52 protein-coding genes and 2 riboswitches (1 of these 54 running past the window's edge) are annotated in these 57,671 nt (G+C 52.0%); of the genes, 11 read left to right on the top strand and 41 right to left on the bottom strand.

The window, feature by feature from the left end:
• On the top strand, positions 1-48 hold the 3' end of the coding sequence (gene coaA / locus ACFQ03_RS25025; protein WP_379291741.1) for a type I pantothenate kinase. 891 nt of this gene lie to the left of the window's left edge; only the last 48 of its 939 coding nucleotides appear in the window; its start codon lies beyond the left edge, outside the window; its stop codon occupies positions 46-48.
• 58 nt (positions 49-106) lie between these two features.
• On the opposite strand, the gene mqnC is transcribed toward coaA, so the two are convergent.
• The 9 genes from mqnC to rpiB form a co-directional block, all read right to left on the bottom strand.
• Positions 107-1,240, bottom strand: a complete 1,134-nt coding sequence (mqnC, locus tag ACFQ03_RS25020) for a cyclic dehypoxanthinyl futalosine synthase (protein ID WP_144941572.1) — start codon at positions 1,238-1,240, stop codon at positions 107-109.
• Between the two features lie 172 nt (positions 1,241-1,412).
• The gene (locus tag ACFQ03_RS25015; RefSeq protein WP_379291738.1) at positions 1,413-2,594 is read right to left on the bottom strand and encodes a trans-sulfuration enzyme family protein; all 1,182 of its coding nucleotides are present in this window, start codon (positions 2,592-2,594) and stop codon (positions 1,413-1,415) included.
• On the bottom strand, positions 2,591-3,769 hold the full coding sequence (locus tag ACFQ03_RS25010; RefSeq protein ID WP_144941576.1) for an aminotransferase class I/II-fold pyridoxal phosphate-dependent enzyme: 1,179 nt from the start codon (positions 3,767-3,769) through the stop codon (positions 2,591-2,593). Before ACFQ03_RS25010 ends, ACFQ03_RS25015 begins: the two co-directional genes overlap by 4 nt.
• Positions 3,770-4,021: 252 nt before the next feature.
• Entirely contained in the window at positions 4,022-4,951 is a 930-nt protein-coding gene (gene metA, locus ACFQ03_RS25005) for a homoserine O-acetyltransferase MetA (RefSeq protein WP_144941578.1), read from the bottom strand.
• A 136-nt stretch (positions 4,952-5,087) separates the two neighbouring features.
• A riboswitch (SAM riboswitch) is annotated at positions 5,088-5,204 on the bottom strand.
• A 247-nt stretch (positions 5,205-5,451) separates the two neighbouring features.
• A complete protein-coding gene (locus ACFQ03_RS25000; RefSeq protein ID WP_379291735.1) occupies positions 5,452-6,435 on the bottom strand; it encodes an HRDC domain-containing protein in 984 nt (327 codons plus the stop codon).
• 148 nt (positions 6,436-6,583) lie between these two features.
• Positions 6,584-7,672, bottom strand: a complete 1,089-nt coding sequence (locus ACFQ03_RS24995) for an MDR/zinc-dependent alcohol dehydrogenase-like family protein (RefSeq protein WP_144941582.1) — start codon at positions 7,670-7,672, stop codon at positions 6,584-6,586.
• 210 nt (positions 7,673-7,882) lie between these two features.
• Complete coding sequence (dhaL, locus tag ACFQ03_RS24990; protein ID WP_379291732.1) at positions 7,883-8,521, bottom strand: dihydroxyacetone kinase subunit DhaL; 639 nt, start codon at positions 8,519-8,521, stop codon at positions 7,883-7,885.
• Positions 8,522-8,533: 12 nt separating this feature from the next.
• On the bottom strand, positions 8,534-9,535 hold the full coding sequence (locus ACFQ03_RS24985) for a dihydroxyacetone kinase subunit DhaK (protein WP_379291730.1): 1,002 nt from the start codon (positions 9,533-9,535) through the stop codon (positions 8,534-8,536).
• Entirely contained in the window at positions 9,498-9,995 is a 498-nt protein-coding gene (gene rpiB, locus ACFQ03_RS24980) for a ribose 5-phosphate isomerase B (protein WP_144941588.1), read from the bottom strand. The genes ACFQ03_RS24985 and rpiB overlap by 38 nt, the downstream gene beginning before the upstream one ends.
• Positions 9,996-10,685: 690 nt before the next feature.
• Between rpiB and ACFQ03_RS24975 the strand changes: the two genes are divergently transcribed.
• Positions 10,686-10,985, top strand: coding sequence for a DUF3055 domain-containing protein (locus ACFQ03_RS24975; RefSeq protein ID WP_379291728.1), 300 nt, complete (start codon positions 10,686-10,688; stop codon positions 10,983-10,985).
• 86 nt (positions 10,986-11,071) lie between these two features.
• Positions 11,072-11,338 (top strand): hypothetical protein, encoded by a 267-nt coding sequence (locus tag ACFQ03_RS24970; RefSeq protein WP_379291726.1) that lies wholly within the window; start codon positions 11,072-11,074, stop codon positions 11,336-11,338.
• A 112-nt stretch (positions 11,339-11,450) separates the two neighbouring features.
• On the opposite strand, the gene ilvD is transcribed toward ACFQ03_RS24970, so the two are convergent.
• Together ilvD and ACFQ03_RS24960 are read right to left on the bottom strand one after the other, a co-directional pair.
• The gene (gene ilvD, locus ACFQ03_RS24965) at positions 11,451-13,139 is read right to left on the bottom strand and encodes a dihydroxy-acid dehydratase (RefSeq protein WP_144941417.1); all 1,689 of its coding nucleotides are present in this window, start codon (positions 13,137-13,139) and stop codon (positions 11,451-11,453) included.
• A 189-nt stretch (positions 13,140-13,328) separates the two neighbouring features.
• Entirely contained in the window at positions 13,329-14,123 is a 795-nt protein-coding gene (locus ACFQ03_RS24960) for an ABC transporter ATP-binding protein (RefSeq protein WP_379291723.1), read from the bottom strand.
• A 289-nt stretch (positions 14,124-14,412) separates the two neighbouring features.
• Here ACFQ03_RS24960 and ACFQ03_RS24955 point away from each other — a divergent pair, with 289 nt between their 5' ends.
• Positions 14,413-15,207: a helix-turn-helix domain-containing protein gene (locus tag ACFQ03_RS24955; protein WP_379291721.1), complete on the top strand. Its 795-nt coding sequence runs from the start codon at positions 14,413-14,415 to the stop codon at positions 15,205-15,207.
• A 233-nt stretch (positions 15,208-15,440) separates the two neighbouring features.
• On the opposite strand, the gene ACFQ03_RS24950 is transcribed toward ACFQ03_RS24955, so the two are convergent.
• Positions 15,441-16,544: an alginate lyase family protein gene (locus ACFQ03_RS24950; RefSeq protein ID WP_379291719.1), complete on the bottom strand. Its 1,104-nt coding sequence runs from the start codon at positions 16,542-16,544 to the stop codon at positions 15,441-15,443.
• Between the two features lie 230 nt (positions 16,545-16,774).
• Entirely contained in the window at positions 16,775-17,326 is a 552-nt protein-coding gene (locus tag ACFQ03_RS24945) for a DoxX family protein (protein ID WP_144941411.1), read from the bottom strand.
• 493 nt (positions 17,327-17,819) lie between these two features.
• On the opposite strand from ACFQ03_RS24945, the gene ACFQ03_RS24940 reads away from it, so the two are divergent.
• The 3 genes from ACFQ03_RS24940 (at position 17,820) to ACFQ03_RS24930 (ending at position 20,584) form a co-directional block, all read left to right on the top strand.
• The gene (locus ACFQ03_RS24940; RefSeq protein ID WP_144941409.1) at positions 17,820-18,506 is read left to right on the top strand and encodes a response regulator transcription factor; all 687 of its coding nucleotides are present in this window, start codon (positions 17,820-17,822) and stop codon (positions 18,504-18,506) included.
• On the top strand, positions 18,503-19,888 hold the full coding sequence (locus ACFQ03_RS24935; RefSeq protein WP_379291716.1) for a sensor histidine kinase: 1,386 nt from the start codon (positions 18,503-18,505) through the stop codon (positions 19,886-19,888). Before ACFQ03_RS24940 ends, ACFQ03_RS24935 begins: the two co-directional genes overlap by 4 nt.
• A gap of 66 nt (positions 19,889-19,954) precedes the next feature.
• Positions 19,955-20,584, top strand: coding sequence for a GerMN domain-containing protein (locus tag ACFQ03_RS24930; protein WP_144941405.1), 630 nt, complete (start codon positions 19,955-19,957; stop codon positions 20,582-20,584).
• 483 nt (positions 20,585-21,067) lie between these two features.
• On the opposite strand, the gene ACFQ03_RS24925 is transcribed toward ACFQ03_RS24930, so the two are convergent.
• The 3 genes from ACFQ03_RS24925 to ACFQ03_RS24915 form a co-directional block, all read right to left on the bottom strand.
• Complete coding sequence (locus ACFQ03_RS24925; RefSeq protein ID WP_379291713.1) at positions 21,068-22,327, bottom strand: glycosyltransferase; 1,260 nt, start codon at positions 22,325-22,327, stop codon at positions 21,068-21,070.
• 532 nt (positions 22,328-22,859) lie between these two features.
• On the bottom strand, positions 22,860-24,050 hold the full coding sequence (locus ACFQ03_RS24920) for an anhydro-N-acetylmuramic acid kinase (protein ID WP_144941399.1): 1,191 nt from the start codon (positions 24,048-24,050) through the stop codon (positions 22,860-22,862).
• Positions 24,051-24,191: 141 nt separating this feature from the next.
• Complete coding sequence (locus ACFQ03_RS24915; protein ID WP_144941397.1) at positions 24,192-25,376, bottom strand: exo-beta-N-acetylmuramidase NamZ family protein; 1,185 nt, start codon at positions 25,374-25,376, stop codon at positions 24,192-24,194.
• 377 nt (positions 25,377-25,753) lie between these two features.
• Between ACFQ03_RS24915 and ACFQ03_RS24910 the strand changes: the two genes are divergently transcribed.
• Together ACFQ03_RS24910 and murQ are read left to right on the top strand one after the other, a co-directional pair.
• Positions 25,754-26,686, top strand: a complete 933-nt coding sequence (locus ACFQ03_RS24910) for a BadF/BadG/BcrA/BcrD ATPase family protein (RefSeq protein ID WP_379291710.1) — start codon at positions 25,754-25,756, stop codon at positions 26,684-26,686.
• Positions 26,687-26,705: 19 nt separating this feature from the next.
• Positions 26,706-27,629: an N-acetylmuramic acid 6-phosphate etherase gene (gene murQ / locus ACFQ03_RS24905; RefSeq protein WP_379291708.1), complete on the top strand. Its 924-nt coding sequence runs from the start codon at positions 26,706-26,708 to the stop codon at positions 27,627-27,629.
• Between the two features lie 689 nt (positions 27,630-28,318).
• Here the strand turns inward: murQ and ACFQ03_RS24900 are convergent.
• From ACFQ03_RS24900 to ACFQ03_RS24780, 25 genes are all read right to left on the bottom strand, one after another.
• Positions 28,319-29,773: an MATE family efflux transporter gene (locus ACFQ03_RS24900; protein WP_379291706.1), complete on the bottom strand. Its 1,455-nt coding sequence runs from the start codon at positions 29,771-29,773 to the stop codon at positions 28,319-28,321.
• A gap of 245 nt (positions 29,774-30,018) precedes the next feature.
• The gene (locus tag ACFQ03_RS24895) at positions 30,019-31,212 is read right to left on the bottom strand and encodes an aminotransferase class I/II-fold pyridoxal phosphate-dependent enzyme (protein ID WP_379291704.1); all 1,194 of its coding nucleotides are present in this window, start codon (positions 31,210-31,212) and stop codon (positions 30,019-30,021) included.
• A 351-nt stretch (positions 31,213-31,563) separates the two neighbouring features.
• On the bottom strand, positions 31,564-32,658 hold the full coding sequence (locus tag ACFQ03_RS24890) for a site-2 protease family protein (RefSeq protein WP_144940000.1): 1,095 nt from the start codon (positions 32,656-32,658) through the stop codon (positions 31,564-31,566).
• A 41-nt stretch (positions 32,659-32,699) separates the two neighbouring features.
• Positions 32,700-33,056 (bottom strand): arsenate reductase family protein, encoded by a 357-nt coding sequence (locus tag ACFQ03_RS24885; RefSeq protein WP_379291701.1) that lies wholly within the window; start codon positions 33,054-33,056, stop codon positions 32,700-32,702.
• Between the two features lie 753 nt (positions 33,057-33,809).
• A complete protein-coding gene (locus ACFQ03_RS24880; RefSeq protein ID WP_144939996.1) occupies positions 33,810-34,799 on the bottom strand; it encodes an RluA family pseudouridine synthase in 990 nt (329 codons plus the stop codon).
• Positions 34,796-35,365 carry a cob(I)yrinic acid a,c-diamide adenosyltransferase gene (locus ACFQ03_RS24875; RefSeq protein WP_144939994.1) on the bottom strand — a complete coding sequence of 190 codons (570 nt, stop codon included), beginning with the start codon at positions 35,363-35,365 and terminating at the stop codon, positions 34,796-34,798. Before ACFQ03_RS24875 ends, ACFQ03_RS24880 begins: the two co-directional genes overlap by 4 nt.
• Positions 35,362-36,960 carry a cobyric acid synthase gene (locus tag ACFQ03_RS24870; protein WP_313960606.1) on the bottom strand — a complete coding sequence of 533 codons (1,599 nt, stop codon included), beginning with the start codon at positions 36,958-36,960 and terminating at the stop codon, positions 35,362-35,364. The genes ACFQ03_RS24875 and ACFQ03_RS24870 overlap by 4 nt, the downstream gene beginning before the upstream one ends.
• Before the next feature lie 26 nt (positions 36,961-36,986).
• On the bottom strand, positions 36,987-38,081 hold the full coding sequence (gene cobD, locus ACFQ03_RS24865; RefSeq protein WP_313960605.1) for a threonine-phosphate decarboxylase CobD: 1,095 nt from the start codon (positions 38,079-38,081) through the stop codon (positions 36,987-36,989).
• Positions 38,082-38,110: 29 nt separating this feature from the next.
• Entirely contained in the window at positions 38,111-38,926 is an 816-nt protein-coding gene (gene cobS / locus ACFQ03_RS24860) for an adenosylcobinamide-GDP ribazoletransferase (RefSeq protein WP_379291698.1), read from the bottom strand.
• Complete coding sequence (gene cbiB / locus ACFQ03_RS24855; protein ID WP_379291745.1) at positions 38,902-39,894, bottom strand: adenosylcobinamide-phosphate synthase CbiB; 993 nt, start codon at positions 39,892-39,894, stop codon at positions 38,902-38,904. Before cbiB ends, cobS begins: the two co-directional genes overlap by 25 nt.
• Before the next feature lie 25 nt (positions 39,895-39,919).
• Positions 39,920-40,666: a bifunctional adenosylcobinamide kinase/adenosylcobinamide-phosphate guanylyltransferase gene (locus ACFQ03_RS24850; protein ID WP_379291695.1), complete on the bottom strand. Its 747-nt coding sequence runs from the start codon at positions 40,664-40,666 to the stop codon at positions 39,920-39,922.
• Positions 40,667-40,825: 159 nt separating this feature from the next.
• A complete protein-coding gene (cobT, locus tag ACFQ03_RS24845; protein ID WP_379291693.1) occupies positions 40,826-41,893 on the bottom strand; it encodes a nicotinate-nucleotide--dimethylbenzimidazole phosphoribosyltransferase in 1,068 nt (355 codons plus the stop codon).
• A 237-nt stretch (positions 41,894-42,130) separates the two neighbouring features.
• Entirely contained in the window at positions 42,131-42,922 is a 792-nt protein-coding gene (locus tag ACFQ03_RS24840) for an ABC transporter ATP-binding protein (RefSeq protein ID WP_186328443.1), read from the bottom strand.
• A gap of 5 nt (positions 42,923-42,927) precedes the next feature.
• Positions 42,928-43,962 (bottom strand): FecCD family ABC transporter permease, encoded by a 1,035-nt coding sequence (locus tag ACFQ03_RS24835; RefSeq protein ID WP_144939983.1) that lies wholly within the window; start codon positions 43,960-43,962, stop codon positions 42,928-42,930.
• Between the two features lies 1 nt (position 43,963).
• Positions 43,964-45,007: an ABC transporter substrate-binding protein gene (locus ACFQ03_RS24830; protein WP_379291691.1), complete on the bottom strand. Its 1,044-nt coding sequence runs from the start codon at positions 45,005-45,007 to the stop codon at positions 43,964-43,966.
• 351 nt (positions 45,008-45,358) lie between these two features.
• Positions 45,359-45,546, bottom strand: a riboswitch (cobalamin riboswitch).
• 157 nt (positions 45,547-45,703) lie between these two features.
• Positions 45,704-46,243 (bottom strand): hypothetical protein, encoded by a 540-nt coding sequence (locus tag ACFQ03_RS24825; protein ID WP_144939981.1) that lies wholly within the window; start codon positions 46,241-46,243, stop codon positions 45,704-45,706.
• Between the two features lie 137 nt (positions 46,244-46,380).
• On the bottom strand, positions 46,381-46,644 hold the full coding sequence (locus tag ACFQ03_RS24820; RefSeq protein WP_144939979.1) for an aspartyl-phosphate phosphatase Spo0E family protein: 264 nt from the start codon (positions 46,642-46,644) through the stop codon (positions 46,381-46,383).
• Between the two features lie 105 nt (positions 46,645-46,749).
• Complete coding sequence (locus ACFQ03_RS24815) at positions 46,750-47,931, bottom strand: aminotransferase class I/II-fold pyridoxal phosphate-dependent enzyme (RefSeq protein WP_379291688.1); 1,182 nt, start codon at positions 47,929-47,931, stop codon at positions 46,750-46,752.
• A gap of 14 nt (positions 47,932-47,945) precedes the next feature.
• Positions 47,946-48,437, bottom strand: a complete 492-nt coding sequence (locus ACFQ03_RS24810; protein WP_144939975.1) for an Lrp/AsnC family transcriptional regulator — start codon at positions 48,435-48,437, stop codon at positions 47,946-47,948.
• A 635-nt stretch (positions 48,438-49,072) separates the two neighbouring features.
• Positions 49,073-49,993, bottom strand: coding sequence for a cysteine synthase A (cysK, locus tag ACFQ03_RS24805; RefSeq protein ID WP_379291686.1), 921 nt, complete (start codon positions 49,991-49,993; stop codon positions 49,073-49,075).
• Between the two features lie 171 nt (positions 49,994-50,164).
• Positions 50,165-51,463 carry an MFS transporter gene (locus tag ACFQ03_RS24800; protein WP_144939971.1) on the bottom strand — a complete coding sequence of 433 codons (1,299 nt, stop codon included), beginning with the start codon at positions 51,461-51,463 and terminating at the stop codon, positions 50,165-50,167.
• A 338-nt stretch (positions 51,464-51,801) separates the two neighbouring features.
• A complete protein-coding gene (locus tag ACFQ03_RS24795) occupies positions 51,802-52,314 on the bottom strand; it encodes a hypothetical protein (protein WP_144939969.1) in 513 nt (170 codons plus the stop codon).
• A gap of 207 nt (positions 52,315-52,521) precedes the next feature.
• Positions 52,522-52,941, bottom strand: a complete 420-nt coding sequence (locus ACFQ03_RS24790) for a DUF350 domain-containing protein (protein WP_379291683.1) — start codon at positions 52,939-52,941, stop codon at positions 52,522-52,524.
• 314 nt (positions 52,942-53,255) lie between these two features.
• Entirely contained in the window at positions 53,256-53,930 is a 675-nt protein-coding gene (locus ACFQ03_RS24785; RefSeq protein WP_144939965.1) for a PspA/IM30 family protein, read from the bottom strand.
• Between the two features lie 112 nt (positions 53,931-54,042).
• Entirely contained in the window at positions 54,043-56,412 is a 2,370-nt protein-coding gene (locus tag ACFQ03_RS24780) for an endonuclease MutS2 (protein ID WP_379291681.1), read from the bottom strand.
• A gap of 218 nt (positions 56,413-56,630) precedes the next feature.
• On the opposite strand from ACFQ03_RS24780, the gene ACFQ03_RS24775 reads away from it, so the two are divergent.
• On the top strand, positions 56,631-56,993 hold the full coding sequence (locus ACFQ03_RS24775) for a phage holin family protein (protein WP_144939961.1): 363 nt from the start codon (positions 56,631-56,633) through the stop codon (positions 56,991-56,993).
• A gap of 165 nt (positions 56,994-57,158) precedes the next feature.
• Complete coding sequence (locus ACFQ03_RS24770; protein WP_379291678.1) at positions 57,159-57,536, top strand: cytochrome C oxidase subunit II; 378 nt, start codon at positions 57,159-57,161, stop codon at positions 57,534-57,536.
• The last annotated feature ends 135 nt before the right edge of the window (positions 57,537-57,671 follow it).

Here is a 57,671-nt window from a genome sequence, read left to right as displayed (position 1 = left end):
AAGAAAACGGAACAGCACAGAATCGAATCCGTGCTGCTAAAGAAATAGTCCCGATTCCGGATCAATATCCGAGTAATCGGGACCGTTGTATTGGCCAGGCCGCGCCTTAGTTTTGCATGACGAAATCTTTGTCTACCGTATCGGCCTCGTCAAACATTTTTATAATTTCATAGCGAGTATTGCGCTGCGCCGGTATTTTGCCGGCCTCGCGAATCAGCTTCAGAATGGTGCCGATATTCACCTTATGGGTCGTACCGGCCGCAGAGACTACATTTTCTTCAATCATGGTACTGCCGAAATCGTTACAGCCATATTGGAGAGACAGCTTGCCGATCTCCGGCCCCATCGTTACCCAGGAGGATTGGAAATTCGGAATATTATCAAGCGTAATCCGGCTGATGGCCAAAGTCTTCAGATACTCCTCCGGAGTCGACTTCTCGGCCTTGATTCGGGTATTCTCCGGCTGGAAGGTCCAAGGAATGAATGCCAAATATCCAGGTGTATTCAGCTTCTGCTGGATACACTTATCCTGGGAGTCCCGTACCCGGATCAGGTGCAGGGCCCGTTCCTCCATCGATTCCCCGAACCCGATAACCATCGTAGCCGTCGTATGCATTCCGAGGCGGTGTGCGGTCTCCATAACTTCAATCCAGTCGCGCCAGGAGCCCTTCAAACGGCTGATCTTGCGGCGAGTACGGTCATCCAGAATCTCGGCTCCGCCTCCCGGAAGGGAATCCAGTCCCGCATCTCTCAGCTCGCGGATGACCTCCTCCAGAGTCAGCCCGTTGGATACTTCCTTCATCTTCATGATTTCCGCAGGGGAGAAGGAGTGCATCTGGATATCGAATCGCTGCTTGATAGCCTTGAGCAAATCCGTATAGTAAGTGAAGGGCAGATTCGGATTCGTCCCGCCCTGCATCAAAATTTCGGTTCCGCCAACATCAATCGTTTCCTGGATTTTCTGAAAAATGGTTTCATCAGGCAGGACATACCCTTCCTCAGAACCAGGCGGACGGTAAAACGCACAAAATCGGCAGTAGACATCACATACATTGGTATAGTTAATATTGCGGCCGACAACAAAGGTTGTAATCGGTTCGGGGTGCCAGCGCTTCATGATCTGATCTGCCGTATGCCCCATTTTTTCAATCTCATCGGACTCGAACAGAGCGATGCATTCTTCCAGTCCAATCCGCTGACCGTCCAGCGCTTTTTGCAAAATCCGGTCTATGGAACTCAAAGTCCCCACATCCCTTCCTAATCTATCGTCCATTCACTAATCGTATCACAAAGGGGTCCCGGACGTCATTACTTTTCGCAGAAGGGCTTCTTGCCGCTTACCCAATCTTCTCCTTAAAGCAGACCTTTCGTCCTATATGGCAGAACGTCAATTTGCTCACCGCCGTAAGGGATCAATCGGTATCAAGAGCCTGTTCCAAATCCGTTATTATATCCTCTACCGCTTCCAGGCCTACGGAATATCTGACCAGACCGTCCGTAATGCCCCTCTCCAGCCGCACCTCTCTTGGCATAGCCGCATGGGACATCATAGCCGGATACGACAGAATACTTTCGACCGCTCCCAGACTTACAGCCACTATTGGAATCCGGACTCGCGACAGCAGCCGCTTGGCCTTATCCCCGCTACCGACATCGAACGATACGACCGCTCCGTAGCCTCTGGACTGCTTCTCATGAATGTCCCGTCCGGGATGATTCGGCAGACCCGGATAATAAACCTTCTCGACATCGGCTCGCCCGGTCAGCCAGTTGGCCAAGCGGATCGCCCCTCTCTCGGAAGCTTCCATTCTGGCCTGCAGCGTCTTCATTCCGCGAATAAGCAGCCAGGAATCCTGAACCCCCAGAACATTGCCCAGTCCGTTCTGAATTTGCTTCAATTCGGTGCCCAACTGTTCGTTGGCGACTACGGCCAATCCGCCCAGTACGTCACTATGTCCGCCCAGAAACTTGGTCGCGCTGTGCAGGACGATATCTACGCCCAGCTCAACCGGCTTTTGATGATAGGGCGTCATGAAAGTATTATCCACCATAGTAAGCAGACCATGGGATTTGGCCCAAGTTGCCACTGCCGGTATGTCGGTAATTTTCAATGTCGGATTGGATGGGGTTTCGATGTAGACGGCTTTCGTGTTCGGACGCAATGCCGCCTTCACCTGGTCCAGATCGGTCATATCGACGAAGGTCGTCTCGATGTTCATGCGGTTCAATATCGTAGTCAGCAGCCGATAGGTTCCCCCGTATACGTCTTCTGTGCAAATAACATGATCGCCTGCCGACAGCATGAAAAATGCCGCGGATATGGCGGCCATTCCGGAAGAAAAGGCAAAACCCCTGCAGCCTCCTTCCAAAGCAGCTATATATTCCTCCAGAACCTGCCGTGTCGGATTGCCCGACCGGGAGTAATCGAACTCGGGAGGGTTGTGGATATCGAAATGATGGAATGTCGATGCCTGATAGATCGGGATGCTGGCCGCACCGGTCTGTTTGCAAAGCTCTGAGCCGAAATGAATCAATCGGGTAGCAAATTCAGGCTCCGCGGTCTTCTGCTTATCCGTTAAACGATCTTTATTCATGAATGCCTCTCTCCTTCTCCGGATTGCTCCTCTGCGGCCGCCGCTTCAAATGCCCGGGTCAAGTCCGCAATAAGATCATCGATATGCTCGATTCCGACAGAAAATCTCAGCAAACGGTCGTCCACGCCAACCCGGTTGCGGATCTCCTCCGGAATATCCCCGTGGGTCTGAACTGCGGGGAAGGTCATCAGCGACTCGACTCCGCCCAAGCTTTCGGCGAATGCGATTAACCGGATCGAACGCAGGATGGGATCGATATACCGGGCTTTCTTCACCTTAAAGGAGAGAATCCCTGTGTTTCCCGACGATTGTTTGTTCTGCAATTCATAATCGGGATGGCTCTCGAGGCCGGGATAATATACTTCATCGACCAAAGGATGCTCGCTCAGAAACTGTGCGATTCGCAGAGCATTGAATTGATGTCTCTCCATCCGCAGCGCGAGCGTCTTCATCCCCCTCATCAGCAGCCAGGAATCGTTCGGGCCGAGGACGGCGCCGATCGAATTTTGCAGGAAGCCGATTTTCTCGCTCAATTCCTTCCCTTTGGTTACGACCAATCCGGCCAGCACATCATTATGCCCGCCCAAGTACTTGGTGGCGCTGTGGATGACTATATCGGCCCCCAGCTCCAGCGGTCTTTGGAAAAAGGGGGTCAGCAAAGTATTGTCGACGATCACGAGCAGCCCGTTCCGTTTCGCCCATTCCGATACTCCCCGCAGATCCGTAATCATCATCAACGGATTGGTCGGCGTTTCGATCAATACCGCTTTCGTCTTCGGAGTCCGATATTTCTCCAGCTCGTCCATCCGATTGGTATCGACGTACGAGGCCGTGATGCCAAACCGGTTCAGCACTTGCTCGATCAGCCTGTAGGTTCCCCCATACAAGTCCAGCGACACAAGCAGATGATCCCCTTGTCCAAACAACGCAAAAATGGTCTGGAGCGCCGCCATACCGGAGCTGAAAGCAAAGCCGGCATCCCCGGATTCGAGATCGGCGATCGCCTCCTCCAGCACGGTGCGGGTCGGATTCTTGGTCCGGGAATAATCGAACCCGGTGCTTTCCCCCAGCCTTGGGTGCCGGAAGGCTGTAGCATTATAAATCGGGAAGCTGACGGCCCCCGTAACCGGCTCCGAGATCGAACCTATTTGAGCCAAACGACTTTCTATCTTCATAGCAAGATCCCCTTCCGCTTAAATTCATTTCATCGATATTGATGTAAAAAAATCCCAGTAATAATGTTGCGAAGATGATCGACTGTACTTCATGGGCGGGCCGTTATCGCTGCCTTCTTACGCCCCTGAACATGAGAACAGGCGGAACGCAAGTCCGCCTGACGCTGCTTCATCCTCATGACTGTGCTGCAGGATTGTGGCATCTGTAATTGCAGGATCGAAACTTGTATCTGCCGGAGCAGTAGAAGAGGCTCACTTCTTCAGTAATTTCGTCGTCTTCCAATCGTATGGAGTTTCCTGATAAACATAGTAATTCAACCAATTGGAAAACAACAAATTCGCATGGGCTCTCCATGTGACCATCGGAGGCTTGGTAGGGTCGTCATTCGGGTAATAATTTTTCGGAATTTCCATGTCCATACCTCTTTGGATATCCCGGTCATACTCCCATTTCAACGTGTTCTGGTCGTATTCCGAATGGCCCGTCACGAATATCTGTCTGCCGTCTTTCGTTGCCGTTATATACATTCCCGCTTCATCGGATACGGAAAGAATTTCAAGCTCCTCCACCCGTTCAATGTCTTCGAGGCTCACTTCCGTATGTCTCGATTGGGGGACATAGAATACCTCGTCGAATCCCCTCAGAAGCTTCACGTTAGGTTTACAAACCCTGTGCGGAAAAACACCGAAAACTTTACGGTCGAGCTTATATTTGGGAATACCGTAATGATGATACAAGCCGGCTTGGGAAGCCCAACAGATATGCAAGGTCGACGTTACGTTTTCTTTCGTCCAATCCATAATTTGACGCAGCTCTTCCCAATAATTGACTTCTTCAAACTCCAACTGCTCTACAGGAGCCCCGGTAATAATCATTCCGTCCAGCTGCTCGTGCTTGATGTCGTCGAATGTTTTGTAAAACATTTCCAGATGCTCCAATGATGTGTTCTTGGAGGTATGTGATTTCGGATGCAGAAGCACAAATTCCACCTGCAGGGGCGTATTGGCAAGCAGCCGCAAAATCTGGGTCTCCGTCGTTTCCTTGGTCGGCATCAGATTTAGAATCGCAATTTTTAAGGGACGAATGTCTTGGTGGAAAGCTTGCTGCTCTCCCATGACAAAGATGTTTTCCTGGCTTAAAATTTCTTTGGCGGGCAAATGATCAGGGATTTTGATCGGCATTGGGAACCCTCCTTGGTCGTAATTAGATCAAAGCTAACGGTAACACGAACGTGCTACTGCGAGAGGGGCTCTCCAACGTTTAAAAAGCCGCCCTTCTCTTATGAGAAAGGCGGCTTAACCAACGCGAGGTTGTCCTCTCTCATCTCTCAGAAGCGAAAGCTTCTGCAAGAATTAGCACCGTGCATTCCTGTCCATAGGAATGTCGGTTGCCGGGTATCATCGGGCCAGTCCCTCCACCTGCTCTTGATAAGAGTTTAAAATATTCATTATTCAGCACATTTGATATCTACTCTAGCTCAAAATAACTCCCCCGTCAAGAGGCGTCTTAACGGCAGCCGATCCTCTATTTCTATATCTGCCGCCCCGGAAATCCCGTTCGTTTCCTTCCCTTTCATACCCCGGGCATCGACTGCATAATGCGATTTTAACCTACCTTTAGCCTAATTGCCGATTCCGCATCCGCTTACTGCTGTATAAGCTCCTTCTTCCCTGCGGTTTCTTTATCCCGCATGTCTGCGGTATTTGAGACGGTACAGCCGGAGCCAATCATAGATCTGGCTAACATCCCTCTGCTTCAATTCGTCCTCGGAGTACAATTGCTGCACGACCGGCTTCAAATAGCGATGCCCGATATCCCGGAACAGCTTCTCCGCCTGTTTCTGTTCCGTCTTCGCTACAGCTTGCAGCTCCATCTCGATGAATGGCCCGACATCGTATCCGTCACGGTCCAATTCCTCCAGCAGAAGAATTAGCTCGCGACGCTCCATCGCCAGTTCGCTAGCGATCTGATCCAGCGTAACTCCTTTCTCCATGGCCTCCAGCAGCGCCCGTTTCGTCTCCCGCTTCTTCTCTCCCGCGGTTTCCTTCTTGCGGTACTGCTCCTCCAGCCATTGTTCAAATAATTCCGGATCCACCTTCTCCTTAACCCAATCCAATGGAAACGGGGTGCTTTGCGGCACTTGCTGCAGCAGCTCCAGCAAAGGCTGTCCGTAGCTCGCCAGCCTCTGCTCCCCGAAGCCCGGAATTTGCCTCAGTTCGTCCAGATTATGCGGAACAAAGACGCTCAGCATCTGCAGAATCCGGTTGGTGGCAATAATGAACGCCGACTTCCCCTCCTTCGCGGCCTGTTCTCTTCTCCACTGCCGCAAAGTGTTAAACAACTCCGACTGCAGGTTGGCTTCGCTGTAATAATGCAGCATCTGGGTGAAGCCGCCTCTCGGCGCCATTCGCCGGCCCAGATCGGTTCCCCGGATCAGGGGCACGAAGCCCTCCTTAAACTTGCCATCCAATCCTTCACGGAATCCTTGAAGCGCTTCGTCCCACATCATCCCTTCATACCAGACATCCCTTACGGCTTTCCCCTCTGCCTGCTCATTCCAGAACACAGACCATTCGCCATGCTCCTCATAGATGGATACGAGGGCTGTCCGCACCCGATTCTCCTCGGTCACCTTCTCCAAAGTGTTGCAAAAAATCAGATTCATTCCCTATTTCCTCCCTTGTTTGGAATTGCGGACAAACAAAAAAAGCACCCCTCTTATCATTCAATAAGAGAGGTGCTTCCTCTGCCGTCCAAATTTTATGCTATTTATCCATATTATACTATATTTTTAATAGATTGCAATCCCTGCTTTAAGGAACCAGAATAATTTTCAAGGAATCCTTGCCGCTCTTCATCATTTCGAAGCCGCGGAGATAATCTTCCAGAGGAAGCTTGTGGGTGACTACCCCTTCGGTCGGAAAATCGCCGTTCCGGATCCCCTCAATGACCAGCGGGTAGCAGTACGGGCCCAGATGGGAGCCGAGAACATCCAGCTCCTTACGGTCGCTGATGATGCTCCAATCGACCGTCACAGGATCCTTGAACACGCTGAATTCAACGAACCGTCCCAGCTTTCTGATCATGGACAGCCCTTGCTCAACCGACTTGGGATGGCCCGTAGCTTCGATATAAATATCGCATCCGTAGCCGTCGGTCATTTTCTTGATTTCCGATACGACATCCATCTTGGCAGGGTTCATTACGAGATCGGCGCCGAATTTTTTGGCCAGTTCCAACCGCTCATCCATCATATCCAGGACGACCAGCGTTTGCGCTCCCGCCTTCTTCGCTGCACCGACCATACCCAAACCCAACGTTCCGGCTCCGGCCAGCACTACGAAATCCCCCAGCTGGATTTGCGCCCTCTGTACCGCATGCAGGGAACAAGCATAGGGCTCGATCAGAATCGCCTGCTCAATCGGCAGCTCCTCAGGGACCTTGTAATTTAGAGCTTCCTTGGTAAATTTCATATATTCGGCCATTCCGCCGTTAACGTTGTTCTGGAAGCCGTACAGATCGTGCTTTTCACACATCCAGTACTGTCCGCGGTTGCAGAAACGGCAATCCCAGCAAGGAACAATTTGCTCCGATATGATCCGGTCGCCGACTTCGAAATTTTTCACCTTATCGCCTTTGGCCACGACCCGGGCGATAAACTCATGCCCCGGAATCATCGGAGCTTTAATATAAGCCGGCTGAGTATCGTCTCCCCAGAAGCTGGGGGCCCCGTCGAACGCCTTAATATCCCCTGCACAAATTCCGCATGCTTCAACTTTTACAATAATCTCCTCATCGTTCTCAAGCTTGGGAGTAGGCACAACCTCCAGCCGGTAATCCCCCGGGGCATAGGCTACAATTGCTCTCATCGTTTCCGGAATGGCATTGTTATGATTAGACATACCTGGTTTCCTCCCGTAAATTTTATGAAACAAGGATAAACGGCTATCGCCGTCCTTAAGGACGGGCGCGTTTACCGATGAAATATAAGAACAAGTATAAGGCGAATACTTTCTCATATTTTAATAAAAGAATTCCGCTGAAAAATTACGTTACTCCTTCTCCCCATGGAGGAATTGGCAAGGCTTCGATTCGATTGATCCCGCTATTCCTTAGCCAAGCTTCCTGAGGGCCTCCAGGAAGGACGACAATATGATATAAGCAGAAACCGAGCCGGGGTCCAGATGTCCGACGGAACGCTCGCCCAGACGGCTGGAACGCCCTTTCTGCGACAGCATCTCAGCCGTAGAGTTCATTCCCTTCTCTCCAGCCGTTACTGCGGCCTCCAGGCTTGCCAGCAAATCTCCGCCCTTGCCCCTCTCCTGTTCAAGCGCTTGCATCGCCGGAATCCAGGTATCCATCATCGTCTTGTCGCCTACCTGCGCTTTGCCTCTTTCCTGGATCCCGTTTACCGCTTTAAGCCAGAACTGCACAACATCCTCTTCGTCCAATTCCGCCTTCCCCTGCAGAGCCATGCCTCCCCTTAAGAATGCAGTCGCATACAGCGGACCTACGGAAGAGCCTACCGCGTTGAGGAACGACATCGCCATGTCCTTGCAGAGCGCAGCGAAATCGTCTCCTTCATAAGAATTCAGCTTATCGACAATGGCCTGCCAGCCGATGGACATCGTTACCCCGTGATCCCCGTCCCCGACCGCGCGATCCAGCTCGGATAACTCGTCTTTCCTCGCTTCAATTTGTTCGGCAATATAGATAAAAATTTGTTTAAAATCGGAAATAGTCAGCTTCATCGCATATCCTCCTTACTTCTGCACATACATTGGGGTGTCTACGGGATGGTCGATCATTTCCGCCAGCTCGTCATCGAGCTTCATAATCGTGATGGAGCAGCCGCCCATCTCAAGAGACGTGACGAATTCACCGACAAAGGAGCGGTGGACTTTAACTCCCAGATTAGCCAGCCTCGCAGCCACCCGGCGGTACATGATGAATTGTTCCATGTAAGTCGTCGAGCCAAGCCCGTTGACCAGCACAGCCACCCGATCATCCGGTGTGAGCGGCATGTCATCAAAAATCCGGTCCAGCAGAGCGTCCGCCACTTCATCGGCGGTTTTCAGCTTTCCTCTCTCCACCCCCGGCTCTCCATGAATACCCAGACCGATTTCCATTTCATCATCGGCCAATACAAAGCTGGGCTTGCCGGTTTGCGGAACCGAGCAGGGGGACAGAGCCACCCCCATGGTACGCGTCTGGTCGTTCGCTTTGCGCGCTACCCGGACGACCTCATCGAGCGAATAACCCTTATCGGCCGCAGCCCCCGCCGATTTGAATACCAGAAAGCCTCCGGCAATCCCCCGCCGACGATCGATATCGCTCTTCGGTGCGGATGCCACATCGTCCGTCACCAGTACGGTTTCCACCCGAATCCCTTCCATGGCGGCCAGCTCCGCGGCCATATCGAAATTCATGCAATCCCCGGCATAATTGCCGTACATATAGATAACTCCCGCGCCTCCATCGACGGCTTTGGTCACTTCAAGAATCGGGTCCGGAGGAGGTGAAGCAAAAACGTTGCCGACAGGCACGCCATCCACGAAGCCTTTGCCGATCACACCCATAAACGCGGGCTCATGGCCCGATCCGCCCCCGATGACGACTCCCACCTTGCCGGGACGAACCGTATCCACACTAACAACCGACCGCTTGTTCTGCGGAAGGATCTTCACGTATTGCGGATAGGCGGCCTCATAGCCCTCAATCATTTCATCAACAACCGAATTGGGTTGATTCATCAGCTTTTTCATCATCACCACTCCTTAGATAGTGCTGTTCCTGTTCCATTATCTTATTTACCTTTCGTTCCGAATTTCCTCGTTGAAACTCTGAATCTATCCAGGCTTCCACAATTTTAAGAGCGGTCTCCGGGCCAATCACTTTGGCTCCCATCGTCATAATCTGGGCATTATTGCTCTTCCTCGCGCGCTCCGCCGAATAGGTATCGTGACATTGCGCCGCCCGAATCCCCGGAACTTTGTTAGCCGCAATGGCTACCCCAATGCCGGTTCCGCATATCAAAATTCCGCGTTCCAGCTTTCCCTTGCGAATATCGTCAGCTACTGCGAAGGCCACATCCGGATAATCGACTTCCTCACAGGAGTAGCAGCCATAATCGGCAGCTTCAATTTGCCTGTCACGCAGGTAAGCAATAATAAGCTCTTTCATTTCGAATCCGTGATGATCGCTTCCAATCGCAATTTTCTTCATTCTCTCACTCCACAAATGTTTTCTTAATAGAAAAATAAATAAGCGCTTTCATAGACTCAGGCAGGATGGATTTTAACTGCTTTCCCTTGACATCCCTCCAAAAATTCTATCCGTCACACTACGTCTGAACACTTTCGATTACTATCGTTATGTACCTATATTACATATTTTTATTTTCATTTGTCAACAAATATACCTAATTTACTTTCAAATGTTTTTCATATTTTGTTGTTTCTTTATTTTGTCAGCTCCAAACCAACAGCAATCACAGCAAAAAACATCAGCACATAAAGCCAGCCGAAAAAAAGAAAAGAAAGCTGGGTACCAAGAAACGATAGCGTACCGGCTCATACACACAGAAACCTGCCTTAAAATTTGCGATTCAACATTTGTAGAGCGATTTCAAAATCATCCGGAAATGCGATTGGAAGTCTAATTTTTGCAATCTGCATCCATTTTCGGAAGCCCTTCCATATCCATACTATATCACGGAACCGCATTGAAATTCTGCGACCTTGGCCATTCAACATTCCTGGTGCACAATTTACGTAGCACATTCAATCCTTAGCTTCTTATGTACCGCTGGCGGAAGGATCCGGCTTGTTGCTCCCGGTTTCAGTACTATATGATATGATGAGAAAGATCAAATAAGCGCGTCCCATTTTATTTATATACAACGGAGGGTATGAAATGTTCGACAAAGACTTGGATTTCTTATATGACGAAACGGAGGATACATCCACCCGGTTTGTCTGTTTTATCGGGGAAAGTATGAGACGCTTCGATCTGGCGGTCACCTCATCTAACCGATTCTACGGGAAGAAGCTCGTTACAGATATTCAATCGGGAGTCACTGCCATTCTCGGGCCGGATGATGTCCATGAGGAAGGATGCCTCGAAAGGTTATTTGGACTGTCGGAAGAAGAAGGCGAAGATTTGAGAGCTTTTCTCTCGCCAATCATCGGGAATGTTCATTTCACGGATCTTTAGAAGTGTTCATTCATAGTTCCCTTCGAAGAGGGGAAGGATAAACCTTATCTTCTTCCAAATAAACCGGAAGATCACGGAGGTGGACTATGAAAGAAGGTTTCGTTAAAGAAAACCGGACCGAAAATACCGATTTGGATACGGTGGAATCGCAGAGAAATGACTTAACGGCCGAGGAATTTCCCGAAGGCCCTTACGGCTCCAGTTTGCTGACCGAATCGCTGGGCAAAAGCTCTCCGTGGAGAGAGGATCAGCGTCCGCCGAACACATACAACTATGAAAATCGCGAGCTTCATGAAGGCATGCAGCGGAATTTTCCCGAAGATCATGAAACCCATGACGAGCCTGAAAAGTAAAAAAAGCATCTAACGGATCTTTGTTCTATACCAGACTAAGAACTTTAAGATCCCTTATGTGATAAAAATAAGAAACGGACGCCTCCAATAGACAGGCGTCCGTTTTTCTTAGTTAAATTTTCATAACACCGCCGGTGCTGGCCGAAGTCACGAGCTTGGAATATCTCGCCAAATATCCGGTCTTCACCTTAGGCTCAAACCCTTTCCAATTCGCTTTACGGCGTTCCATCTCTTCATCGCTGATCTTCAGCTCGATCTTGCGGTTGATCAGATCCAGCTCGATAATATCCCCGTCTTCGACGAATGCGATCGGCCCGCCTTCGGCAGCTTCAGGGGAAATATGCCCGATACTGATCCCGCGGGAAGCTCCAGAGAAGCGGCCGTCCGTTATCAGACCGACCTTGGCGCCCAGTCCCATTCCCACGATTTGCGAAGTCGGAGCGAGCATCTCTGGCATTCCCGGTCCTCCCTTCGGACCTTCGTAACGAATGACTACAACATGGCCTTCCTTGACCTTGCCGTTAGCAATGCCGTGCAGAGCCTCTTCCTGGGAATCGAAGCAGATCGCAGGTCCGACATGACGTCCACCAACCTCCGGATCTACCGCTCCGACCTTAATAATGCTGCCATTGGGAGCCAGATTGCCGAACAGAACGGCCAATCCCCCCTGCTCACTGTGCGGGTTATCCAGCGGACGGATAACATCGGTATCCAAAATTTCACATCCGGCCACATTCTCCGCCAATGTCTTGGCCGTCACGGTAATGCATTCGCCGTTCAGCACTCCCGGCTTCTTCAGCAGCTCATGGATAATCGCGCTGACTCCACCGGCATTGTGTACATCCTCGATATGATAATCCGACGCCGGGGCAATCTTGGCCAGGTGAGGCACCCGCTTGGCCACTTCATTGATCCGTTCGATCGGATATTCAAAGCCTGCTTCATGAGCAAGCGCCAATGTATGGAGCACCGTATTCGTAGAACCACCCATCGCCATATCCAGGGCAAAGGCGTTATCAATAGCTTCCAGCGTAACAATATCACGCGGCTTGATGTCCTTCTCGATGAGCTCCATCAACTGCTTGGCCGAGCGCTTGACAAATTCCTTGCGCGCTTCGTCCACGGCCAGGATTGTTCCGTTGCCCGGAAGCGCCAGTCCCAAACCTTCTGCGAGGCAGTTCATCGAATTGGCGGTGAACATTCCCGAACAGGAACCGCAGGTCGGACAGCCATACTGCTCCAGCTCTTCCAAGCCTTTCTCATCGATTTTACCCGCTTGGTAAGCTCCAACGCCCTCAAATACGGAGGATAGCGAAATGGAGCGGCCGTTCTTGTCCTTCCCGGCCTTCATCGGTCCGCCGCTGACGAACACGGTTGGAATATTGACGCGCAGAGCTCCCATCATCATTCCAGGAGTAATCTTGTCACAGTTGGGGATACAAACCATCCCGTCAAACCAGTGAGCCGCCACCACGGTTTCCAGCGAGTCGGCAATGATTTCACGGCTCGGAAGCGAATAGCGCATTCCGATATGGCCCATGGCAATTCCGTCGTCTACACCGATCGTATTGAATTCGAACGGAACACCGCCCGCTTCGCGGATAGCTTCCTTGACGATTTTACCAAATTCCTGGAGATGAACGTGTCCGGGAATAATATCCACGTATGAGTTACATACTGCGATAAACGGCTTGTCGAAGTCTTCTTCCTTGACTCCTGCGGCACGCAGCAAGCTGCGGTGCGGAGCGCGGTCGAAGCCCTTCTTGATCATATCGCTTCGCATCTTCGATTTCTGTGTCATGCTGGCAAATCCTCCTGACCGGTATATTATAAAAAATAAGAGCGGAAACGGTTCCGCTTCAATATGACTATTAATCTATTAAATTGTATCATGTTTGGCAAGAATTAAACAATCCCCTGCTTTTCGGGAATATCGAAACGGGAAACGCGCAGCCAAATCCATCAGCGCTGCAAAGCGGGGCAAATGATACTACTCCCCGCCCATTTCAGCCACCCGGAGATATACCCGCTGTCGATGGTTCTCCACCGTCACCGGTGTTTCGAAAAATTCGCTCAAAGTCCGCTCATTCAGAATCTGCCCGGTCTCTCCTTGCTGAATGACCTCCCCCCGTCTGAGGAGCAGGGCGTGATTAAACGCCGGCACAATTTCTTCCGTATGATGAGTGACATAAATGAGAGTAGGAGTATCTTCCTTCTGTGACAGCTCCTGAATGCTGTCCAGCAGCTTCTCCCGCGAAAACAAATCCAACCCGTTGCACGGCTCGTCCAGAATCAATATTTTCGGATCGGCCATCAGCGCCCGCGCAATCAGCACCTTCTGCTTCTCGCCCTGGGAGCAAGTCATGAATTCCCGGTCCCACAGATGATAACATCCCAGAGCCTTCATCAATTCCTCCGCGCGCCCCAGTTCTTCGTCCGACAGGCGTTGATACAGGCCGATTGTTGCATACTTCCCGCTGATGACCACATGCTGCGCCTTGTCGCTTCTGTACAGCCTCTCCTGCAGGGAGGAGCTGACCCAGCCGATCGATTGGCGAAGCTCGCGCAAATCCACGGTCCCGAAGCGGCGGCCTAACACCGACACCGTTCCTTGGGTCGGCCAAATATAGCCGTTAATCATATTTAGTATCGTCGTTTTCCCAGAACCGTTCAAGCCGAGCATAGCCCAATGCTCCTTGGGCCGGACCGTCCAGCTGACGTTGTTCAGCAGCATGCGGTTTCCTTTCTTCCAATAAACTCCTTGCATATCGATTACATTTTCCACTCGCTGCAGCCTCATTTCAGACATAATATCCGGCAGCCGTCCTCTTGGCGGCAAGCCGTCATGTTTTTTACCACATTAGAAAGTTTAGTTCATTAAAGCATCTAAATGGAACAACTTTCTAATTGGCATAAAAAGCTACCTTTAAAACCGGGTTATTCATCTTCGAAGAGGTTCCGTTAGGAGCTTTTTTTATTATAAACCATCTTAAAAAAGCTGCGGAACGTTGTCGACGTGAAAATTGCTAATTCCCCCGGGCAACATTTGCTATAATGTTAGAAGGTGAGTAAAGATGAAGATGGAAATCACGACGGAGCGTCTGGAATTGATCCGATACGATGAGGAATTCGTCAATACGCCCCATACCCATGAGGGCTGGTATCAAATAACGGTCCCGATTCGCGGCACCTGTGTTCTGACGCAGTATAATCAAACCTATCGGCTGCAGCCGGGTGCGAGCCTTCTCCAACGTCCGATGGACGAACACCATTTCCATATTGGGGCCAAAGACGGGGTCATCATTATCAAAATCCGCGAGGACTTGCTAGCCAGCCGTTGCGACGGCAAGATTACGGAAATCTCTCCCGAGCAGCAGTTCGATCCCGGGGAAGTGGCGGACCGCTTCCGCTCCTGGACCACGGCCCTATGTATGGTCGACGGTCGGAATCCGGCAGCGACAGAGGCGGAAGTGCTTCATTACCTGTGGAGAACCTTCAAAGCGAATTCGCCCTCCCCGGCAGGGGCTTCCCCCCGACGGTCTGCCGATCCGCATCTGGCCGGAGTCTTCGAATACATCCAAGAGCATTATACGAATCCGATAGCTATCGATACATTGGCTTCCATCGCTTTGCAGAGCCGGTTTCATTTCATCCGTACCTTCAAACAGTCCGCCGGAATAACGCCTTACCAATATATTTTGCAGTTGAGGGTGGAAGAAGCCAAAAAGCGGCTTAGGCAAACGTCCGCTACGGTGACTCATATCAGCGCAAGCCTCGGCTTTTCGTGCACAAGCCAGTTTTACCGGGCGTTCTTCAAGTCAGTGGGGCTCACCCCCGAGCAGTACCGCCGTTTTAATCGGGACGAGTGACATTCTTGCAAAATCCGCTCACCCAAAATCTGCCCGGTCTCTCCTTGCCGAGTGACCTCCCCCCGTCTGAATGCAGGGCGTATGAATCGCCGGAACCATTTCCTCCGTATAGCGATTTCGTACCGAATTGTGCAGGATGGCTCCGACCATTGATGTTATCTCATGCTGTCGAATGATTTTATCATCAATGAAATGGCCGGGAATGCCGATGGCGGCAATGGCAGCCCGAACGTTTAAAGCCAGAGCAAAGGTTGACGAATGGCCATATTTCTGCGGACCTCCGGATCGACGGGATCCGGGTCTAAAGAACGCCACAGCTTAATGTATGCCGGCTCCGCCAATGCCACTCCCGCGAATAGCAGTCCGGAGACCGCCGCGGGCCAGCCTTGATCATGCTCTATATCGGGCGGATAGGGCCAGCTTGCTTTGTCTGCCATATAAGGATACAAATAATCCAGTCCTCTGCGGATTCCTCTCCCGTCCTTCAGTTCGTAATCCCATAGACAGTCTTCCGGAGTAGACAGAACATGGCACAGCGTAATCATATTGTCGAGAACAAAAATCGAATATCCGTATGGCTTCGTTCGCTGCAATTCGCGGGGGAAGCTGCCGTCCGCCGCCATTTGATCGGGAAGCAGCACCTTCTTGTACTGACTCCTGCAGAAATTTAGCACCTCTTCCTCTCCGACAAATCTTGCAAAAACCGCGGCCTGAACATGCCAGCAAACGCTGTGATTATTGTCTGTATCCCGCTCCTCTATCCCATAAGGGTGAGTCAGCATCCAACGCAAATAATCCCGGAACCAGCCCTGTAAGCCCGCCATAATCTCAGGGGTCATATAAGAAGAGCCGCTGAGACATTCTATAGCGACGGGCACCTCGATCAAATGCAAAGTATCGATAATTCCGATGCCTCTTCCCGAACAAATTCCGGGAATGGCCTGCGCATAGAGCAGGTGGGGATTCATGCGCGTTTCTTCGGCGAGAAAGAACGAATTAAGGAGCGACACGGCTTTGTCCGCATAAGCTTCTTTCCCGCTGACGGCATACCCGGCGGCCAAGTGGGCAACATTCGTCCTCAGGCTGCGCATAATTTCCCGGTGTTCGTTAAAGCTCCCCGGGTTCGATTCGCCATCCCTGCGCACATAAGGCAGCCCATCCGGGGTATCCGGGTTAGGCCACCAGTAATCCCCATTGGAATAATAATCGTGGATCCCGCCTTCGCTCATCGGCGCTTGCGCATCCGTAATAAATCTGGGCTGGGCTTCCAATGCAGCCTCTGCTTTGGCTAATACCCAACCGCGATCCAGCCATTCCATCCGATCTCCGCTGCCCATAATTACCATGCCCCCATAGGATTAGTAGTTTAAGGCGAATTATAATTAAAGCAGTGCCGCTTTGAAAGAGGGGTAATTTTACGCTTGATTAGGAGCAAATAAGGGGGATTACGCCGAGTCGGCTTCGGGAAGGGGAAGTGTGCCGAATAAAAAAGGCGCTTCCCCGATCAAGCAGGGAAGCGAAGGGCTAGGGGAATATAAGATGAATCCGAATGGATTACGAAGTAAGCTTAAGCATGTGCGGGTTCTCTGTTCTGCCCTTCCGCCGCATCACCCGGCCGGCCTTTGTTGCGCCATTTGTTAAACCAGTTGCGCATATACGGAAGAAGGTAGTAATCTGCTCCCAGCTTGCCGGCATTGGCCCCGGCTATGAAGACCAGACCTCCCAGGAGAACCATCCAGGGGTTAGTCGATATCGTTCCCGCGAAGAGGAACATGAAGTTCATCAAGAGTCCGAAGAATGCGGCCGCTGTCGTTAATGCCCCGAGGATTAATCCCAATCCTACCAGAAATTCGCCCCAGGGGATCATGAAGTTAAACAGTTTCACGTTCGGCAAGGCGAACTTCTCGATGAAGGCCATGTATGTCGGATAAACCAGTTCTTGAGTAGCCTTGTCAGCAACGGGATTAGCTATGGCTCCCTGAAGGTATCCGCCTGCATCGAATGGCTTATCGCCGAAGATTTTGCCCCAGCCGGCGCTCATCCACTGCCACCCGACATATACCCTCAGCAGGAGCAAAGCTACTGCAGCATATCTGTTTTCTCTCAACCATTTAATCATAACCTCTCAACTCCTCTTTATATATTGAGATTCCTCCCGTAATCGAGTGGCGATTCGATTAGTGAATTATTTCACAAAATTCCTCGCGATGCTCTTTCGTTTTATAGTTTGGCGGGGGAGGTTATCTCCTTGACTTTACTTTACTACACATTTAACAGTTTGTGTGTGATTTTTTTCACATTTCAGAGCAGTTTGTGCATTAATTCACAATCTATTCACATTTCTGTCGGGATGGTCCGTTCATCCGTTCAGGATGTCCCCCTGTCCTCCAGCATAGCTGCCGGTTTTATGCCCCAACAGGCTTGGCCCGCTCCATGCTCTTCTCATCCGAATACCGATGATTTACCGGTCGTGAGAGGGAATTTGGCCTTTTCCTCTTTGCCAAGACTTGTGGTAACCTTATATTGCGAGCTCCAAACGGAGATGACCGCCTTTCCTTTCAAACGGATTCGAAACTGGTATTTAATGACCGTATATCAAGGGGGCTGATAGAATGAGCCGAATACTGCTCGTCGAAGATGAAAAAGTGATGGCCAAAAACATTGCCTTCTTTCTGGAGAAGGAAGGCTATCAAATTGATATCGCTTATGATGGGCAAACCGGTCTGGATATGTTTCAGCAGGCCAGTTATGATCTGCTGCTGCTCGATTGGACTCTGCCCAGAATGGATGGGCTCGAGCTGTGCAAGACGGTGCGGAAGCAATCCAATGTGCCCATCATGATGATTACGGCGAAGGAAGAGATTATGGACAAGGTCGTCGGCCTGGAGGTGGGAGCCGATGATTACGTCACCAAGCCGTTCCATCAGCGCGAGCTGCTTGCACGAATTCATGCGCTGCTGCGCCGTCACCAGGCCCAGCCTGCCGCCTCCCCGGACAATACGGTGGAATACGAGGACTTGCAATTGGATAAAGCCCGGCTTCTGCTTCGGTACAGAGGAAAGAGCACCCCGCTGACAGCCAATGAATACAAGCTGTTGGAATCCATGATGCGGCACCCGGAGAATGTCTACAGCCGGGAGATGCTGTTCGAGCAAATCTGGGGGATGACAACCGGCTTCAGCGACCGCACCGTTGATGTCAACGTCAGCAGGCTGCGCAAGAAAATTACCGAGCTGACCGGCAAAAAATATTTGCACGCCGTGCGGGGCATGGGCTACCGGTTTGGTGGTGAAGGATGAAGCTGCATGCGCGGCTGTGGATCACCTTCTCCGTGCTGATGGTTGCCGTCAGCCTGATTCTTTACATTTTCATAATTAAAGCTTATGAAGCCCGTATGCTGGAAGGTCAGAAGCAGCTGGTCATTTCGCAAGGATACGCCGTGGTCGATAAGCTCCGGGGAACGCTGCCGAGATTTCCCGAACGCACCGAAGGGTATCTGGACTTCTACAGTAGGCAGTTGGACATGCGGCTGTTCGTGCTGCATAACGACCGGACCGTCTGGTTCGACAGCTTCCGGGAGCTTCCCGAGCATTCGCCGCTTACCTTGGAAATTTTGAAGAACGGGGCGAACCTGCCCACGGGTTTGTTCGTTCCGACATCGTCCTACGGATATGTTCAGTACACTTTGTTGGAAATGGAGCCGGACAGGCCGGAACTCGGTTATTTGCTAATGGTGAACAACGTCGATTTTCTGTATGAAGACATCCGGGCCTTCAGAATCCAAGTTATCGGCATTATATTGGCAGCATTGACCGTCTTCTTTTTTATCTGCTACCTGGTGGCTTCATGGTTTACGAAACCGATTCGTTCTCTAATTGAACAAATGAAAAAAATCACTCCGCAAAAAAGGGTCTTCCAGCCCACTTACGGACGCCGGGATGAAATTGGAGAGCTGGGCGCGGAAATCGGCGAGATGGTCAGCCAATTGAACCGCTACGATCAGAGACAGCAGCAGTTCATGAGCTCCTCCTCCCATGAGCTCAAGACTCCTCTGGCCACTATGCAGCTCATATGCGAGAACCTGCCGCATGTCCGCGAAGAGGAGGAAACTCACCGGGAGTTCCTGCATGACTTGGAGGTGCAGATCGGCAAGATGAAGCACATCGTTGAGAGCATGCTGGATGTCAACCGGATGTGGGACCGTCCGCTCAACCGGGTCCGGCTGGGAGGACAGGAGCTGGAGGAGCATATTCGGGGGCATTTTCAATTCGTCGCCGACCAGAAGGCAATCCGGTTGACCTTTCAATGGGAGGACGGCTCCGCGCTGAATGTAGATGAGGAATTGTTCTACCGCGGGTTGGACAACGTCGTATCCAACGCGCTCCGCTACTCGCTGGCCGACAGTGAAATAACCGTTGCCTTGAAGCGGGTCGATGCCGCCAGGACGGAATGCCGTGTTTGCGATCAGGGAATAGGGATTGCCGAGGAGGATCTGCCCAAAATCTTCGAGCCCTTCTACCGCTCCCCGGAAGCGGGAATATGGGCCCAGGAAGGAAGCGGCTTGGGGCTGACGATCGTCAAGCAAATGGTGGACATGCATGGAGGAGACATCCAAGTAATGTCGCGTCCCGGTCAAGGAACCTGCATAGCGATGATCTTCCGTAACAAAACTGTTACTTAACCGCCATTCCCGTGATACAATCTCATCTTATACTGAAGCTGTCATTACAAAAGGAGGGAACCATTCATGATAAAGAAAAAGAATTGGACGAAGCTAATGCTCGTGGCCGCTTGTGCGGCTGTCATCACAACGGGGTGCGCCCAGGGGAAAAATACCCCGGCTCCTAATAATGCGGCACCGCCGCCAAGCCAACAGCCCGCTAAACCTGGAGAGAACAACGAATCGAATATCGCGCCGAATCCAAAGGACAATAACGAAGATAAAAAAGTCGTCAAGAAGACCGTCACTCTGTATTTCTCGGATAAGGATTTGATGGAAAACTTCGCGGTTGACCGGGAAATCGAAGCCGAGGAAGAAGCCAATCTGCCTTTGGCCGCTCTGGAATCGTGGATCAGCGGTCCGAAGAACGAGAAATTGGGCAATCTCGTTCCTCCCGGCGTGCTGGTGGAGTACGTGAAGGAAGAGAACGGAGTCGCCCAGGTGAGCTTCTCCAAGGAGCTTAAGAACGCCAATCTCGGATCGGGTGGCGAAATGTTCCTGCTGGAGCAAATCACGATGATTATGAAGCAGTTCGGCTATGATTCCACCCAGATTCTGATTGAAGGCGAGAAAGAGGAATCGCTGCTTGGCCACGTGACTACCTCGGAGCCGCTGAAGGCCGGAGATCCGAGCCAGTACAAAAAGCTGGAGGAGTAGAACAAATTGATCCCTTGGTCAGGTCTTCTGCTGCATGGGACCGTAAGCCTGAACCTACTGGACGATAATAGGCAGGGCATGCGCGCAGCGTGTGCGAACCAAGATAAGCATAGGAATCTGACCAACGCGCTACACAGCGCCGCGACGCGCACCGGATAGGTGCGCGTTTTGCGGTAAGCTTGTTATACAAAGCTCCTATCGGAGCCTTGAAATCCCCCACAAAACGGTTACTTTGCGAGAAGCCCCGCAACCTGATATTTAAATTAAATGCAAAATAATCCTATTTTATCCACTCAAATCAAAACCCACCTGAATAATCACAGTTCTACATTTATTTGGGACCCATTCCCACAAACCTGAAAAAATAAATGTACTATTGCTTTTAATCGAGAATTTTCCTAGTCTGCCCGAATTATCTGCCACCGCCACACAGCGAGCCCCCGTTTTTCGGCAAGTTACAAAGGGGGATGCGAGAGAAGCACACTATCCCCATTGCTCCAGCTGTTTATGAATAAACCGGACCGTTTCCTCCGGACCGTTCTCTTGTTGAATAGTTTGGGCCAGAGCTTGAGCTTTATGGGACAACGCTTCATCAGCCGTAAGCTCGCGAATCCGTTGGGTGAACGCCTCGACGGTCATTTCTTTCTCTCTAAGCGGTTGAACGGATACTCCCAATTCCCGCATACGCCTGGCCCAGAAGGGCTGATCCCCTGTAAAAGGACAGACGAGCATCGGTTTACCCGAACGAAGGGCCTCAGCCGTAGTTCCCGCTCCGCCATGATGAATCACTCCCGCCGACCGGGGAAAAAGCCACGAGTGGGGCACGGAGTCAATGACATGAAGCTGTTCATTCACTTCACGGTTCTTCATACCGCTCCAGCCCGTAATGAGCACCGCCCGCCGTTCTGTTCTTCTTAAAGCTTCAGCGATCATCTCCTCGGCCAAAGCCGGCTGCTTAAGCGGCATGCTGCTAAAGCTGAACACTAACGGAGCCGGGCCTTGGTGCAGGAAATCGGACAGGCCTTCCGGCGGCTGCCAGGTCTCCTCCTCGTTCAGAAACCAGAACCCGGCCATGCTCACGCGCACCTTCCATCGCGGATCATACGGGATGACCGTCGGGCTGCAGCCGTACAGAACAGGAATCTCGCGCCCGTTCACCTTCAAATCATTGCTCCATACGCTTCTTCCGGGCAGTCCTAAAACTTGCTCTCTCCACGGATTGATAATTTTCATAAATGAACTCATAAAAAACCGGTTGAAAACATAGCTCCGCCGGTTAAGCCAACCCAGGCCGAGCGAAAACGGGAAGACCGGATTGGTAAACAGAGAGGTGGGAGCGATAAGCGGAACCGGATGAGCGGTAAATACCGGAACGTTTAGCTTCTCCGCAATGTCGAACCCGCCGAATGCCTTGGGATGATAAATCAAGGCTTCCGCCCCTTGGGAAGCTGTCCACAAATCGGTGAGCATGTTTTTCATAAGAGGATAGATCAGCGACTTCATCTTTCGCATAATTTCTACCGGATTGCCGCTGATCAGCTTTTTTCCTTCTTCCGATTGGGTCAAGGCGAGGAAATCCGCCCGAATCGAGGCAAACTCAATGCCGGCCTGAAGAACGCCGGCTTTGAACGAGTCCGCCGTGCAGATCGTGACCGAATGGCCGGCCTTCTGCAGAGCCTGTCCCAATGAAATAAAAGGCTGCACATCCCCTCGGGTTCCCAGGGTTAACAGCTTAAACTTCATGTCGTACCTTCCTCTCTTGGCTCACATATAATTAGCCGTTTCCCGAACGTTAACAACGCCGGCGGTTAAACTCAACAAGAAAGACCTGCATCGCAGAAAGCTGCAGCCACAATTACCCATATTAAGAGTATCGAGGGATTTCGCGGCCAAGAACTACTCCGGCGACGGCATGCCACTTTTATTAAACAAACGCTTAAGATGCTCTACTCCATAAAAAATTCGTACTCTGAGATTAGAGGGTTGAGTTTATATGTAAATAGCTTCTCTACCATGTTGCAGATAAACGCAGCCAACCCGTTGTTCATTCTATACTGCTTTTTTTTAGTAAGGCCGGAAATGAATAAAAGAAAAATCGACACTTCCAAAAAAAGATAAGATTCCCTATAATTTAGACGCCGATCTGCTCAAACGGTTTCGCACATTTTGAGACAAACTTCAACCTGACAGCTTAAATTTGTCCAAAAAGCAATAGAGGGCAAAGAATGCCCCCCCAAAGATGATTTCCTGAAACTCAAGACTAGCCGTGAACGACTCAATCCGGCAAAGCCAGTTTGCCCATAATGACAGGCCTTTCCGCTCCGGTGGCGGATGGAAGATTGTTGGCAACGCCATGAACGGCGTTGTTCGCAAACAGGGCGAAGGCGATCGCTTCCTTCGCATCGCCGGACACGCCCAAATCGTCGGAGACGAGAATGCGCTGGTCCGGCAGCAGCTCGCCAAGCTGGCGAAGCAGCGTGGCGTTGCGGGCTCCGCCGCCGCTGACGATGATTTCCTCTACCGCGTACAGCGGGAAGAGGAAATCACGGTAGCTGTCGGCGATCGACCTTGCCGTGAACGCCGTGAACGTGGCGATCACGTCCGCGGGAGCGAGGCCGCGCGCAGCCGCCTTCCCGAGCCATTCCGCCGCATACGCCTTGCCGAACATCTCCCGGCCCGTAGTCTTCACCGGCTTCAGGCGGAAATAGGGGTGGCTCAGCATCTCGCCGAGCAGGCGCGCGTCCGCCTCCCCCTGCGCCGCCCAAGCCCCTCCGTCGTCGTAGCTCCTCTCCCCGCCCGACAGCTGATAGACCGCCTGGTCTATCAGCATGTTGCCGGGGCCGGTATCGAACGCTACGACCTGCTCGGGGCGGGCGGCGGCGGGGATGGCGGCGCAGTTGCCGATGCCTCCGATGTTCTGGACGATCCGCCCGCGGCGGTCGTCCCGGAACAGGATGTAATCGGCATACGGCGTGAGCGGCGCGCCTTGTCCGCCCACGGCCATATCGGCGGTGCGGTAATCGCCCATGACCGGCAGGCCGGTCTTCTTGGCGATGACCGACAGGTCGCCGATCTGCAGCGTGGAGCGGACGAAGCCCGGCTCATCGGCGGGGATGTGCCAGACCGTCTGGCCGTGCGAGCTGACCAGATCGACATCGGCCAAAGGTATCCCCGCCTCAGCCACCGCCTGACGGACCGCTTCCGCCAACCTCAGGCCAAGCTCGAAATTCATCGAGCAGACGCCTGCCGTATTGGAACGGTCCAGGGTACACAGCTCCTTCAACCGTTCCCGAAGCTCATCCTCATACGGAACGGTCGTAAAGTGCAGCAGCTCCACCCGGGAATCGGTGCCTACCCCTTCAATCCGTACAATGGCTGCATCGATTCCATCCAGGGACGTACCCGACATAAGGCCGACGATCACCTTGACATTCCGGGATACAAGATGATTTAACCAATGGATCATTCCAATTCTCCTTCCCGCATGAACGGTCCCTTGTCTTCCCCCGTCTTCCTCTTAATACCGCAAAGGGACATCGTTTCTTCCGTAAGCCAACCAGGATTGCCGTTTATAGCTTCTAAACTTATATAGACTATTGACCGGGGGTTATTCACTTTCCTCTCCGTATAGAAGATAGGGCTTCCTCTTCTCTTCCCACTCGGCGGCTTGTCGGTCCCATTCCGCAGTGATCTCCTCCAAACCGGTTGGCGTATGAAGCTTGGTCCGGACCGCATCGCTGCCCGACAAGAGATCGATAAATGGCTTGCCGCCTTCCTTATAAGGAGGCAGCCATTCAAAGCGGCCCGGGTGCATGCGCTGAACCGCCTTTAGCAAGTGCAGCCCGACAGTGACCGGTCGGAACTTATGGCGGTCGGTCACGAACAATTGAACCCCCGCGCACAGCTCTCCCTGATGCTTGGAGAAGGTGGGGGTAAAGTACGTCGGACAGAACCGGACCCCGGGCAGCTCCAGATCATTCATCGTCTCCGCCAGCTTCTTGCCGTTCAGCCACGGAGCGCCGATCAGTTCGAACGGCCGGGTCGTTCCGCGTCCTTCGGACAAATTCGTCCCCTCGATCAGACAGGTTCCCGGATATACACGGGCAGAATCGAGGGTAGGAATATTGGGCGAAGGCATAATCCACGGCAAGCCCGTATCGCTGTACTCCATTCCTCTATGCCAGCCGATCATCGGCACGACCTGCAGGTTACAAGGCTTATCCATTTCCGAATTGACCCATTTCGCAAATTCTCCGATCGTCATCCCGGTGCGGAACGGAATCGGCCACGCCCCTACCATGGAACGGTACCCCTCCTGCAGAACGCCTCCTTCACAAATGATTCCCCCGAGAGGATTAGGCCGGTCCAGCACAATCATTTCCTTGCCGCTTTCGGCGCAGGCTCCCATCGTATAGATAAGGGTGGTCAAATAAGTATAGAACCGGACACCCAAATCCTGAATGTCAAAAACAACGGCGTCAACCTGTTCGAGCATTTCCGGCTCCGGTTTTCTCCGTTTTCCGTATAGGCTGTATACCGGAATCCCATGCTGTTCATCGATTTCGTCCTCGAACAGAACGCCAGCCTGGCGCTCCCCGCGAATCCCATGCTCACACGCAAAAAGTGCCGTTAGCTTGGCTGACTGTAAATTAGCGCAAATGTCTATGACTGATTCTAGTGAGGACGTTCTGCCCGTCGGATTGGTCAACAACCCGATTCTTTTGTCCCGCACAAAGCTCTGCTCCACTTCCGGCAATCGGTCCGCACCGGTCAGTACCCTGTTCTTGCTCACCTAGACTCCTCCTCACTGATAGCCGGATATCGACCGGCTTCTTCTATTTAACAGCTATCTTCACCACGTCTTGTTCCCTATCCTATTCCGGTGTATCTGTTTCATTCCGGCTGATTCCATGCCAAAACCGGGCCGGATAGGAGCAGCCGCTGATTCTTTGAATTGCAATCGCTTCCATTATTGAATATTATATAATTAATAAAATAAAATTTCAATATACGTTTTTGTTCGTGAAATTTAATTTTACAAATGACCGGCTATACTTTATACTTTTTATCAGAACCGCATGTACTAAGGCAGACAAGTGCCGAATATGGGTGATATAAATACAGATAGGAACTATGCTTCGGAATGATTTCATAAGGTAGGTGCCAATTATGAATTATTATATCGGTGTGGACGGCGGCGGGACTAAAACAGAAGCGGTTATTCTCAATGCTTCCGGGGAGCAGCTTGTCAGCCTGAAGGGTCCCTCTACCAATCCCCGGTCACTGGGCTTTCCGCAAGCATGGACTCATTTGCAGGAGCTCTTGGACAATCTGGTAAGCCTCCCGGACTTGGCGGCGGGAAGCTGTGCCGGATTATGTCTTGGTCTGGCGGGAGTGGATCTTCCGGAGGAGAGGAGCCGATTTGCGCACGCACTGGAGCAGTACTTTGCCCGGCGCGACTTGTCGCTGCCCATCATGGTAACGAACGATGCGGAAATTGTTCTGATGGCTTCTCTATCGCATAATCATGGAATTGTATCGGTTTCCGGTACGGGCTCTATCGTATACGGAGTGACTCCGGAAGGCAAGCGATGGAGAACGGGAGGCTGGGGACATCTGCTTGGTGACGGAGGCAGCGGTTATGCCATCGGCTTAAAGACGCTGCAGACGATTATGAAAAGCTATGATGGCGTCTTGCCCCAGACGATGATGACCGATTTAGTCAAAGAGGCTTATTCCTTCCAATCCGTAACTGAATTAAAAAGCTATATTTATACACCGGATATTCAAAAACAGCATATTGCCGAATTTGCCCGTTATTGCATACAAGCAAGCCTTCACGATGACCCTGCCGCCGTGGGCATCATTAGAGAGGCTGCCCATGAATTGGTTGAGCAGACCACCGCCTTGATCGGCAAGGAACCGTGGTTTTCAAGCGCGGATCTGGTTGCGGCCGGGTCGATTTTTAAGCATTCATCCTTATTTAAGGAAACCTTTAGTTTGAAGCTGAGCGAAACGTATCCGGATATCCGGATATACCCCTCGCTGCGCAGTCCGGCATATGGGGCCGCTCTCCAGGCCATGCAGGGCCAGAATCTTTAAGAAGAAGGAGTTCATGGTTATGAGTAACTTGCTTAACGGGCTTACGACGGAACAGATCAATGACCGGACCCGGAATATCGACCAGCTCGATACGGAACAGATCATGAGACTGATTCATGCGGAAGATAAGCTCATCACGGATTCCATTGAACCTTTGATTCCGAAGATTGCCCAGGCGGCCGACTTTATTGTCGAAGCCTTCAAAAGCGGCGGACGCCTGTTCTATGTCGGTGCCGGAACAAGCGGGCGCCTCGGTATTCTCGACGCCTCGGAATGCCCTCCTACTTTCGGAACCCCTCCATCCATGGTACAAGGCATTATCGCCGGAGGCTTTCAGGCGGTTAAAGATGCGGTGGAAGGCGCCGAGGACAGCGAGGATTGGGGGGCCTCCGATATGGATCAGCATGAAATCGGACCGCAGGACGTCGTCGTTGGCATCGCTGCCAGCGGCCGGACCCCTTATGTGCTGGGGGCGATGAGGCGAGCCAGAGAGAGGGGCGCCACAGTTATTGGATTAACCAATAACTATCATACGCCTATGACGGCTGAAGCCGACTTGATGCTTGAAGCCGTCGTCGGGCCGGAGGTCATTCTCGGTTCGACCCGGATGAAGGCGGGAACGGCACAGAAGCTTATCCTCAACATGCTTACAACGTCTTCTATGATTCGGATAGGGAAAGTGTACGACAATTTAATGGTCGATTTAAACCCTTCCAACGAAAAGCTCGTCCACCGCGCCAAGAGAATTATTCAGATGGCCACCCAAGCGCCCGAGGAAAGAGTCGTTGAAGCCTATGAAGCCTCCGGAGGCCATGTCAAGACGGCCATCGTCATGATCCTCGCCAATGTAGATTGCGACAAGGCCCGGCAGCTGTTAGACGACAATGAAGGCTTTGTCCGCCAGGCCATTGCTTCGACAGGAACGGCTCAAGAGAACTGCTAAGAGTCTCTCGATGAATATTTGGGCATAATTCAAGTTAAGCGGAGTCTTTACCAGTCCAGAGGGAGCGATAACCTTCGGTTAAGTGGAATGATGATCGGTTTTTCCTGCCTTGGGCGATTGGGCGAACCTAAATTGCTGCGATAATACATCAATTATGAAGCGAATGGAGATGTTCGAGAGAAAAGCCTGCGAAAATGCACGAATTCTCTTTCCAAATGGCTGAAACGCCTGCTTCAAGAAGCAAAAAGATGTACTATCGCAGGCTTTAACCCAATAACGGAATAGCAAACTCAAAAAGATGTATTTCTGCAGGCTTTTGTATCGCTGCACTCTGACAACCTTATAACCTGCTATCTGATAAATATTTCATCGGACAGACTCGCAGGCCATCTATGCTGCAGAATACCGAAGGACAGGGAGCTTAATTCCCTGTCCTTTAACATTTCTCAGAGTCTTAAAGTCTTATGCCCCGTCTTTTCGAACCGGACCGTTCCGATATAAGCCGGTCTTCCTTTCCCCTCTTTGTTTCCATTCCCTGTCTCTCTTTTTTACACCCTCCTTAAATATAGTTCTATTTGGGTGATGATAACCCATCAGAATTTGGACCATATCGGAAGCCTGCCCGTCCTTCTGGCCGAAAGTCCGCCAAGTCTAGAGGTGTGGGCCCACGAGCTCTCCAGGCTGCTACTCTATTTCCCGTCTTGCTGAATCGATACACCGCTAAATTTGCGTTTTTGAATATAGATGAGCCTGATGGACAAGCAGACACCCGCAGCAAGCAAGCCGAAGGTCAGACCGATCCAAAATCCGGTCGCGCCGAGCCCGGTGTAGTACGCCAGAAAATAACCGAGCGGCAAACAGACCAGCCAATAAGCGACCAGGGTGATCATGAAGGCTGTATTAACATCCTTGTATCCTCTTAAAGCCGCCTGCGCCGTCACTTGGATCGCGTCGGAAATCTGGAAGAACAGCGCATAGATTAAGAAGTGAGCCGTTAAATAGATGACGGCTTCTTCGTTAGAGTAGAAACCGGCGACGGTATAACGGAAGAACACCACCAGCAAGCCCGTAACCAGAGCCATCATCACGGACAGGACGATCCCCAGCCAACTGTACGTCCTCGCGTCATTATAACGTTTGGCGCCGGCCTCATATCCAACAAGAACGGTCAAGGCCAAAGAAATGCTGACCGGTATCATATACAGGAAAGAGACAATGTTCAGGGCGGACTGATACGCCGCTATCGTCGTGACACTGAACCTGCTTATAAGGATGGTCACCATTGCAAACATGCTCGTTTCAAAAAAGGCCGACAAGCCCATAGGTACCCCGATCTGCAAGATTTCCTTGCTTCTGCGGATAGAGAAAGCCTTAAAGCTTGATAACACAGGATAAGCTGAGAAGGGAACCTGCTTTTTAACAATCCATGCGGTCATTCCGGCAATAGCCCAATAGGTGATAGAGGTCGCGTAGCCCGCACCGGCGCCTCCCAGCTCTGGCAGGCCCATCCGTCCGTAAATGAGCATGTAATTCAACAGAAAATTAAGAGGCAGGGAAAGAATCATAATGACCATGACTACCCGGGTTTTCCCAAGGGCGTAGATAAACGATCGCAGGACGTTAAAAATAAAGAGCGGGACAATTCCGAAACTTAACCCCACTAAATAATCGTGGGCCGTCTCCCGAACATCATCGGACAGGTTCATTAGTTCCAATAAAGGCTCCAATAGAAAATAACCAAGTAAAATGACTGTGGCAGCGATCAGAAGAGCCAAATAAATTCCGTTAGCAACAATCGATGCAACTTCACTGTCCTTCTTTTCCCCAAAACGTTGGGCGGCAATGGGAGATACGGCAAGCAAAATTCCACTTAACCCGGTAAATACCGGATTCCAAATCGAGGAGCCGATCGCTACTCCGGCCAAATCCGATGAATTGTATTTTCCCGACATGATCGTATTGAAGAACACCATCGAAAACATCCCCAACTGCGTTATCAAGATGGGGATTAGCATGACAAAAATCTGCTTGACTTTTCCTCTCAACGTATTGGTTGGCTGCATAAAGATTACTCCCGCTTCCAAATGAATCTTTTTATGCCGATAGAAATCCTTGTGAGAAAAACTCCTATCGGAGTATTTCATGGATGAGCGACCGCGTTTAAAGGATGTTTTTATCGCCAATTAGAAAGTTGTTCCATTTTAATGCTTTATTGAACTTAAACTTTCTAATGTGGTAAAAAAAGCTCCTAACGGAGCCTTTTCGAAGACGAATAACCCGGTACTAGAGGAAGCTTTTTATGCCAATTAGAAAGTTTGTCCCATTTTAATGCTTTAATGAACTTAAACTTTCTAATGTGGTAAAAAAAGAAGGGCCCTTGCCGGATATGTTACCAGCGGCCCTCTTGTTTTCGTTCCTCTATAAAACGGGACAGTCTTGCGACAACTTCCTCGAGCACCTTATCATCACGTACAAGCGCAATTCGAACATAGCCTTCCCCTTCCTGTCCGAACGCGTCTCCCGGAATAACGACAACGCCTGTAGAATACAAAATTTCCCGGGAAATTTGTCGAGATGTCCAGCCTTTCGGGATAGGCGCCCACAGGAACATTGTCGCTTTAGGTGTCGGAATCGCCCAGCCTGCCCGGCGCAAGCCATTGATTAATATATCCCGCCGCCTTTGGTAGACCTCCGCTACCCTTGGGCCTGTTCCTTGCCGGTCTTCCTCCAGAGCCGCAATGCCGGCTTGTTGGATAGCCTCGAATACACCATAATCGATGTTGGACTTCAGTTCACCCAATGCCCGAACCGCTTCGGGATTACCGACCATATAAGCGAGCCTGCAGCCGGCCATATTGTAGCTCTTCGACAATGAATGAAATTCGACAGCAACCTCTTTGGCCCCTTCGACCTGAAGAATGCTTGTCGGCTCATAATCGTCGAAGGCAAGCTCGGAATAAGCCAGATCATGTACGACAAGAAGATCATGATCCCGGGCGAAACGGACCAGCTTCTCAAAAAATTGGCGGTCCGCCACTGCCGAAAGCGGGTTGCTGGGATAGCTGCACAGTATGAACTTGGCACGGCGAACTACTTCCTCCGGAATATCTTCCAGCACCGGCAAGAAGTGATTTTCCGCCCTCAACGGCATCATCCTCGGCGTGACCCCCGCCAACACCAAACTGGCATGATAGATCGGATATCCCGGATCCGGTACGATGGCGACATCCCCCGGATCGGCTACCGCCATAGCCAAATGCGCCAGGCCATCCTGAGAGCCCATCAATGTCAGCACTTCATTCTCCGGATCCAATTGCACCCCGAATCGGTAATCATACCAACGGGAGACCGCCTCCCTGAAGCCGCGTCCTCCGGATCGCGTCGGGTACCCGTAATTGGCCGGATTGGTCACGGCCTTCGCCAGAACCTCCATCACCTTGTCGGAAGGAGGCAGGTCCGGACTGCCGATGCCCAGATCAATGATGTCGGTCCCCTGCCGGCTGACCTCCTCTTTCCATTGCTCCATCTCAGCGAAGATGGCCGAACCTAATTGCCGAATCCGTTCGGACGATCTAACCTTCATCGTTCCTTTCCCCCACTCATGCCGGCACACCGGCTGACTTGCGAACCCTGTTTGCCAATCTTATTGTAGAACCTAAAAGCTTATATAGCCTCTCCTTTTACTCTTTCACTATATGCCATATCCTTAACAACATTAAATGTAAACAACGACTTATGCCGTTACCGTTTCGTAATGCAGTACCACCATTAGGCTTTACCGATACCGCAACTGCCCTGCCATTGCCCCAATCCACATGGCCGCAGCGGAGATCGTACCAATAGTAAACTATACCGCTCTTGCTTATTTTTGATGCATTCCCGGCGAACGGCTGCGGCGCTGCACGTCGAGCAGTCAGCCCTTTTGCCAAGCTGGTTATGTGTTCTCAAGGCCCGCCATCCATCCGACGTGGGCGAACGAATACAGCATGTAAATAAGAGAGACGGCCAAGGTCAGATATACCGAACCCAAAGCCCATCGTGTTCTTTGTGGTACAGTGAAATACTCCTCGTTCTCATAGGCATAATAATCCGCCCGGCAGCGGACCAATAAGAATCGCCCTTCCTTCTTATCCTTAATATCGGTTTGCAGGAGGCGGGCACGGTGAACCAGCACTTGCCCGGGAAGCAGCAGAGTCCCTCTCAAGCCTATGTCTTCCCACAGGAACATCATTTTTTGATGACCGTCCAGTTCCGAGTAGGTAGTGAACTCGAGGTCCTTCTGCTGATCCTGCCGCGGAAGCTCCAACCCCCGCTCCTTCAGCCGGTCCTCTACCCATGTCAGCGGCAATTCATAGGATGCCTCTATGCTCCGCAGCTTGGGCCCCCTCTTGCGGTCAATATATTTACGCGCCAGATCCAGGGCGAACAAAATCCAGAAGATAAATAGAATATAAAGCTGATAGTAAACAATAATGACCAGCCCGGCAATTAATCCGATGGAAACGAGCCGGCGGCTCACCGCTATCGCAATTCGTCCGCCATCCAAAGGATGGATCGGCAGTAAATTAACGAGGTTAATAATGAACCCGATATAGGCGAGCGCCAACAGCAGCAGCGAGTCCCAGCGGTTCCCTATCCAGTAGGAAGCGAATGCACCGATGCTTCCAAGCAACGGGCCTCCTAACGCAATATAGGCTTCCGTGGCCGCATTGCGGGGATGTCTCTCCAAATTCACCATCGCACCGATAAAAGGGATGAAGACCGGTGCGGAAGTGGACAGTCCTTTCTGCTTGGCGGCCACGACATGGCCCAATTCGTGAATCAGCACCATGACCACCATGCCTACAGCCAATTGCAACGGAGCGATCAGGGCGTAGGCTCCTACCGAAACAAGCATTGTCAAAATCGCGCCTCCGAAAGAGCCCATTTTCACATACGAGAGCCCCTTCTTAAGCTTCGTCAGACAAAAAGGCCATACGGCTTGCAGCCGCCGTACGCTTTCATCCTTACGATTTTGTTTGGCCTCCATTCACCCTGTCCCCCTCTGATGCTGTACGGACTAGCTTGCCGTCATCCCCATGCTTGCGAGTACATATCCTCCTTGAAGCCGACCGTCACCTTGCTGCCGTCCGTCACGACGGGGCGCTTGATCAATCTTCCATTAGACGCCAACAGCCGGATCTGCTCCTCCTCGCTCATTTGCCCCAATTTATCCTTTAAATTCATCTCTTTATAAACTTCACCGGAAGTGTTGAAAAACTTCTTCAGCTCCAATCCGCTTCCGTCAATCAAATCGGCCATTTCCGATTCGGAAGGAGGCTCCTCGAACACATTTACGACGGTTATCTCATGCCCTTTGGCTTCCAGCCATTTCTGGGCTTTGCGGCAGGTGTCGCATTTGGGATAAGAGTACATCTTCAGCTTCATTGTGATTCCTCCTTGCAGTAAAGCTTTCCGTGCAGATCATTATCGTTCCTGACGAATCATTTTCTCTGCCATTCCATTCAACAGTTTGCCTGGTCACGTCTCGATAAGGATATAGCTGTCTTGTCATCCATCTGATGGTGCTGTTTGACGATACGGTTGACGCTTCTGCGACTTGGAAGTCTATCTTGAAAACCCGTCTATTTATGCCGTGCAAACGGAATGGCGCGCCTACTACCTTGAAAATCCGTCTATTTCATTTTCCGCTGGTACCGTTGACGCTTCTACGACTTCGACGTCTACCTTGAAAACCCGTCTATTTATGCCGTGCAAACGGAATGGCGCGCCTAACTGGATTTCATACAGTTAATTTGCTCCTCTGGAGCAAAAAGCGGAAACTAAGTGGAAAAACCGCAGTTAGTTTGGGTAAAAAAGGCGATGTCGGCAAAAAAACTCGATTTTAAATGCAGTTTTTCCATTTACTTTAATCACTTTCTGCCATTCGCTTGAATTTACCTACATAAATTACAGTTAAATCGTTTGCCAATCAGTAGCGATAGTTTTCTATCTATGCAACGTTTATATCAAAACTTATATTTCGTCAGTTGAAACAAACCTTTAATCAATTTTCGCTCTTGTGCAAAGTTATAGAACATGAGTTTGATATAAATAGCTTACCAAACAATTCATCAAACTTGTAATAGAAATTGCTTATTAATACGTAATCTTGTAAAACAATTTTTCCCATCGGGCGTTTCAGTCCGGTGGACCGCTACCCTTGCTGTCGTCCACCGCCGGGCTTCCAATACTTGCCGCGCCGGTGCCGCCGGATAAAGCCGCCCGCAATCGCTGCATATCCTCCGGAAGCTCCGCCAGGAACTCGACATACCGCCTTGTTCCCGGATGAACCAGGCCCAGCCGATAAGCATGCAGCGCCTGCCGTTCGATGCCGGCCTTTCCCGGAAGGGACGGACCCCCTCCTGCAGGATACATCTTGTCGCCGATCAGCGGATGGCCTATAGACAGCATATGTACGCGAATCTGATGCGTCCGACCGGTTTCCAGCCTGACGGCCACAAGCGTTGCCCCCTTCAGCCTCTCTACAACCCGATAATGGGTAACAGCCGGATAGCCGTCAGGAGTCACTATCCGGTAATGAGGCTGTTCGGGATCGCGGTCAATCGGTCCGTCAATCGTCCCTTCATCCGCCTCCATTTCGCCGTGAACCACGGCCATATATTCCTTCAGCACTTGCTGGGCCTTCATCTGCTCGGAAATATGCTGATGGACGAACGGATTTTTGGCGATCGCTAATACTCCTGACGTTTCCTGGTCAAGCCGATGCACCGGACGAAAACGGACCTTCTCCCCCCGCTCCAGCCAATGATGAACTACGGCGTTGGCCAATGTGTGCACATAATGCCCGTGCGTCGGATGGACAATCATCCCGGCGGGCTTATTAACGATTAGCAGATGGTCATCCTCATGAAGAATATCCAGCGGGATGTCCTCAGGCAGAATATCCTCCGACTGCTCCTGCTCCATGCGAATTTCGATCCGGTCTCCGGCATGCACCGGAACACTGATGTACTTGCGTTCCCCGTTTACCGTTATTCCTTGCTCGGTCCGTTTCAGACGGGAAAGGAGCTTCCGCGACAGCTGCATTCGGCTCTGCAGTATGGTTTTTAACTGGATACCCTCCTCTTCGGGAGAAACCGTGTAGACTAGCGGCTCATAGTAGCTCATTTTTTTCTACGAAACACCTCGGCACTGCGAATATATTCGACATCCGGCACTCCCAGACGATAATTGACGGTACGGGCCACCGTAAAGAAGAAATCCGACAGACGGTTCAAATAAATGCGGACATCCTCGTTGATTTGGTCCTCCTTGGCCAGGGTAACGACTCTGCGCTCCGCTCTCCGGCATACCGTTCGGCATACATGAAGCAGCGCCGACGCTTGGGAGCCTCCCGGAAGAACAAAACGGGAAATATCGGGGGTTTCCGCATCGTATTTGTCAATGAGCGCTTCCAATCGTTCGGCCAACCCGGAGGCCAGCTTGAACTCTCTCTTGGCTCTTGGCAGTACGGCCAAATCATGCCCGCAATCAAATAATTCATGCTGAATCTGAAGTAAATCGTCCCGCAAATCGGCGAATTTGTCCTCTTCCAAAACAGCTATGGCCTGCCCGACAAAGCAGTTCAGTTCATCGACGGTGCCGTACGCCTCCACCCTGACATTATCCTTATCCACTCTTCCGCCGATGACTCCCGTCTGGCCGGCATCTCCCGTTCTCGTGTAAATATTCATTCTTGATCCCCTCCCGGCGAATGATTGATCAGATCCGTTCGATCCTTCGTTATTCCTATCATCTCATAAATTTCTCCGATAGCCAAATGTTCTCTTACATGATCCGCCAATCGGTCGAAGGCCGCTTCTCTCCGTTCTCGGAAATGGAAAGCGGCTTCTAATGGCGGCCAGCCTTTATTCAGCCGGATACGGTTCAGCCACCGCCGCCGGAATTCGTCATTGTGCAGGATTCCGTGCACATATGTGCCCCATACGCGTCCGTCCGAAGTGACGGCCCCTTCCGGATGATAATTGTCCGGGGCTTCTCCATCCCGTTCATTCTTTACCATAAAAGGATGCTCCACCGGAGCCGTGAAACGAGTCAAGCCCATATGAATTTCATACCCTTCTATCGGCTCCGCTTTGCTTTCATCGCGGTCCCGGGTATATCCTACAACGCGCTCGGTTTTTTTGTCCGCGACAAAGACCGTCTCCATGGGAAAAATCCCGAGCCCGGCCGATTCCTCCCGGTTCGATTCGTTGAAGTCGGGGTCGACCAACCGCTGTCCCAGCATTTGGTAGCCGCCGCATATTCCGACGAGCCATCCTCCCTCTCCGATATAGCGCAGAACAGCCTCGTCCAGACCGCATTGCCTCAGGTGCTCCAGATCCTCGACTGTATTTTTGCTTCCCGGAATAATGAGCGCATCGGGGCGGCCCAATTCTTCCGTAGAGGAGACGAAGCGCAGATGAACATCATCCTCCTCATATAGAGGATCAAGGTCCGTGAAGTTGGAAATACGGGGCAGCCGGATGACTGCGATATCGAGCGCCCGCTCTGCCTTGCTCTGCTGCCGCTTCTGCTTGTTCTCCAGAGACAGCGAATCTTCGTCCTCCAGCTCCAGCTTGGGGATATATGGAATGACCCCCAGCACCGGTTTGCCCGTCTTCTGCTCCAGCCAATCCAGACCCGGTTTCAGCAGAGACACATCCCCGCGGAACTTGTTGATGATGAAGCCCTTGACCCGATCCCTCTCTTCCGGCGTCAGAATTTCAAGCGTACCGACGATCGAAGCGAAGACCCCTCCCCGATCTATGTCGGCCACGAGCAGAACCGGGGCGTCGGCCCAGCCGGCCAGCCGCATGTTCACAATATCCCGGTCCTTCAGGTTCACCTCGGCCGGACTGCCCGCTCCCTCAATAACGACCAGATCATAAGCCTCGCGCAATCGGGCGAGCGCTTCCCGGACAATTCCTCCCGCTTCGGACAGATAGCTTTCGCGATAGGTCCGTGCATCCAGGTCCTTGTACGGCTTCCCATGGACAACGACCTGCGAAACCATATCCTGCTTAGGCTTCAGCAGAATCGGGTTCATATCCGTCGTTGCCGCTATCCGGCACGCATCCGCCTGCATTCCTTGAGCACGCCCGATTTCTTTCCCGTCGGGGGTAACGTAAGAATTCAGCGACATATTTTGCGATTTGAACGGTGCGACCTTCCAGCCGTCCTGGACGAAAATTCGGCATAATGCGGCAGCGAGCAAACTTTTGCCTACATCCGATGCGGTCCCCTGCAGCATGATGGTGCGTCCTGACGCCTGCTCCATACGTTTCATCCAACCAACCCCTTTCCTTCCTTAAACTACCTGTTCCGGGAATGACCGTTTAATGCGTTATTCAGTCCGGCAATCAACGCTTCGTTATCTTCCCTTAACCGGACAGCAATCCGGCAGTATTTCTCGTTCAACCCGGGAAACAGGGAGGCATCGCGGATCAATATTCCTTGCGCCCCCATACTTGCCTGCAATTGCTTGACGTTCTGGCCGAACCGATCCGGAATGGAGAACAGCACAAAATTGGTATCACTCGAATAAACAGTCATGCCGAGCCTCGTCAGCTCGGACGACAGCCACGCCCGTTCGTCCTGCAGCCAAGCCTTGGTCCCGGCCGCATACTCCAGGTCGTCCAGAACGGCCTCCCCGATCCGTTGAGCCAGGGAGTTGACCGACCACGGAATTTGCAAACGGCTCATCGCCTCAACGATCCGGGGATGTGCGACGGCAAAGCCAAGCCGTATCCCCGGAACGGCATAAAACTTCGTCATCGAACGGATAACGATGAGCGACTCGGCCTCCGGCGCCCGGGCAATCAGGCTGACCTCTTCCTCTGCGGGGACAAAGTCCACGAACGCCTCGTCCAATATAACGTTCCGTCCGCAATCGGAGAGAATGGCAAGCGTCTCTTTGCTTAACAATCGTCCGGTCGGGTTGTTCGGATGACCGAGAAACAGCGTGTCGCAGCAATCAACAGCATTCAGCAAATCCTGCTTCCGCAGCTCGAAGCCATTCTCCGGATCAAGAGGCAGGTCATATACCCTCCCCCCTGTTTTCTCTATGGCCTCCTCGTATTCCGAGAAGCAGGGCCGGGCCAATCCGGTCATCTGCGGCCTAAGCACCCGCACGGCCAAATCGATGCATTCCGCGGCGCCGTTGCCGACGAGGATGCTCTCTTCCGGTATCCGATAGACGGAAGCCAGCTTGGCTCGAAGCTTCCTTACTCCCGGATCGGGATACCGGATCAACTCCTTCGCGTACTCGGCAACGAGCCGCTCAACGGCCGCCGGCGGACCGAACGGATTCATGTTCGAGCTGAAATCAATAAATTGATCGCCCGGCAAGCCGAAAGATTGTTGCGCGGTCAGTAGATCTCCGCCATGACCGTATTTTTCAAGCATCATTCTTCAGTCTCCTTGCATTCCAAGATCATTTATAACGTTCCCAGCATAAGGACGACGGCGGCAAGCTGAAAAAGCTCACAGCCTTCGTTGACGGCACCGTAAGTATCGCCGGTTAACCCGCCGAGCTTCGAGTTCAGGTAGGAGGCTGAGGCCCAGCCCGTCACTCCGGTAACGGCAAGCAGCAAAGCGGTGCCGCCCAGTATACGAGGCCAACCCCAGCCGAACAGCAGAAACACCGCGCCTGTAAGAAGAAGCGACAGCAGGGCGACGAACCAGACATGCTTGCTCCCGACCTCACGATATACGGAACCCATCCCGCTGTCTCTGCGCGCATAAGGCCAGCCGACAATGGCCGCGACCATAAAGGCGCGGCTCCAGATCGGTATGCAGATGATGAAGGCGGCCCCCCATGTCCAGTGCATGTCCAACAGAGTATACAGGAAGGACAGCTTGAGCAGAAGATAAAGAACGCCGGCTATTACTCCCATAGCTCCGACCCGGCTGTCTTTCATAATTTCCAGCATTTGCTCCCGGGGCCGATGGCTTAGAATACCGTCGGCGGTATCCATCCATCCGTCCAGATGAAGCGCCCCCGTCAAGAATACCCAAAGTGCCAGCAGCACGGCGGATGCCGGAAATGCGGGCAGCCAAGCGTGAGCCAATGTGCCGGCAGCAGCGAGAACGAGGCCGATGGCCAAGCCCGCTACGGGGTAGAATAGAACGCTTCTCCGGAATACCTCCCCGGTATAGCGAACTGCAACCGGGCAAGGAAACCGGGTCAGCAGTTGAAAAGCAGCCGCACAGCTATGCAGAATCGCGACTAGCCGATGATTACCGCTATCCACAGACACACCACTCCCCCCAAGATTAAATCCGCCGTCCGGTATAACAGCAGGACCGTCCCCATAATGTGCTCCCGGTTCAAAGGCTGTATCGGCCAGCCCATCCCCGCCCGCTCGCTGATTACGCTGCCGTACCGGTTGCGGCCGCCGAGCCGGACTCCCATCGCTCCTGCCGCAGCCGCCTCCGGAATGCCGCTGTTCGGGCTCGGATGAAGCCGGGCAAAGCGGATAATGCTCATCCATGCCCGACGAGCCGACATGCCGCGGGTGACCCAAGCAGCTATAACGAGCAGCAAGCCGGTCACACGGGCGGGAATCCAATTAAGCACATCGTCCAGACGGGCAGAGAACCAGCCGAAATGAAGGTAGCGCTCATTCTTGTAGCCTACCATCGAATCCAGCGTATTGGCTGCCCGATAGGCCATGGCCAACGGCGCTCCTCCAAGCAAAGCGAAGAACAACGGAGATACGACCGCATCCACTGTATTCTCGGCAACCGTCTCAACCGCGGCTCTCGCGATTTCCCGTTCATCGAGATGGTCCGTATCCCTTCCTACGATATAACCGACGTAGGTACGCGCCTCCCCGAGATTTCCGGAAGACAACGGCTTATAGACGAGCAGAGCGGCATCTTTAAGCCCTTTAATTGCAATCGTGGTCGAAATGAACCATGTATTGACCGCGTAGCCCAGCCAAGGATGAATGGCGGAAGCCGCCGCCACGATCCCCCACAGCACGGCAAAAGATGCAGTGACCGTTGTCGCCGCCAGCACGGCGCCCCGGAAGCGAAGCGCCGCGGCCGGGAGTGAAGGCGAAGCCCCTTCCCGCTGCAGGACGGCCTCGAGCCGCTTGATAAACCGGCCTATCCGAATGACCGGGTGAGTGGGCCATCGGGGATCTCCGATCCAACGGTCCAGCAGTATGGCCGCAGCCAGCATCCACAATATTTCCTGCAAGCTAAATAACAGCAGAGCTCATCCCACCTTAAGCCCAACGCTAATCCAAGCGGAAAGCGATGCTTTTCAATTCGACGGCAATTCCTGCCGTCACCAGGAAGACCTGCCGGCTGACGGAAGCGATCCTTTGATTCATCCTGCCGGCCAAGTCACGGTACAGTCTTCCCAACGGATATTCGGGAACGATGCCGCTTCCGACCTCGTTCGATACGAGCAGCACGGTTCCCGGATAACCGTTCAATGCCTCCGCCAGCTCGTCGATCTTCCGCTCGACCCGTTCAGCGGCATCCGCTTCTCCTTCGAAGCGGAGGAGCCAGTTGGACAGCCACAGGGTCAAGCAGTCTATCAAGACGACTTGCGTCCGGGAACCGGAACAATTTTCAGCGGAGGCAGGAATCCCATACGGGCTCCCTTCCGGCTGGGAGCGGTGTAACGATATCGCATCTCCGGAAGGAGCCGGCTGGCCCCCCCGCCCTCGTAAGGGCGCATCTTCATGGACAACGCCATCGTCCTGCCTTCCCTCCGAGGAGTTCGAGGCTGTCCATGCCTGTTCCCGCGCAAGGTCTTTCGCCAGCATATCGGCCAAATGGTACGGCTCCTCCACCGTCACCCACGAAAACCCTGCCTCATCCCGCCGGCTGCGATGCCGGCGAACGCGGTCCGCCATTTCATCATCGTAAATTTGCGCGGTCGCCACGTAGATGCCGTTTGTCCCCAGTCGGGCGGCATACTGCTCCGCAAATTTACTCTTGCCGCTGCGGGCTCCTCCCGTTATCAACACGATCATTCCCGTCCCTCCGCTCCACCGTATTCTTGCGTCCATGCCATTAATAATGGTTAGTCGTGACATACCACCAAGCCTGTAATGTCGACTCCGTTAATCGTGACATTCTGCCGCCATTACAGCATTCGACCCTTTAGCGGACCCTTTAGCCGCAGCTTGCGGTCAGCCCTTGGATACTCCCGCACTTTCAAAGGTCGCCATCTCATTGATGATTTTCATTGCGGCCTCTACCAGGTGGAAACAGAGCACCGCGCCTGTCCCTTCCCCGAGCCTCATATCCATATGAATCATCGGCGCGAGGCCGATCGCTTCCAGCAGCTTGCCGTGCCCCTGCTCCCGCGACAGATGAGACGCGAGCATATACCCGACGGATAATGGAGCTATCCGCGCAGCGACCAGGGCGGCGGCGGAAGAGATGAAGCCGTCGATCACGATCGGGCAGCGGCGCGCGGCGGCCCCCAGGATGACGCCGACCAGGCCGGCAATCTCGAAGCCGCCCAGCTTGGCCAGCACATCCAGCGGATCGTGCGGATCGGGCCGATTCGCTTCGATCACCCGGCGGATGACATCCTGCTTGTGCTGCCAAGTGGCGTCATCGATGCCGGTGCCGCGGCCGGCCGCCTGATCGGGGCCGATTCCGGCGAGCACCGACAGCAGCGCCGAGCTGGCCGTCGTATTGCCGATCCCCATCTCCCCCGTTGCGAACAAACGGAAGCCTTGATCGGCCAGCCCGCCTACCAGCTCGAAGCCTGCCTGCACCGCCTGCGCCGCCTCCTGCTTCGACATGGCCGGCCCTTTCGCCATATTGCTCGTTCCCTTGCGAATCTTGCGGTTGACCAGGCCCGGATGGTCCATATCGGCGCAGACGCCCATATCGACGCAGATCACTTCCGCCCCGGCATGTCTCGCCAGCACATTGACAGCTGCACCGCCGTTCAGGAAGTTCTGCACCATCTGGGGCGTCACTTCCTGCGGGAACGCGCTGATCCCTTCTTCACATACTCCGTGATCCCCGGCCATGACGATCACCGCCTTCTTGCCGAGAATTCCTTCGCCAGCCTTGCCGGTCTCGTAGCTGCCCGTCATTCCAGCTACCTGCCTGGCAACGGCTTCCAGCTTGCCGAGGCTCCCCGGCGGCTTGGTCAGCGAATCCAATCTTCGCTGTGCAGCCTCCATCGCCTGCTCGTCCAACGGCCGGATTTGTTCTATGTATTGTCGGATGATGTCCATGCTTTTCCTCCCCTATCCATGCGGTGATTGAATGAACCCTTCGTGTCCAATCGCCAAGTTTGACATCGGACAACCGAAACGCTATTCTCCCGGAGGTCCGGGATTTCTATAAAGCTCGGCTCGTTGCCTGGCTTCCTTATATCCCATCCATACTTTTGCATTATGGTTTGTATTATACAGGGTGCACCAGGTTTGCTCCACCTTGGAATACGCTCCCTGTTCCATTTGAATTAATAATCAATACTCCTCCGCGGGATTGTGCGGGTTGAGCAAAATTTGCGGGATGCCGCTCCGGGGATGACTTATGACCGTAGGCATCGTTCCATAAACTTCATGGATGAGCTCGCCCGTCATCATTTCATGAGGGGCCCCGATGCGGACCATTCGGCCTTCATGCAGAACCAGCATCCGGTCGCAATATTGGGCGGCGAGGTTCAAATCATGAAGAACAGCGACCACCGTCAGTCGTTCCTCGGTCTGCCATCTTTTCACATAATCCATCATCTGCACCTGATAGCCGATATCAAGGAAGGTGGTGGGCTCGTCCAGCAGCAGCAGCCGTGGCTGCTGCGCCATCGTTTTGCCCAAGGCAACCCGCTGCCGTTCTCCTCCGCTTAACAGCTCCAGCGACCTCTCGGCAAGAGCATTCAAGTTCAGCCGTTCCATAATTTTAGCAATGACCGCCCCGCTGTCGTCTTTCTCATCGCCGAGCCAGTTTTGAAAAGGATACCGCCCCATTTCGATCACTTCTCGCACCTTAAAGCCGATGGGTGGTAGAGCGTCCTGCTGCAGTACGGCCATCCAGCGGGCCAGCTCCTTGCGTGAGTAGCTACGCGCATCGCGGCCGTCCAGCTTGATGGCTCCCGTATCCGCCGGTTCCAGAGCGGAAATCAGCTTAAGCAGAGTGGATTTGCCGCTGCCGTTCGGCCCGATGATGCCGAAGAACTCCCCCTGGGCAACGTGAAATCCGATATCCTGCAGCACCTGTTTTTTCCCATATGCTTTATTCACACCGTTCACTTCAATCATCGGATTCACCCCCGGCTCTTATGTTTATGCTTGTTCAGCAGATAAGCAAAGAATGGCGCCCCGATAATGGCGGTTACTACACCGAGCGGGATCTCCCTCGGACTCAGGGCGATTCTAGCTATCGTATCGGCCCACAGCACATAAATACCGCCGACAATGGTCGAGATGGGAATGATGATCCGGTAATCGGGCCCTACGATCAAACGGACCAGATGAGGCACGACCAGTCCGACGAAGCCGATGACTCCCGATACGGATACCGCCGCTGCCGTTACCAAGGTGGAGACTACCAGCACGATCAGCTTGGTCCTTTCCACGTGCACTCCCAGGTGTGCTGCCTGACGTTCGCCCAGGGCCAGCAGATTCAGCGACCGGCTGAAGCCGATCAGAATGACCACAACGACTCCCAAATAAGGCAGCAGCAGCAGGGAATAATCCCAGTTCCGCATCGAGAGGCTGCCCATTAACCAGTATAGGATTTCGTTCACGACCTCTCCGGACAGCGAAACCATGAAGGATACGAATGCCCCGAGAAAAGCCTGCACGACCACCCCGGATAAAATAAGGGTTTCCAGCTGGGATTTCCCCTGGGTGCTGGCCAGCTTGTAAACGATGAACAGGGTCGTCATCCCGGTAGTAAAGGCAACGACCGGAATGGACCATTGGCCGATAAAGGTCTGCAGCCCGAACAGAATGATGAAAGCCGCCCCCACCGAGGCGCCTGAAGCGACTCCAAGCGTATAGGGATCAGCCAACGGATTCCGCAGTACGGCTTGAAAGCCCGCCCCCGCTATGGCAAGCGATGCTCCTACCAGGATGGCAAGCACAACTCTCGATAATCGGACCTTCAGAATGATCGATTCATCGGACGGTGACCAGTCGGGCTGGATCGAATCTCCTATGCCCGGGATGGCATGGAACAGAATCCTCCACACATCGCCTATCGGCACTTGGGCCGAGCCGAAGGATAAGCTCAGTGTAACGGAAAGCAGGAGGAGCATAAGGGCTCCTCCTCCATAAGCAAACAGCTTCGCTTTCATCTTATTTCACCAGATCCGGATGAATCGCCTTGGCCGCTTCAAGCAGCGCTTCCGTCAAACGCGGACCTACCCGGCTGATAATATCTTTATCAATCGGATATAGAGCTCCGTTCTTGACCGCATCGATCTGATCCCAGCCCGGACGCTTCTTGATTTCTTCGAGAATCGATTCCATTCCTCCGCCTTCGGCATACAGAATGACTTCCGGATTAGCCTGAATGATCTTCTCCGGATCGATCGGGAACCAGCCTTTCTCCCCTGCGGCTATATTCGTTCCGCCGGCAAGCTTGACCAGCTCATCCATAAACTCCCCTTCCCCCACGGTCCAGCCCGGGGAGAACTCCATGTAGACCTTCTTGGCCGGTGCATCCTTGACGGCGTCTACGACTTTCTGCCGGTCGGCCTTCATCTGCTCGGCCACCTTCTTGGCCTCTTCCTGCTTGTTCATGATGAGGCCCATCGTCTCGATTTTTTCGATCACTTCATCCAAAGTTTTAGGTGCGGAGAAATAGACCGGAACATTCATTTCGCGAATTTTATCAATGACCTTTTTGTTGCTGCTTGCAGCGACCACCAAGTCCGGTTCCGTGGCCAGAAGAGCCTCCAGATTAGTCTCCAAAGAACCGATCTTCGGCTTCGCCGCCGCTTCCTCAGGGTAGTTGCTCCATTGATCCACGCCGACAACCTGATCCCCCGCTCCTATCGCAAACAAGGTTTCCGTCTCGCTCGGGGCCAGAGAAGCAATCCGTTCAGGAGCTTTATCGAATGTCAGCTCCGTCCCCGAAGCATCCGTAACTTTCAGCGGATATTCGGTTTGTCCGGCCTTCGCTTTCCCATCGTCAGACTTATCCCCCGAATCGGGCTTCTTATCACCATCCGCCTGATTTTCCTTGCCCTTCTCGTCCTGCACTTTAGCCGGATCGCTTATGCCCTTCGGGTCCTGCTGCTTGTCTCCGCAGCCCAGCAGCCCGACAGCCAGCATGGCCATCAGAAGCAGAGCTGTCATTGTCCGCATCATCTGCTTTGCGGTCCGTCCTTGACTCATTATTCTTCCTCTCCTTTTGTCTACAGCGCCTATTCTTTTTTTTGAGAAAGAGCCTGAAACGATGAATGACTTCCCTGTGCCCCCGGGCCGTTCGCCCGGAACCTATGATGCAGCCCTAAGAAGAACATCGTGAAATGACTCACGAAATCTTCTATGACAATCCTTTTAAAGGTCTAACCGCTATATGCAGTAAAATTTGATGATCAGGGACTTGCTTTTTTCTGGCCGCGCTTTAAATGAAAAAAGCCCTCCATCCGTTCGATAGAGGGCATAATGGCGCAGCGATCCAAGGGGATAACAAATGAACCCCATCATCCTGATCAGCCGGTTTCCTTTTCCTCGAAGGATTTCTTCAGCTTCACCTTGCAGGCAGGTCTCCTGACTTATGGGGTTGGTAAATCTCGCCTTCCCGTTGGATTCAACAGTGGCCTAATGAGACTCTCCCATTTTACAGTGGCGGGACCGTGCCGGATTTGCACCGGCTTCCCTTTTAACCCGGACGCGGATGGCGTTCGCGGGACCTGCAGGCATTACATGTCCATTCAATTATTCAAGCTATATTCTCTTAGAAGATTATAGGGGAAGCGCCCCCAAGTTACAAGTCTATTATTATCTACCGTTAACGGATTACAACGATACATGCGATACTGCATGACTTCGCAGAATCTATCAGCTCAAAAACAATTGCGTACTATGCTAGGATTCCATTATTTTCTTCAACACTTCCGCCGCCTTGTCCTTATCCTTGGCCCGAGGGTGGATAAAGGCATACATTTCCGCCCCTTTGTAGCCGACGGATTGCAGCCATTCCGTTTTGCTCACCGGTACTCCGTACAGCTTTTTCTCAAGCTTGCCCTCGTCATTCGGCGCTTCAAGCACCCCTTCCGGATAATCCTCCGGACGGAACAGATCGTCCATACCCGGCAGGCCTCCCTGTTCGGCAAACACCTTGAATTGCTCTTCCGGAAGGACCATAATGTCGTTATCCCCGGCGGCGATTTCGACCATCAGCTTGTTAAGGTCGAAGATCGGACTGGAGAATAAATCCACGGACATGGTTTCCCCTACTTTGTCCTGAACGAAATTCTCCAATGTTTCCGCTACAGAAGAGTCCATTCCCCCCGGCGGCAGAATGAAGATGGTGACATCCGCTCTCTCTCTTCCACAGGCGCTCAGCACCACTACCAAAACTAGCACCGCGATTAGCTTCCATGCTATTCCCAGCTTCGCTTTCAACGTTTCTCCCCCCACTAAAGTCGCATCAAAACTATGATAGCACAGAGTCTGTTCCGAAGAAATCGTTTTAGCGAGATTATACTCTCTCTAGGGGGGCGCTTTCTGTCCTTTAAGCAGGAAAAAAAGAGCCGGGCTTATCAGCCCTCGGCTCTTATCATTTCCAGATATAAGTTTATTTTCTTATCCAGCAGTCTGCTAATCTCCAATATGGAGGAATTGTTGAAACAAGGTTCTTCCATGTACATCTGCTCCATCTGCATGCGCAAAACCCGAATCTCTTCTTCCAGAACAAGCAGAGCGTTAGATGGCTTGGCGGGTTCGGTCACCCATCTTAAATGCGAATCCTTCTCCCGAAGCAAAAGGTTGTGATACGGAGCCGAATTCAGGTAAGCAGCAGTCATAATCATTCCCCCTTTGGTAGCATGAAGAGAAAGAATAACGCTTTTCTTCTACTTTAAACAATACCATATTTAGGCGCAAAAAGAAATCTGGCCCATGGAAAATTATTACTTCTGCAGCTTCTCGTAAAACTTGCCTATCCGATCCAACGCTTCATTCAATTGGCTTACTGACGTGGCGTAAGAGCAGCGAATGAACCCTTCGCCTCCCAATCCGAAAACATTGCCCGGCACAGCAGCCACCCTTGCTTCCCGCAGGAGCCTCTCGGCAAATTCCTCCGAGCTCAGTCCTGTCGATTGGATCGAGGGGAAGGCGTAGAAGGCCCCTTGCGGCTCGTGACAATCCAGACCGATTTCCCGGAAGCCCCGTACTACCAGCCTGCGTCTCTGATTATAGGATTCGACCATCCGGTCCTTCTCTTCCAAACCGTATCTAAGCGCCTCTATTGCGGCCACTTGGCCCATGACGGGAGCACACATGACGGTATATTGATGAATTTTCAGCATCGCCTGAATCAGATCCCGATGACCGCAAGCGTATCCCATTCTCCAGCCGGTCATGGCGAACGCCTTGGAAAATCCGCTGACGAGGATGGTACGATCCTTCATGCCCGGCAGCGATGCGAAGCTGACATGCTTCTGACCATAGGTTAATTCCGCATAAATTTCGTCGGAAATTACGATCAGATCGTTCTCTTCTACCAGCTTGGCAATCGGCAGCCAATCTTCCCGGGTCATGATTCCTCCCGTCGGATTGCTCGGGTAACAGAGCACAAGCACCTTGGAACGGGGAGTGATCTTCGCCTTCAGCGATTCCGGCGTCAACTTGAATTGATCCTTGGCGAATGTCTCTATACCGACCGGAATTCCTCCCCCGATCGAAGCGATGGGCGAATAGGACACATAGCAGGGTTCGGGGATCAATATTTCGTCGCCCGGCGTAATAAGCGCCCGCAGAGCGAGATCGATCGCCTCACTGCCCCCGACCGTAACAATGATTTCGTCCTTCGGTTCATACGTCAGCTGAAATCCGGTATGCAAATAATTGGCTATCTCTTCGCGGAGCTCATATAGTCCGGCATTCGGAGTATACTGCGTCTTGCCCCTTTCCAGGGAATAAAAGCTTGCTTCGCGGACGTGCCAGGGAGTGATGAAATCGGGCTCCCCAACCCCAAGTGAAATTATGTCTTTGCTCGCGCTGACAAGGTCGAAAAATTTCCGGATGCCCGAAGGCGGGATATCCCGGACAAGCGGTGACAAGTATTGATGCATTTCCTTTTGCTTGGTCATAACGGATACTTCCTTTATGGCGAAATCAGGAGACGGTGATCTTCGTCATTGTCTTCGAAAATAATACCGTCCTGTTTATATTTTTTCAGAATAAAATGAGTTTTCGTCGATAAAATCCGGTCGATCGGCGAAAGCTTGTTGGAGACGAAAGAGGCGACCTCCTTAAGCGTTCTTCCCTCCACCTCAACCAGCAGGTCATAGGCTCCCGACATCAAGTATACGGACTTCACTTCGGGATACAAGTAAATTCTTTCGGCGATTGCGTCGAAGCCGTGCCCCCGTTCCGGAGTAATCTGCACTTCAATCAGGGCCGTCACTTTATCATCGTTGACCTTGCTCCAGTTCACCACTGTCGCGTATTTGACAATGACCTTCTCCTCTTCCAGCTCGGCGATGGCGGCTTCCACCTCCGCTTGCTTCGCCCCCAGCATGGTCGCAATCAAATCGGCGCCTATTCTGGAATCTTCCTTGAGCAATTCCAGAATTTGCAGTTTCAGTTTGTTCATTCGCGGGCCCCCTCCAGTAAAAAATGATAGTTCCACTATACAACGAACGAGCAGAACGTGCAAAGCAAAATAACACAAACCTGCATGTCCTGTCAGTCACCATCGGGGATGAAAATTTTGACCGCTGTACGACTTCGTTTACTGCGCCTTTCCGCCGGCAATCCTGACATACAGGGTCAGCGTCTAAAACCTTCCTCTTAGGCGGTCTCTCTCCCTGAATTTGTTTCGAAAAGGGATTATACATTACGCCCTGAGGGAAAGCCAGCATCGCATCCGGATCGGTAAAGATAACGCAAAGACGAGCAAAAATACATTAAAATCGTACCCTTTTCCGAAAAGAAGGCGAAAGACGCTCAAATGTGCAGGTCTTTTTCACAAAATGGGGCCATTTCGCAAAAATCGCTCCAAAGACGTGCATTATTGCTCTAGAATCAGGTATGTGACGACTTTTCTCTAAAAAGACCTGCATAATCGCTTTAGAATAGGCACGGTTTTTTCCAAGGATAAGCGGCTATCGCCGTTCTTAGGACGGGCGTGTTTACCGATGAAATATATGTTCTGCACCCTATTAACACTGTAAAGAATTTAAAGATTACTATGTGCCAAAAAACCCAGGATCAAATCCCGAGGCCATTTTAAAAGACATCCATGCTCAAGTAGCGTTCCCCGGTATCCGGAGCAATGCACAGCACCCTCTTGCCTTGGCCCATTCTTCTTGCCAACTGCAAGGCCGCCCATACGGAGGCTCCCGCTGACGGTCCGACCAGAATCCCTTCCCTGGAGGCCAGCAATCTGGCCGTGCCCAGTGCATTCTCATCCTCCACCTGCACGATCTCATCGTAAATTCCGGTGTTGAGAATCGGAGGGATGAAGCCTGGACTGGTTCCAACCAGCTTGTGAGGTCCGGGCTGGCCGCCTGACAGAACCGGGGAGCCTTTAGGCTCGACTACGACAATCCGTATACCCGGAATATGCTCCTTCAGCACTTCCCCTGTTCCGGTTATAGTCCCTCCGGTTCCGGCTGTGGCAACGAAGACATCCAGCCTGCCCTCCGTCTGCTCGATAATCTCGAGCGCCGTCGTTGTTCTATGAATATCCGGATTGGCCGGATTTTCAAATTGCTGGGGAATGAAGCTGCCGGGAATCTGCTCCTTCAGCTCCATGGCCTTGCGGATCGCACCGGGCATTCTTTCCGCAGCCGGGGTCAGGACAACCTCTGCTCCATAGGCTTTAAGCAAATTGATTCTTTCCTTCGTCATATTATCCGGCATCACCAGTATTGCCCGATAGCCCTTGGCTGCGGCATTCATAGCGAGTCCGATTCCCGTGTTGCCGCTCGTCGGCTCAATAATCGTGGCCCCCGGTGCAAGCTTTCCTTGCTTCTCCGCCTGAAGAATCAAATTATAAGCGGCCCGGTCCTTCACACTTCCGCTCGGGTTATAGGATTCCAGCTTCACATATACCTCGGCGTCCTGCTCCGAAGCCAGCCGATTTAATCGCACAGCCGGAGTATTTCCGATCAGCTCCGTAATCGATCCCGCCATTTTAACAGCCATAGTATCCGCTCCCTTTTGAAAATAAGGTCAAGAAATAGTCCCCGCAGGCTAAAACTTATTACCTCCAAATTCATTGTATGCCCATTAATTTTATCGGCTTTATTTTTAGGGGTCAAGCTAAAGGGAAGAGCCCCTAAAGCTTCAGTCTGCGAAAATGGCCAAAATCTTCGGCTAGGCATTATTTTCCTTAGGCTTGACGACCCCCAGCCAGCTGCGAAGCAGTATCCATACGATCAACGGAGAACTGCCGATTCCGAGCAGCAGCAGGTTCATCGCAAGCGGGGCCGTCGTTCTGGAGACAACCGCGATAAAAACCAGCGCCCCCAATATTCTGCCCAGACAGAGAGCCAGCTCACGCAGCACAATATACTCGACTCTGCGTTCTGCGCTTTCCTGATTTTGACCTATAATGTCAAAGACAACGGAGGTGGTCGGGATCGAGTACAGCGGAATGAACAAAGCCGTCCCTATTCCAAACAGAAGCAGAGTGAAGTAGCTGACCTGCCAGAAAAACGGCAAAATGACCGCAATCATCATAACAACTCCGGCAAACATCCCCCATCTGCGGTATTGAGGCTTTAGCAGCCTGCCTGCCGCCATAAAACCGAATAATCCGACGGCAGACGTAATTAATGAGAAATTGCCCAGCTTCATCTCATTCTTCGTGTAAATATAAACCAGCAAACCGATAATGAAGCTGAAGACCCCTTCCCTGACTCCTTGGGCCGTCATGGCCAAGCCTATTTTGCGCCAGGGGTGATTTTGTTTTCTAAGCTGATGCAGGCCGTAGAACCACAGATATTTCCCGAGAGGCTTCCGTTTCTTCAGGAAAAAACTGAAAATCGTCGCGACTACAAATATAATGAGCGAAATGGTGAAAATGACCCGATAACCTGCCGTGTCCTGCATTCTAGTAATCAGGAAACCCGATACCCAGGGGGCGATCATTCCGGCCGCCGATCCGAGCAGCCCGGCCCACCCGTTAAACCGGTCACGGTTGTCAGGGTCGGTCACTTCGAAATAAATAACGTTAAAGGCCGACCAGAATAATCCCGCGGAAATGCCTTGAATGGCCCCCAGCCAAATCACGTAATCCACCGCCTTGACACCGGCCCACAGCACCGCGGAATAAAAAATGGCGGATATGGCTACTCCCGCCCTGAGCGCGTTCATTTTGTTATATTCCTTGATCCACTTACCCGCCAGCCAGAATAACAGAGCCGTGGTTACCTGCTGAGCTATGGCAAATGTAGCAATCATTGTGTAATCGTTCTTCACTTTCCATAAGTAGACGTTAACGAATGTTCCGGATAATGCATTGGCTGTAGCAAACAATCCATTGACCAACAAAAGCAGCTTACACTGGGCCGATAGCCGGGGTCTTGTCTCCTGTTTATCCTGTTCAAAGCACTCTTCCTTGAACTCCATGCCATCGTGGCCGACAGCCCCTGGTTTTACTCGATTATGCATGAATTCACCTGTCCCTGGTAAAATGGCGTTGAATCGACTTTCCTTAACATTCCCAAATGGGACGGGAAAGATGAGTGTCTTTATACGGATTGGGGAAAAATGGCATACAGTCCCTTCGATCAGGCTCTAACAAACAAAAAAAACCACCTTTGCGCGTCAAGCAAAGGTGGGTACAACATCAAATATCCCATTCAAGCTTCCGGAGGTTGCTTTCAACGACGAATGAATAACGGGAACCAGGAATTTATGCTTGCAGCTTTTCTCGTGGCTTCCCAACTCAACTACCCATTCCTTTTCCACGTATGCAGCCAGGGTTCAAGCAGCGATATGCGAGAGTGTCAATCGCTTTCCTTCTCCCGGAAGGCCTTAATCACCGACAATCGGTCCGACTCCGACAGGAACATTTCCGTTTTGAAGCAGGAGGGACACAGATAGATATTCATCTGAAAGGGCGCGGACAGAAAGCCGCTAGTCCAGCCGGCCGGAAGGGCAGGGGTGAATTGCGGCCCGGTCACGGTATAGACTCCCGAATAAAGCATCAATTCCCGGCAATGGGAGCATTCCGGAGCCTCTTCCTGACGGTCAATGCAGCTTTCCACATTCTCGGCATAGAGATCCCTTGCCGTGTCTTCCTCCCAGTCTTCCCAAACCGGAGCTTCCTCGTCAGCGGGACCGGCGGCCTCCTCTTCCCCGGCTTCATCCTCATCGTCCCCCAGAGTTAAGGTTATGCTGCGGTAGTCCTTCAATTCATTAAAGCAATAGGGGCATTCGTCTTCCGGGCCGATTTCCGGATCCCATACAATTTCCGACTGGCACCATGGACAGATCGTAGGCTGATGGTTAGTATCCAAAGCAGCGAGTCCTCCGTTCTTTCCTATAGATTAGTTATGACTTCTCCTCGTAGATTAACCGTATTTAATAAAATAATAAATCCCCGCCGCCAAAAAAACCAATGCCAGAGCAAAAAGAGTGCCCCATAAATACTTCATATGCTGCTTCTCCTTTATCGATGTAATGTCAATGTCATATTGGTTGCCCACGCTTAAGTTATGCATCAATTAGGTTACACTGGCTCCGACCACGTAGGATATGGAAACCGAGATCACGAACGAAATAAAGCCGATCGCCCGGTTATCCTGCTTCACCTGTTCGTCGATTTTGAATCGGGGAGTCAGCAGTTCGAAGATAAAGTATGCCGCAAGCAGTAAGACAAAGCCATAGCACGACCAGACAATCGTCTCGAACAAAGTATCGTTATTCAGCATGGAGAACCGGAAAATATTACATATCCCGAAAATTTTGCCGCCCGTGGCCAGGGCAACTGCCAGATTTCCTTTCTTAACTTCTTCCCATACATTATATTTCGTCACCAGATTCCAGAGCGCCAGAAAGACAACAAGGGCCAGGACCGTAACGGAATAAAAAGCGAGCGTTTCCAAATAAGGGTTAGCCAACAGTCGATCCACCTCTTTGTTCATAATATCCTCCCTTACAGGCATCAAGTCTTCATGAATAACGGTAGAAAAGACTGGAGATCTTAAATCCCCAGTCCTTCCAACAATGATGTCCCTACCCTATCCCAAAGACGGTATTTGCAGCACTCTTACTGACCGGCTTGCTTACAGCCTGGTGGCTTAGCTCTATTTTACACCCTTTAGCCGGCTGCGGCCAGAATCTATGGCCAAGGTGCCGGAGTATTCCTCCCGAGCGTGCCCTGCATCACCAGATGGCATCAGCCGCCAGAATTTCAAGTCCATACCATTCGGGCGGCCGTTTCCGGGGGATGATCGTTTTATTCCGCTTTCTTGTCCTGTAATTTAGCCTTCAGAGCGGCAAGCTCATCCTCAATCTCGTTGCTGCCCAGCTTGGACAGTTCATCATCCAGAGAACGGCTGGAATCGCGCAGCGATTGGCTTGCTTGAGCTTCCGCTTCCATTTGCAGCACTTTTTCCGACATGCGGTCGAATCCTTTGGAAGCACTGTCGGAATTAAATCCGGACATGGCACGGTTGATCGATTTCTGTGCCTTCGCAGCTTCCGCGCGGGCGATCAACAGATCGCGCTTGTTTTTCATTTTGCCGTACTCGTTCTTCATTTCATTCAACTGAGCACGCAGACGGTCCGCATTTTCTTTAGCAATCGTATACTGCTTTTGCATTTCCTCGAAACGGGTTTGATGATCTTTCTTATCCTGCAATGCCCGGCGGGCCAGATCTTCATTTCCTTGCTCCAATGCCTTCAAGGCTTGGGCTTCCCGCTTGCTGACCAGTTCTTCGGCCTCTTCGTACTGCATCTTGAACTTCTTCTCTACGGCAATTTGCTTGGCGACGGCAGCTTCGGCTTCAATGATATCCTGTTCCATATCCCGCAAAAATTGGTTTAACATCTTGACAGGATCTTCCGCACGGTCAAGCAAATCATTAATAGATGCGACAGTCAGATCACGGAGACGCTTGAAAATTCCCATGTTTAGTTCCTCCCCTTATTATTAAAAAGTTTTTAGTTTATCGTTTCATTACTACTTCATACGTGTAAAGAAATCGATAGTTTCAAATTCGGCGAAAAATTTTTAGCTTATATTATTTCAATTCCACCACAGTTACCCCGCTTCCGCCTTCCCCGTAGTTTCCAAGGCGGTAGCTTTTGACCAGCCGGTGCTTTCGCAGAAATTCCTGAATTCCGGCTCGCAATGCACCGGTTCCTTTGCCATGGATAAGGTAAACTTGGGTGAAATTGGCGAGATAAGATTCATCCAGGAAGCGGTCCACTTCAATAATCGAATCCTCGATATTGTTACCGCGCAGATCCAGCTCGATCCGGGCATTATCATCACGGGTCCGTTTAACTCCCGTTACCACTGTCTGCTGAGGCTTTTTCGTTGCTGAAGAGGAAACCAGCTCGACGTCCGATCTGGCCACTTTCATTTTCATGATGCCCAACTGGACGGTCACTTCGCTGTCTCCGTTCAGCTCGACAACGTGCCCCTTCTGGCCGAAGCTGTGGACGAGAACCTCGTCCCCGGCCTCTATCGGCCTGGAGGATGTCCCCTTTGAAGCAACGATTCGATGCCCTTTCTCATTCAATCGGGGGGCGGCTTCCTCCAGCCGCTTCTTCGCTTCAATTAACTTATGTTCCTTGACCGCAGACCGTTCCTCCATAGCCATCCTGCGCAGGTCGGCTATAATTTCCTCGGCTTCCTTCCGGGCCTTGTGAACGGCCTCGGCCGCCTCCTGTTCCGCTCTGGCCAGCAGGCGGGCTCTCTGCTCCTCGAAGCGGCTGCGCTGCTCCTCAAGCTCCTTGCGGAGGGCAGACACTTCCTCGTGAAGCTGCTCTGCGCTTCTTCTTTCGGCTTCCGCCGTCAGCCGGTTCTCCTCCAGTGTCGCGATCATCGATTCGACCCGCTGATCCTCTTCGTTGACCTGAGCACGCGCGTGATCGATAATTGCCTTGCTCAAACCCAGCCTCGACGCAATGGCGAAGGCATTGCTTCGTCCCGGGACTCCAACGAGCAGCCGGTAAGTCGGACTAAGCGTCTGAATGTCGAATTCCATGCTGGCATTAATAATTCCTTTACGCTCGTAAGCATAAGCCTTCAGCTCGCTGTAGTGGGTCGTCGCCACCATCCGGCAGCCCATCGCATGAATGTGCTCCAGAATGGCTATGGCCAGTGCCGAACCTTCCGCAGGATCGGTTCCCGCCCCGACCTCATCGAGCAGCACCAGACTCTTGGGAGTCATATCCCGCAGTATGCTGATGATATTCGTCATATGGCTGGAGAACGTACTTAAGCTCTGCTCAATACTTTGCTCATCGCCAATATCCGCATAGATGGCATCGAAGACACATAGCTGGCTGCTGTCCTCCGCCGGAACGAACAATCCTGACATGGCCATAAGACTTAATAGGCCGATGGTTTTCAGCGTGACAGTCTTCCCTCCGGTGTTCGGACCCGTAATGATAACGGAAGTATAATGATTGCCGAGCTCCACATCGAGAGGCACAACCGCATCCCTGTCAATCAAGGGATGTCTTCCCTTCTTCAGCTTGAGGAAGCCCCTATCATTCATCAGAGGCAGCGAAGCCTTCATCTCCCTGGCAAGACCTGCCTTGGCAAAGATAAAGTCAAGCTCGGCCAGAGCCTCGAGATTGTCCAGCAGCTCATCCGCAAATTCGGCCACCTCGGCAGAAAGTCTGCGCAGAATGATTTCGATCTCGCGTTCTTCCTTCAGCTTCAGCTCGGTTAGCCGGTTGTTCATCTGGACAATCGATTCCGGTTCGATGAACAAGGTTGCTCCCGAGGCCGACTGATCATGAATCATCCCGCCAAAATGGTTGCGGTATTCCTGCTTGACCGGAATGACATAACGATCATTGCGAATGGTGATGATAGGGTCCTGCAGCATCTTCTGGGTGGATGGAGTGCGAATGATTTGCTCCAGCCGTTCCCTGACTCGCGCTTCCCCCGTTCGCAGCTCCTGCCGGATGCGGTACAGCTCCGGACTGGCGGAATCCATCACTTCGGAATGCTCGTTGATGCAGGACATTATGCTTTGCTCCAGCGCCCGATTCTCGATAAATCTATCTGCGGCGGCAGCAAGCAGCGGGACCGGCTCATCCTCATGAACCGCCAGAATGAAACGCTGAAGCCTTCGTCCTCCGCTTAATGTATTGGCGGTGTCCAGCAGCTCGGCCGGGTTCAGCACGCCTCCGATAACCGCCCGTTTCACCGCCTCTTTCACATCGCGGATCCCGCCGAATGGAGCGGGACCCTTCAACCTCTCCACCTTCACGGCTTCGTCGGTGGCCTGAAGCCTGGTTTTCACTTCGCCCAGAGTTCCGCTCGGCCGAAGCTCCTCGGCCCTTCTCTTACCCAGCGAGGTGGAAGCAAATCCGACCAGGCGGCCGATGATTTTATAATATTCAAGTGTTTGAAGAACTTTATCATTCAATCGTGAAACCCTCTTCCCCGATTATTATCCTTTATTATAGCGAATCCAAAAACGATTAGCCATTAAGCAAAACGTTTATACATAATCTTTCCGGTATTAGGGAGGCAATCCCTATGATAGTTTATCAAAAAAGCGGAACACTAATTAGTGAATTCGACATTTCCTGCCTACATCCCAGCTCTTGAGGAACCATATGTTGAATAAAGGAGGTTAAGCTTATGAGAAGCTTTTTTGCCCATTTGATCCGTTTTGTCGTCTCGGCACTCGTATTGATGGTTGTCGGATGGATCGTTCCCAATTTTGCGGTTGGCGGCTTTTGGAGCGCTTTTTTCCTGGCCTTGGTCATTGCACTTGCCGGCTGGATTATCGAAGGAATTTTCGGCAAACGAATTACCCCATTCGGGCGGGGAATTGTCGGATTTCTTGTCAGTGCATTGATTATTTGGCTGGCTCAATTTGTGGTCGGGGGCGTATCCGTAACTATTCTTGGCGCCATTCTTGCTGCTTTGGTTATCGGAATTATCGATCTGTTTATTCCGATTGCCACTCCATTCGACAGGGGAGGCCGGGCGCGCTCCTGACCTTATAGCAAGTACTTCACAAGTGGTCCGAGGGTTCTCTCCCGCGGATCACTTGGTGTTTGTGCCAGTTTTGTCACAAAGGCTTCACCGATTTGTCACTGAAAAATTTTCCTCCCGGAGGTATGATTAGTGTTGTAACAGAAACATTTATGGGAGGGAAACCCGATGAAAAAAATAATGGGGTTACTGATGGCCGCAGTCATGATTTCCGTTCTTGCCGCTTGCGGAGGAGGAGACGGGGGCGGAAGCAAAATTAGCGAAGAGGATAAAGCGAATGCTACCGAGCTTAAATTAGTCGCAACCAATTTCCAATTTGATCAATCCGAGTATAAAGTGAAAAAAGGCGATACCCTCAAAATTGTCCTCGATAATCAAGAAGGTATACACGGAATTGAAATCAAGGGTGCGAAAATCAAGCTGGACAACAGTAATACCACCGATTATTTCAAGGCAGACAAAGCCGGAACTTATGACATTATCTGTAACATTCCTTGCGGGCAAGGACACGCGACAATGAAGTCCAAGCTGATTGTTGAAGAGTAATCCATAGACAGAAAAAGCACATGTTGTTACATGTGCTTAAGTAAACCGGGGCTGTGTTCCCCGGTTTTTTATTTAGGCTTTAGCCAGTTGAGTGCGTGAAACGCGCGAAACAAAAAACCACCCGCTATGCGGGTG

The organism is Paenibacillus residui, assembly GCF_042677205.1.
Taxonomy (GTDB): domain Bacteria; phylum Bacillota; class Bacilli; order Paenibacillales; family NBRC-103111; genus Paenibacillus_L; species Paenibacillus_L residui.
This window is presented reverse-complemented; position numbering and strand designations above follow the sequence as displayed.

What these genes read in the sequence shown, in the direction of transcription:
- ACFQ03_RS24785 (WP_144939965.1), bottom strand. Translation starts at nt 53,930, where the DNA reads ATGGGAATTTTCAAGCGTCTCCGTGATCTGACTGTCGCATCTATTAAT.
- ACFQ03_RS24900 (WP_379291706.1), bottom strand. Translation starts at nt 29,773, where the DNA reads ATGAAATACTCCGATAGGAGTTTTTCTCACAAGGATTTCTATCGGCAT.
- ACFQ03_RS24835 (WP_144939983.1), bottom strand. Translation starts at nt 43,962, where the DNA reads ATGAAAGCGAAGCTGTTTGCTTATGGAGGAGGAGCCCTTATGCTCCTC.
- ACFQ03_RS24885 (WP_379291701.1), bottom strand. Translation starts at nt 33,056, where the DNA reads ATGAAGCTGAAGATGTACTCTTATCCCAAATGCGACACCTGCCGCAAA.
- ACFQ03_RS24775 (WP_144939961.1), top strand. Translation starts at nt 56,631, where the DNA reads ATGAGAAGCTTTTTTGCCCATTTGATCCGTTTTGTCGTCTCGGCACTC.
- ACFQ03_RS24955 (WP_379291721.1), top strand. Translation starts at nt 14,413, where the DNA reads ATGAAGATGGAAATCACGACGGAGCGTCTGGAATTGATCCGATACGAT.
- metA (WP_144941578.1), bottom strand. Translation starts at nt 4,951, where the DNA reads ATGCCGATCAAAATCCCTGATCATTTGCCCGCCAAAGAAATTTTAAGC.
- ACFQ03_RS24950 (WP_379291719.1), bottom strand. Translation starts at nt 16,544, where the DNA reads ATGGGCAGCGGAGATCGGATGGAATGGCTGGATCGCGGTTGGGTATTA.
- dhaL (WP_379291732.1), bottom strand. Translation starts at nt 8,521, where the DNA reads ATGAAGCTGACTATTTCCGATTTTAAACAAATTTTTATCTATATTGCC.
- cobT (WP_379291693.1), bottom strand. Translation starts at nt 41,893, where the DNA reads ATGGACATCATCCGACAATACATAGAACAAATCCGGCCGTTGGACGAG.
- ACFQ03_RS24840 (WP_186328443.1), bottom strand. Translation starts at nt 42,922, where the DNA reads ATGATTGAAGTGAACGGTGTGAATAAAGCATATGGGAAAAAACAGGTG.
- ACFQ03_RS24920 (WP_144941399.1), bottom strand. Translation starts at nt 24,050, where the DNA reads ATGATCCATTGGTTAAATCATCTTGTATCCCGGAATGTCAAGGTGATC.
- ACFQ03_RS24985 (WP_379291730.1), bottom strand. Translation starts at nt 9,535, where the DNA reads ATGAAAAAGCTGATGAATCAACCCAATTCGGTTGTTGATGAAATGATT.
- ACFQ03_RS24810 (WP_144939975.1), bottom strand. Translation starts at nt 48,437, where the DNA reads ATGAACAAACTGAAACTGCAAATTCTGGAATTGCTCAAGGAAGATTCC.
- cobD (WP_313960605.1), bottom strand. Translation starts at nt 38,081, where the DNA reads ATGATGCTTGAAAAATACGGTCATGGCGGAGATCTACTGACCGCGCAA.
- ACFQ03_RS24910 (WP_379291710.1), top strand. Translation starts at nt 25,754, where the DNA reads ATGAATTATTATATCGGTGTGGACGGCGGCGGGACTAAAACAGAAGCG.
- ilvD (WP_144941417.1), bottom strand. Translation starts at nt 13,139, where the DNA reads ATGACACAGAAATCGAAGATGCGAAGCGATATGATCAAGAAGGGCTTC.
- ACFQ03_RS24970 (WP_379291726.1), top strand. Translation starts at nt 11,072, where the DNA reads ATGAAAGAAGGTTTCGTTAAAGAAAACCGGACCGAAAATACCGATTTG.
- ACFQ03_RS24925 (WP_379291713.1), bottom strand. Translation starts at nt 22,327, where the DNA reads ATGAAGTTTAAGCTGTTAACCCTGGGAACCCGAGGGGATGTGCAGCCT.
- ACFQ03_RS24815 (WP_379291688.1), bottom strand. Translation starts at nt 47,931, where the DNA reads ATGACCAAGCAAAAGGAAATGCATCAATACTTGTCACCGCTTGTCCGG.
- ACFQ03_RS24945 (WP_144941411.1), bottom strand. Translation starts at nt 17,326, where the DNA reads ATGATTAAATGGTTGAGAGAAAACAGATATGCTGCAGTAGCTTTGCTC.
- ACFQ03_RS24850 (WP_379291695.1), bottom strand. Translation starts at nt 40,666, where the DNA reads ATGATCGTGTTGATAACGGGAGGAGCCCGCAGCGGCAAGAGTAAATTT.
- ACFQ03_RS24975 (WP_379291728.1), top strand. Translation starts at nt 10,686, where the DNA reads ATGTTCGACAAAGACTTGGATTTCTTATATGACGAAACGGAGGATACA.
- ACFQ03_RS25015 (WP_379291738.1), bottom strand. Translation starts at nt 2,594, where the DNA reads ATGAATAAAGATCGTTTAACGGATAAGCAGAAGACCGCGGAGCCTGAA.
- ACFQ03_RS24940 (WP_144941409.1), top strand. Translation starts at nt 17,820, where the DNA reads ATGAGCCGAATACTGCTCGTCGAAGATGAAAAAGTGATGGCCAAAAAC.
- ACFQ03_RS24880 (WP_144939996.1), bottom strand. Translation starts at nt 34,799, where the DNA reads ATGAGCTACTATGAGCCGCTAGTCTACACGGTTTCTCCCGAAGAGGAG.
- ACFQ03_RS24875 (WP_144939994.1), bottom strand. Translation starts at nt 35,365, where the DNA reads ATGAATATTTACACGAGAACGGGAGATGCCGGCCAGACGGGAGTCATC.
- ACFQ03_RS24935 (WP_379291716.1), top strand. Translation starts at nt 18,503, where the DNA reads ATGAAGCTGCATGCGCGGCTGTGGATCACCTTCTCCGTGCTGATGGTT.
- murQ (WP_379291708.1), top strand. Translation starts at nt 26,706, where the DNA reads ATGAGTAACTTGCTTAACGGGCTTACGACGGAACAGATCAATGACCGG.
- ACFQ03_RS24995 (WP_144941582.1), bottom strand. Translation starts at nt 7,672, where the DNA reads ATGTCTAATCATAACAATGCCATTCCGGAAACGATGAGAGCAATTGTA.
- rpiB (WP_144941588.1), bottom strand. Translation starts at nt 9,995, where the DNA reads ATGAAGAAAATTGCGATTGGAAGCGATCATCACGGATTCGAAATGAAA.
- ACFQ03_RS24790 (WP_379291683.1), bottom strand. Translation starts at nt 52,941, where the DNA reads ATGAACAAAGAGGTGGATCGACTGTTGGCTAACCCTTATTTGGAAACG.
- ACFQ03_RS24895 (WP_379291704.1), bottom strand. Translation starts at nt 31,212, where the DNA reads ATGAAGGTTAGATCGTCCGAACGGATTCGGCAATTAGGTTCGGCCATC.
- ACFQ03_RS24930 (WP_144941405.1), top strand. Translation starts at nt 19,955, where the DNA reads ATGATAAAGAAAAAGAATTGGACGAAGCTAATGCTCGTGGCCGCTTGT.
- ACFQ03_RS25000 (WP_379291735.1), bottom strand. Translation starts at nt 6,435, where the DNA reads ATGAATCTGATTTTTTGCAACACTTTGGAGAAGGTGACCGAGGAGAAT.
- ACFQ03_RS24800 (WP_144939971.1), bottom strand. Translation starts at nt 51,463, where the DNA reads ATGCATAATCGAGTAAAACCAGGGGCTGTCGGCCACGATGGCATGGAG.
- ACFQ03_RS24870 (WP_313960606.1), bottom strand. Translation starts at nt 36,960, where the DNA reads ATGAAACGTATGGAGCAGGCGTCAGGACGCACCATCATGCTGCAGGGG.
- ACFQ03_RS24890 (WP_144940000.1), bottom strand. Translation starts at nt 32,658, where the DNA reads ATGGAGGCCAAACAAAATCGTAAGGATGAAAGCGTACGGCGGCTGCAA.
- ACFQ03_RS24770 (WP_379291678.1), top strand. Translation starts at nt 57,159, where the DNA reads ATGAAAAAAATAATGGGGTTACTGATGGCCGCAGTCATGATTTCCGTT.
- ACFQ03_RS24830 (WP_379291691.1), bottom strand. Translation starts at nt 45,007, where the DNA reads ATGAGTCAAGGACGGACCGCAAAGCAGATGATGCGGACAATGACAGCT.
- ACFQ03_RS24820 (WP_144939979.1), bottom strand. Translation starts at nt 46,644, where the DNA reads ATGACTGCTGCTTACCTGAATTCGGCTCCGTATCACAACCTTTTGCTT.
- cysK (WP_379291686.1), bottom strand. Translation starts at nt 49,993, where the DNA reads ATGGCTGTTAAAATGGCGGGATCGATTACGGAGCTGATCGGAAATACT.
- ACFQ03_RS25010 (WP_144941576.1), bottom strand. Translation starts at nt 3,769, where the DNA reads ATGAAGATAGAAAGTCGTTTGGCTCAAATAGGTTCGATCTCGGAGCCG.